Origin of the sequence: Thermobacillus sp. (genome assembly GCF_003390775.1) — a bacterium.
Taxonomy (GTDB): domain Bacteria; phylum Bacillota; class Bacilli; order Paenibacillales; family Paenibacillaceae; genus Thermobacillus; species Thermobacillus xylanilyticus.
Genome location: NZ_QEWA01000045.1, coordinates 1 through 56,269, shown reverse-complemented (window position 1 = coordinate 56,269; position 56,269 = coordinate 1). Strand labels below are relative to the sequence as shown.

The following is a 56,269-nucleotide window of genomic DNA, read 5'->3' as shown; positions in this document are numbered from 1 at the left end:
GCGCGCCGCCGTAGATCCGGTGCAGGAAGTGCCGCCGCTCCTCGCGAACGCATGCTTCTTCGCTCACCGCCGGGAAATAGACGTACATTTTGCCCCTGGCTTCGTGGCGGACGGCGCCCTTCTTCAGCAGCCGGTTGAGCAGCGTCTTCACCGTGCGCGGACTCCACGCCCTGGCGGGAGCAAGCCGCTCGATCACGTCCTGCGCCGTCATCGGCGGCGGGCCGGCCCACAGCACCTGCATCACTTCCCATTCCGCGTCGGATATTCTCGGAATTCCGCCCATCCGCATCACTCCCATCTGTCCGCAAACAATTACAAGTGTTAATGCTGTCAATCTCTAAAATGACAGCCTGTCCTTCACGATGACCACGATTCCCGCAGCCACCCGCCGACGGGCTTAAGGACATGGGCGCAGAACGCCTCAAGCGGCTCCGGATCGCTGGGCGCGGCAAGACAGCGCTCCAGGAGTTCCGCCGCCGCGGGGTCGCGGTGCCGGATTTCCGCCGGCTCGCGCGGCTCCGGACCCGCTTCACGCAAGCGGCGGGCCGTCTCCCGAAGCTATCCCCCTCGCTCCTCCTCCACAGCCGGAAAATCCGCCCATCCATGCGCTTCCATTATACACCACGGCGGACGGACCGCCCGGCTGAGGCCATCAACAGAAAAGCCCTGTCCGCAGGCTGCCTCCCGCAGACAAGGCTTCTTCCGTTCAACGATTCATTTCGCGGAACGTTCCGCGATCAGCTTCTCCAAAAAAGCGGGCAGCGCGAACGAAGCCCGCAGCACGTTCTCGTTCACATAGCGCGCTTCTTTATCGAAACGGATATCTTCCGGCGCCGGAAGCGGCCGCTTGGAGCCGATGGTGAAGCTCCACAGCCCGCCCGGATACGTCGGAACGACGGCCGTGAACATTCGGGTGTCGGTGAAGAGCCTGCCGATCCGCTCCCAGGAGCGCATCATGACGTCCTGATGGAAGATCGGTGACTGGCTCTGGCATACCATCAGACCGCCTTCGTTCAGCGCGTTGTGCAAATTCTGATAGAATTCGGTGCTGAACAACTGCTCGGCAGGTCCGACCGGATCGGATGAATCGACGATGATGACATCATATTCGCCCCGCCTGCTCTTGACGAATTCGACGCCGTCCGTGTAGTGGTGACGGATGCGCGGATCCGGGTTCTCTCCGCCGGACACGTCCGGCATGAACCGTCTGCAAGCCCGAACGACGGCCTCGTCGATCTCCACGAGATCGATCGTCTCGACGGTGTCGTACTTGGACGCTTCACGCGCGACACCGCAGTCGCCGCCTCCGATGATGAGCACGCGGCGCGGAGCAGGATGCACCGACAGCGGCATGTGCGCGAGCATTTCATTGTAGATGTAGCCGTCGGCCGACGTCGTCTGCACGACGCCGTCCAGCACCAGCATCGGCCCGAAATCGTACGAATCGAGCACCATGACATGCTGGAACGGGCTCTGCTCCTCGAACAACACATCCCGGATCCGGTAGCTGATCTTCAGATTGTCCTGCTCGTCTTCGGTAAGCCACAACTTGTCTTTCGAACGTTGAAGATAAAGATGCCGTTTGTCCAATGTCAACCTCCCGATGAAATCCCGTATTCGAATCCATTATACATGAAATTCGCGCCCGTGCCCCCCATTTCGGCCATATTGCGGGACGAACCCGCGGAGACGGCCTGCGGAAGGGGACAAATGCGAGCGGGATTTCCGGAGAGGTTTCAGTTGTTCGAACCGCCGGCCGCCGACCGCGCGCGCAGTCGTCTCGCGGCCAGTCCGTGCCGCGGCGAGAACAGGAAACTGAACAGGAACAGCACGCCCGTCGCGAAGGCCATCGATCCCGAGATCGACGTATCCAGCAGCCAGGCGGCGGCGTATCCGACGAAGGCGGCCAGCACGCCGAACAGGCCGCCGAGCAGCAGCATGACGGACAGCCGGTCCGTCCACAGGTAAGCGGCCGCGGCGGGCGTGATCAGCATCGCGATCACTATGATCGCGCCGACCGCGTCGAAGGCGGCAACCGCCGTCACGGAAATCATCGTCATGAACAGATAGTGCATGAACGCCACCGGTATGCCGAGCGCTGCCGCCAGCGTCGGGTCGAACGAGGTGATTTTCCACTCCTTGTAGAACGCGGCGATCAGCCCGCCCACGACGAGCAGCACGATGAGCAGGGTCAGCACCGCCTCGGGAATCTCGCCGAGCCAAGGGACGTGCGTCGTCTCCCAAGGAATGAACGTGATCTCGCCCATCAGCGCGTGCTGCACGTCGAGGTGCGCGTTGCCGACCTGCGTCGCGATCAGCACGACGCCGACGGCGAACAGCGTCGTGAACACGATGCCGATCGACGCTTCCTGCTGCACGCCGCGCGCATGCAGCCACTGCACGAGCACCGCCGTGAGCAGGCCGGCCGCCGCCGCGCCGATCAGCATGTGCGCGCCGGTCAGCTCCCGCGTCATGAGATACGCGATGACGATGCCGAGCAGCACGGAGTGGCTGATCGCATCCGCCATCATCGCCATGCGCCGCAGGATGAGCAGTGCGCCGACCAGGCCGCAGGTGAGACCGACGAGCGACGCGGTAAGCAGAATCCATCCGTCGTAGCTCATGGCAGCGCCTCCCTCTCCGCCAGCGGGTCTCGCCGGACGGCCCGCAGCTCCAGGTGCCGCATCTGTTCACGCCGCTGCATCGCCTTCACGAGCAGCCCTTTTCGCGTGCCGAAGACAAGCGACAGGAGAAAAGTCCCCGCCGCCGCGATCACGATGAACGGACCGGTCGGCCAGCCGGCGCCGAGCGTGCTGACCCAGGTTCCGGCCACCCCCGCGCCGCCGCCGAATAGCGCCGACAGCGCGAGCATCGTCCCGAACGCGTTCGTCCAATAGCGCGCGCTGACGGCCGGGATAATGAGAAGCGCGGCCATCAGGATGACGCCGACCGCCTGGATGCCGATGACGATGATGACGACGAGCAGCGTCAGGTACGCCGCTTCCATCAGCCGGCCGGACAGCCCGATTCCGCGGGCGAACGCCGGATCGAACAGATACAGCTTCCACTCCTTGAACGAGATCAGCACGGCGAGCAGCACGACGGCCGCGACCGCCGTCATCGTCCGCATATCCTGCCGCACCATCGCCGCCGCCTGCCCGAAAATGAACCCGTCCAGTCCGCTCTGTCCGCCGCCCGGCATCCGGTTCACCATCGTGAGCAGCATGATGCCGAGTCCGAAGAAAACGGACAGGATGATGCCCATCGCGGTGTCTTCCTTGACCCGGCTGTGCGCCCGGATCGCCGTGACCGCCCATGCGCCGAGCAGCGCGCTCGCCGCCGCGCCGAGCAGCATGACGGGCAGGCTCTTGAACCCGAGAATCGCGAAGCCGATGACGACGCCCGGCAGCGCCGCGTGCGCGAGCGCATCGCTCATCAGGCTCTGCCGCTTCCAGTAGGCGAAGCAGCCGGCCAGGCCGGCGGCCGTGCCGAGCATCAGCATGCTGGCGAGCACCCACAGCGCGTTGTGCGATAGTCCCATCATCCCGTCACCCGCTCCTTCCGCCTCAGCCAGCCGCCGTACGTGCGGGCGATCGTGTCCTGCGTGAAGATCTCCGTGGTCGGGCCGTGGGCGATGACGGTCCGATTCAACATCAGCACGTGGTCGAAATCGTCTTCCACCGTCTGCAGATCGTGGTGGACGACCATCACTGTCTTGCCGGCGGCGCGCAGCGTTCTCAGCATCTCCATGATCGCCCGTTCCGTCGCGGCGTCCACGCCGGCCAGCGGTTCGTCGAGCAGATACAGGTCGGCGTCCTGCACGAGCGCGCGGGCGAGAAACACCCGCTGCTGCTGGCCGCCGGACAGCTCGCTGATCTGCCGTTTCGCGAAACCCTCCATGCCCATCTTCGCCAGCGCCTCGAACGCCAGCTCCCGGTGCTGGCGCCCCGGCCGCCTGAGCCAGCCGATCCGCCCGTACAGCCCCATCAGCACGACGTCGAGCGCGTCGGTCGGGAAGTCCCAGTCCACCGATCCCCGCTGCGGCACATACCCGACCTTGAGCTTCGCTTTCCGGTACGTCGTGCCGAAGAAACGAACCTCCCCGCCGAGCCGGGGATGCAGATCCAGCATCGTCTTCAGCAGCGTCGATTTGCCGGCGCCGTTCGGTCCGATGATCGCCGTCAGCGTGCCGGGCTTAACCTCGAACGTCACGTCATCCAGCACTTTGTTTCTGCGGTAAGCGGCATGGAGCCCTCTCACTTGCAGCACCGGTTCCATCCCCGATCACTCCTCCCCGGACAGCGCCTCGTAGATCGTGTCCACATTGTGCCGGAACATGCCGAGATACGTGCCTTCCCCCGTGCCGGCTCCGCCCATCGCGTCGGAGAACAGCTCGCCGCCCAGCCGGACGTTCAGCCCCCGCTCCTTCGCGCCTTCGATGACGGCCTCGATCGATTTCGGGTTGATGCTGCTCTCGACGAACACCGCCGGCACCCGGCGCTCGACGAGCAGGCCGATCGTGCGCTCGATGTCGCTCAGCCCGATCTCGTCCTCCGTGCTCAGCCCCTGCAGACCGACCACTTCCATGCCCAGCATCCGCCCGAAGTAACCAAACGCGTCATGCGCCGTCACCAGCACCCGCCGCTCTTCCGGCACGGACGCCATTTTCCGCACCGCCTCTTCCTTCAGCTCATCCATCTTCGCAAAATAGTCCCGCTTGTTCGCCTCGAAAAATTCCGCGTCGTCCGGAGACAGCTTCTTGAGCTCCTCCACCGCCGCCCCGAGCGCTTCCTTCCACAGATCGATGTCGAACCAGACGTGGGGATCGACCGCCCCGGTTTCGTCGGTGAGCAGCCGGTCCTCCGCAATGGCTTCGCCGACGGCCAGCACCGGCCGGGTCTTGCCGATCTCCTCGAACGCGCGCAGCATGTTCGCCTCGAGGTGCAGCCCGTTGCAGAAAATGATGTCCGCGCTCCCCAGCTTCCGGATGTCGCTCTGCGACGCCTGGTACAGATGCGGATCGACGCCCGGTCCCATCAGGCTCGTCACCTGAACCCTGCCGCCGCCGATGACCGAGATCGGCTCGGCGATCTGGGCGATCGTCGTCACGACGCGGATGGCGCCGTCCGGACCGTTTCCGTCTGCGCCGCCAGAACCGGATCCTCCCGCCGCGCCTTCCGATCCCATGCCGCCGTCCGCTCCGTTTGCGCCGCCGCCCGCTCCCGATCCGCATGCCGCAAGCAGCAGCATGGCCGCCAGAAGCGCGAACGCCCGGCCCTTGGATTTGCTTATTCTCTGCTTGAACATGGCTTCGTCCACCCCTCCATTTTATGTACATGAGCAACTAAAGTGTGTTTGGACAAATATTTTTGCCTTGGGCAAACTTTTATGTTAACTAAAAAATAATGGCTGGACACCAAATTGTCAAGTATAGAAAAACGGCTGGCCCGCCGATTTAAGCGGGCGCATCCGTTTTGCGGAACAGATAGAAAAACGGCCCCTCCGATGAGGGACCGTTGATCGATTGGTATCTTCAGATGCCGGGAATCGGCCGGCGCTTGTGCTCGGTAGCCCGATACCGCCGCTCGAGCTCCGCCGCGGCCTTCGGGTCGATCGCCTTGCCTTCGAGATAGTCGCTGTTGTCTTCGTACGAAATGCCGAGCTCGCCTTCGTCGGTCTGCCCTTCCCAGAGCCCGGCGGTCGGCGCCTTGTCCACGACCCGGTCGGGGACGCCGAGCGCCCGGGCGAGCTGCCGCACCTGGCGCTTGTTCAGCGTGCTGAGCGGCGTCAGATCGACCGCGCCGTCGCCCCATTTCGTGTAGAAGCCGGTGATCGCTTCGGACGCGTGGTCTGTGCCGACGACGAGCAGGTTCAGGTCGAACGCCAGCGCGTACTGGACGACCATGCGCGTCCGCGCTTTCGCGTTCCCTTTCGCTTCCTTGCTCAGATGCCGCGGCCGGCCGATCGCCTTGAACGCATGCTCGACCTCCAGCGCGATCTCGTCCACCGCGTCGCCGATCTGCGTCTCGACCGTGTACTTCAGGCCGAGCGCCTTCGCCACCGCGTAGCTGTCCTCGATGTCCTCCTGCTTGTGGTAGGGCTGGAACACGCCGAGCGTCATGTACTCCCGGCCCGTCTCCGCCGTCAGCTCGTCCGTCGCCCGCTTGCACAGGGCGGCCGCCGTCGCGCTGTCGACGCCGCCGCTGATCGCGATCAGCAGGCCGGTCGCGCCGGCATCCTTCACATACTGCTTCAGGAAATCAACGCGTCTGCGGATCTCCTGTTCGACGTCGATCTGGGGCTTCACGCCGAGCTTGGCAATGATCTCCTGCTGCATGCTCAATCCCGTTCGCCTCCGACGCGCCGTCAGCGGCAGTATTGGTCGAACGCCGCGATGAGGTCCGCCGCGATCTCCTCGGCCGAACGGTTCTCGATCTGGTGACGCTCGATGAAATGGACGAGTTCGCCGTCTTTCATCAGCGCAATCGACGGCGAGGACGGCGGATACGGCGCGAAATATTCGCGGGCTTTCGCCGTCGCTTCCTTGTCCTGGCCGGCGAACACGGTGAACAGGTTGTCCGGCTTCACCTCGTGCTGCAACGCCAGCCTTGCTGCCGGGCGGGCCATGCCTGCCGCGCATCCGCACACCGAGTTCACGAAGACCAGTGTCGTCCCCTTCGCGTTCGGCAGATGATCCTCCACTTCCTCCGGCGTCCGAAGTTCCTTGAAACCGATGCTGGTCAATTCGTCGCGCATCGGCTGGATCATGTCCAGCATATATCGTTCAAACGACATCGACATGATTACGCTCACTCCTCCAGCGGGATTTGGAAACTATTATACCCCCGACCGGCTGCAAAAGAAAAGCAACCGGACCGTTCGTCGGTCCGGTTGGGACCGCCTGTCAGTCCGATTGCCCCGTTTCTTCATCCGCCGACCCTTCGTGCGGGGAGTCCGTCCGATGCGCCTTGTACGCCACATCCTTGTCGGGATGCATGAAAATGCCGCTTTGCGGCGGGATCCCTTCCTCGAACAGCCGCCGGTTCTCCGCCGTGCGGAAGCCGATGTCCTTGAACGGATGCACCCATTGATCGCCGCTCATGACGGACGGATCCGTGTCGGTCGACCAGTTCTCGAGCGGCGAGTTCGGCGAAGCGTAGTCATGGTCACCGATGACGACGCCGTACTCGTTCACGAACGGCCCGCGCGGTCCGCGCCCTTCCCGGAACTCGGGCAGGAATTCGATCTCGAACGGATCGAGCTCCGGATCGCCCGTCCCGTTCAGGTCCACCTTCTTGGCGGCGGGCTTATGCGGCCGGGATTCGCGCTCGGGCCGCTCATCCGGTTTCCGATCCATGGCGCTCACCCCGCTTCAGACGGAAGGCCGGTTCGGCCCGTCGTTTTTCTTGTCGTAGCCCGCGCCGGCCGGGTCCGCCGCCGCCCGGGTCTGCTTTCTCCGGCCGCCGGCGCTCGGCCCTTCGTACGTCTCGTTCTTGCGCTCGCGCCGGTCTTGTTGTTCGGCCATATGCGAGAGCCTCCTTCCGAGGCTAGTATGCCCCCGCCGGCCGACGTTATCCTGTTCTGTCCTTGTATGCGTCCAGCACCGCCGCCGCGAGGCCGGCGGCGCTGAAGAGCAGCTGCGTGCTCGTCAGCCCGGCCAGCATGGGCGGCCGCACCCACGGCGGCGGAACGGCGAACAGGCTGACGGTCAGGCAGCCTGCGCCGAGCACATAGCCGGCCAGCACGGCCGCGCTGCCGGGCGTCTCTCCCGCTGCCTGTCCCGCGGCCGGCGCCGGCCTGCCGATCAAGATCGCGAGCAGCGCCGCACATACGGCGGCATATCCCCACCGGTACTCGAATGCCGACAGCAGATTCCAGACGAGCAGCCCGCCGGCCGCCGTCACCGCCATCGCATCAAGCGCCGGCAGGAAACCGACACCTTTCCGGCGCGCCTGCCAGATCCAATACACGCCGGCGGCAGCCAATCCCGCGGCCGCCTCCGTTCCCGAACCGATGATGACGAGCAGAAGGCGCGGCTGTTCCCACAGCAGCGAAGGTTCGCGGAACAGCACGCCGAATTTCCAGATGATAATGGCGATCACCGCTGCGCCGGCCGTCAGGTCGCCCCAGGGACCGGACCGGCTTGCGCGCGCCCGCGCCGTCCACAGCCGCAGCGCCCCGTATCCGGCGAGCGCCGCGATCAGCGCGGTCAGCAGCATGCCGTTCAGCGCAAGACCGCCGATTTCAATGACTTCCGGCAAAGGCGTTCTCCCTCTCCCGTATTCAAAACATTATTTGGTGCCGGCCGGGAATGCCCTGTAACGCGGTATCCACGCTGCAGCATCCCCGCGAGCCCGTCTCAACTCGCTGCAGCGTGCTATCCACGTTACATCATTCCGCCCACGCCGTTTTCACTCGCTGCACGCCTGGATCCGGCCATTGATCCAACCGATGATCCGATCCAGCACTTCCTTGCGGTCCACATCGTTATGCAGCTCATGCCAACCGCCTTCCCAGGCGACGAACTCGCACAGCCCGCGCAGCGACTCCGCCAATTCCCTGCTGGCGGCAAACGATGTTACAGTATCTTCCGTGCCGTGCAGCAACAGCACCGGCACCCGCAGCTGCCGCCGCGCTTCCCGCAGTGAACGCTCCCCCTCGCTCCTCATGGCGAAAAACATCGCCGCCGAGATCCGATTGTGCAGAAGCGGATCCCGGCTGTCCAATTCGCTCTGCAAGGGATTGTTGCGGTACAGCGATCGTCCCAGGCTGGTGGACATCGTGAGCCTCGGCCAGACCGCGGCGGCGACGCGGCCGATTCGCAGCTTGCCCGGCGACGGGTCGAAAGCAAGCCTCAGCCACGGACTGGTCAGAATAAGCCCGGTGATCGGAGGCCGGCATCGGATAGCGCAGCTGAGCGCCACATTGCCGCCCATGCTGTGGCCGTACAGGAAAAGCGGCAGCCCCGGGTGCCGGGCTCCGGCCATGCCGACGAAGCGGGCGGCGTCCAGCGCGAGCCGTTCGGCGGACGGCGCATGGCCCCGTTTGCCGGGGGTCAGCCCGTGGCCGCGCTGATCGACGGCGTAGACCGCCAGCCCGGCGCGGACCATCTCCGACGCCACATCGGCGTATCGGCCGCCGTGCTCGCCCATGCCGTGCACGATGCAGACGACGCCGCGCGCAGCATCGGACGGCATCCAGGCGCGCACATGAAGGCGAACGCCGTCTTCCGTCGGCAGCGTGAGCGTCTCCGTCACGATGTCCATTCCAAATAACCTCCAGTTCGAGAAAATGGGACGGCGGCGGAAATCCTTTTTGCAATCGGGACGAATTTCCTCTATTATCATTATCGCTTTCAGTCCGTGCTGCTGGCAAGCCCGGCCGGAACCCTGAAGGAGGCGAGACAAACATGGATGCGGATGTACTGGTCATCGGCGGCGGGCCGTCCGGCCTCATGGCCTCGATCGCTGCGGCGGAACGGGGCGCCCGGGTGGTGCTGCTCGACAAGGGGGACAAACTCGGACGCAAGCTGGCCATTTCGGGCGGCGGACGCTGCAACGTCACCAACGCGAAACCGCTGGACGAACTGATCCGCCACATTCCGGGAGGCGGGCGGTTCCTGTACAGCGCTTTTTCGGTGTTCTCGAACCGGGACATCATCGCCTTTTTCGAGAAGCTCGGCATCCGGCTGAAAGAAGAGAACGACGGCCGGATGTTCCCCGTGACGGACAGCGCGCAGACGGTCGTCCGGGCGCTCATCGGCCGGGCGCGGGATCTCGGCGTGGATCTCAGGACGAACAAGCCGGTCGCCGACGTGCTCTATGAAGACGGCGCGGCGGTCGGCGTCAGGCTCAAGGACGGCAACGTGCTGCGAGCCCGCTCCGTCATCGTCGCCACGGGCGGCAAGTCGGTCCCCCATACCGGCTCGACCGGCGACGGTTACCCCTGGGCGGAGAAAGCCGGCCACACGATCACCGAACTATATCCGACCGAAGTGCCGCTCACATCGGATGAACCGTGGATTGCAAGCCGCGAGCTGCAAGGCGTCTCGCTGCGCGGCGTCGCCCTGTCCGTATGGGATGCGCGGGGACGGACGATCGTCCGGCATGAAGGCGACATGATTTTCACCCATTTCGGGCTGTCCGGTCCGATCGCGCTCCGCTGCAGCCAGTTCGTCGTGAAGGAACGGAAGAAGAACGGCGGCGCCCCCGTCAAACTGACGCTCGACCTGAAACCGGAGCAGACGGAGGAGGACGTGTACGGCGAACTCAACGCGCTCGCCGCCGCCGAACCGAAGCGGGCGGTCAAGAACGCGCTGCGCCCGCTCATGCCGGAGCGGCTCCTGCTGCTGATGCTCCGGCTGGCCGGCATCGCCGCCGACATCGCGTGCGCGAACATCTCCCGCCAGGCGCTGCGGTCGCTCGCCCGGCTGATCAAGGCGATGCCGATCCTGGTGAACGGCACGCTCCCGCTCGAGCAGGCGTTCATCACCGGCGGCGGCGTCTCGCTGAAGGAAGTCGATCCGCGCACGATGCAGTCGAAGCTGATGCCGGGGCTCTTCTTCTGCGGGGAAATTCTCGACGTGCACGGCTACACCGGCGGCTACAACATCACGGCGGCGTTCGCGACCGGCTATTCGGCCGGCAAGAGCGCCGCGGAGCTTGCGGCCGGCCCGGGGAGCGAAAACTGAAAAAACTCCCCGAACCGCCGCATGGGCGGAATCGGGGAGTTGCGGGATTAATACACGTTTTTCCATTCCGCGATGTTGCTTTGGTCGAATCGGAACGGATCGCCGAGCATGATCTGGGTGCCGTCCTCCCCGTCCCGGACGATGCTCTTCTCGCCCAGCCGGCCGGCTTTGAACGTTTCGCCGACGGCGCCGGTGATGTCCCCCTTGACGAGGGCATCCGCCGCATACGCTGCCAGATAGCCGACATCGATCGGGTTCCACAGATACATCCATTGGCAGACGCCGCTTTCAATGTACTCCGCCATTTCGCTCGGCAGGCCCAGACCGGTCAACTGCACCTGGCCTTTCAACCCTTTGTCGGTCAGCACCTTTCCGGCGGCGGCGATCCCCACCGTGGTCGGCGCGATGATGCCTTTCAGATCGGGATACGACTTGAGCAGCCCTTCGGTTTCCGACACGCTCTTGTCGCGCAGGTCGTCCCCATAGGCCACCTTGACCAGCTCGATATTGGCGTATACCGGATTTTCGAGTTCCTTCTTCATCCATTCGATCCAGATGTTCTGGTTCGTCGCCTGGCTCGTCGCGCTCAGAATCGCGATTTGCCCTTCACCGCCGATCATTTCGTGGATCGCCTGAATCAGCGTGCGGCCGATGCGCTCGGGATCCGCCTGGTTCACATGCACCAGCCGGCTGTTGGCGTTGACCGCGGAGTCCAGCGAGAGCACCTTGATGCCCCGATCCATCGCCTTCTTGAGCGCCGGCTCCAACGCGTCGCTGTCATTGGCGGCAATGGCGATGGAATCCACCTTCTGCGCGATCAGCTCCTCGATGATCTGGATTTGCGCTTCGGCCGTCGGTTGGTCCGGCGCCTTCGCAATCACCTCGTGGCCCAATTCGGCCATCGCTTCCCGGAAGCCTTCGATCATCTTTTCCCCGTAGGGGTTCCCGGCATTTTTGAAGATGATGGCATGCTTCTTCGGCGTGTCGTCCTTCGCTTCAGCCTGTCCGGACGAGTTTCCTTCCGTGCCGGACGCGCCGGAATTGCCGGTATTGCCGGAGTTGTTGTTCCCGCCGCATGCAGCCGCCAGCAGCGAGATGGACAGAAGGAACACCAGCATCAGGATGAGTCTTCTTTTCATTTTTTAATCCTCCCTTTTCCTGCTATTCTCTATACCAAAGCGGCAGGCCGCCCGGTATCCCGCTCACGCTTGCCCGGCCGGCGAATCCGCGCCGGGCGCCCGTCACGCTTTGTTGCGCCGCAGGTTCGAAACGGCAACGGCCGCAATCAGCAGCGATCCGATAATGATCAGTTGCGTCTGCGCATTCACGTTGATGAGGCCGAGCCCGTACCGCAGCAGCCCGATCAGGAAAACGGCCAGAATTGCGCCGATCATGCGCCCTTTGCCGCCCGCCGTGCTGATGCCGCCGAGCACGGCCATGGCGATCACTTCCAGTTCGTACATGTTGGCGATGTTCGGCCTCGTGCTTCCCATCCTGGAGGTCAGAAACAGCGCGGTGACAGCCGCCATGAATCCCGTCAGCGTGAACACGATCATCCGGACCCGGTCAACGGGAACCCCTGAAAAACGGCTTGCCGTCGGGTTGTTGCCGATCGCGTAGACATGCCTTCCGAACGTGGTCTTGTGCAGCAACAGACCGAACAGCACCGCAAAAATGACAAAAACGATCAGAATAAACGGAACGCCGGCCACGTAACCCCATCCGAGAAAACCGAACCACTCCGGAAAATGGCCTGCTGCCTGATCCTCCAGAATGACATAGGCGATGCCCCGGTACACAATCATCGTGATCAACGTGACGATGACGGCCGACAGTTCCCGGTAGCGCACGATGAGCCATCCGTTGAGGAGGCCGCACAGCGTTCCGGTGAGCAGACAGATGACGATCGCCAGCTCCATCGGCACCCCCCGGTTGTACAGATCCGCCATGACGACGGAGGACAGCGCGACGGTGGAGGCGACGGAAATGTCAATGTCCGCCAGGATGATGACGAGCACCATCGGCAGCACGATGAACGCTTTGTCGAGGAATGCCATCGTCGCATCCCGCAGGTTGGCGAAATCCAGGTAATACGGGGAAATCTGCGCGTTCATCACGTTGACGGCGACAAGCAGCAGGAGGAGCATCCATTCCCATTGCAAAAAGAACCGTTTGGCGTCAAACGCTTTTCTGTCCGACAAAACGCGCGGCTCCATCATCTAGATCCTCCTCCTTAACAGGTGGTTGCGGTCGACGCTCCGCTTCACCCATACGTTGGCAAGCACGGCCAGCAGGATGATCCCGCCCTGGATGGCCGTCTGCCAGAAAGGCGACACGTTGAGCAGCGGCAGCGCGTTGTTCAGCATGCCGATGAGCAGCGATCCCACCAGCACGCCCGACACTTTCCCGACTCCGCCGGCAATGCTGACGCCGCCGAGCACGCACGCCGCGATGACCGTAAGCTCGTAGCCCATGGCCGTGTCGCCCTGGGCGGAGGCGAACTTGGCGACCCACAGCACGCCGCACAATCCCGAGAGCGCGCCCATGATCGCGTAGACGAGCCACAGCAGCCGCTCCTTCGGAATGCCGCTGATGACGGCGGCTTCCGGATTGCTGCCGACCGCATAAATTTGCCTGCCGGTTCGCGTATGATTGACGAAGTAGTGGAACACCGCGTATGCCACAATCGCGATGAAAATCAGCGTATTGATGCCCAGGATGCTGCCGGTGGCGATGCCGGTGAAGGAATCCGGCATCTGGTGGGCGCTGACCCATTTGCCGCCGCTGATCGTAAACGTCAGTCCGCGGAACACGTTCATCATGCCCAGCGTCGCGATGATCGGCAGAATGCCGAGCCTCGCGACGAACCATCCGAGCAGCGAGCCGCATGCGAGCCCGATCGCCGTTCCGAGAAGAAGCGCCGCCATCGGGTGCATTCCCGGGTTGGCGCTGACCGTCAGCGCGGTGATCATGCCGGACAGGGCCAGCGTCGCCCCGATGGACAAGTCGATCCCCCTCGTGACGATGACCAGCATCATGCCGAGGGCCAGAATGCTCAGGATCGCGGCATTTCGCAGCAAATCGTTGATGTTCTCCAGCGTCAGAAAACTCGGATTCCGCCATTGCACAAGCAGGGCGAGCAAGACAACGAAGCCCAGCAGGCCCAATTCCCGGAACCGCATGATGTGGACGCTGAGCGAAGCGCGCCGCACCGCCCCGCCCGACGGAACGGCCTGCGCCGCCTGCTGCGCCATCGGTTTATCCGCCATCGTGTTTCTCAACTCCTCCGGATCAGGCTGATGCGCCCGTTTCACGGGTGCTGTCGTCCATCGCCGCTTCCAGGATGGTTTCCTGCGTCGCTTCCGACCGGTCCAATATCGCGGTAATCCGGCCTTCCCGCATGACCACGATCCGGTCGCTGAGGCCGATCACCTCCGGCATTTCGGAGGAAACGAGCAGGATGCCGTATCCTTGCGCCGCGAGCTCCCCGATGATTTCGTAAATGGCCGATTTGGCCCCGACGTCGACGCCTTTGGTCGGCTCGTCCAGGATCAATACTTTCAGCTCCGACGTCAGCAATTTGGCCACGACCACCTTCTGCTGGTTGCCGCCGGAGAGGGAGCCGACGAGGTCGAATATTCCGGTCGCCTTCACGCCGAGTTTTTCCGCCAGCATCTTGGCGACGGACCATTCCGCTTTCCTCCGGATCCAGCCCATCCGGGCCAGCCGCCGCAGGGCAGGGAGCGTGATATTGCCGGCGATTTCCCAGTTCAGGATCAGCCCCTGCTTCTGGCGGTCTTCCGGCAAATATCCGATTCCGAGCGCCATGGCGTCCGCCGGACGGCGTATCGACGCCTCGCGGCCTTCGACGTAGATTTTGCCGCGGTCCCGCGGGCCGATCCCGAAGATCGCCTGGCACACCTCGCTCCGTCCGGATCCGACCAATCCCGTCAGCCCGACGATTTCGCCCCTGCGGACGCTGAAGTTGATGTCGGCGAAGTACCCGGTCGCCCCGAGCCCTTCCACCCGCAGCACTTCATCCCCGATCTGCGTCTCCTTCTTCGGAAAAAGCTGCGTCACCTCGCGGCCCACCATGGCCACGATCAAATCTTTGTTGGAGATGTCGTGCACGCCCCACGTCCCGATGTATTTCCCGTCCCGGAACACCGTCACGTTGTCGGCGAGGCGGTACATGTCCTCGAAGCGGTGGGAAATGAAGATAATGGACGCGCCCCCCGCCCTGAGCCGTTCCGTGATGGCATACAGCTGCTCGCATTCCCTGACGGTGAGCGCCGCCGTCGGCTCGTCCATGATAATGATCCTGGCGTTGGCGGACAGCGCCTTGGCGATTTCCACAATCTGTTGCTGCGCAACACTGAGCGCCCCCATCGTCATTCGCGAATGGAAATCGGCTCCGAGCTCGTCGAGCAGGCGCTGCGCCTCTTCGTGCATCTCCTTCCAGAGCAGCCTTCGCGTTCCTTTTTCGACCCGTTCATGGCCCATGAAGATGTTCTCGGTCACCGTCAAATCCGGATAGCAGGTCACATGCTGGTAGATCGCCGCGATGCCGAGTTCGGCCGCGTGCCTCGGCCCCTTGAGCTCCACCTTGCGTCCGTTCACGAGCATGTCGCCCTCGTCCGGACGGTACACCCCGGTGATGATTTTGATGAACGTCGACTTGCCCGCTCCGTTCTCGCCCATGAGCGCGTGGATTTCGCCGGGCTTCAGCCGGAAATGGACATTGTCCAGCGCCTTGACGCCGGGAAAGGTTTTCGTGATCCCGTTAAGTTCGAGCACAAATTCCGCCATCCCGATCCCCCGTTTCCGCTCGTACTCGCGTTCCTCCCACAACATACCGCAGGGCCGGTCGAGGCGACAGGAGACAACCTTCGCCTTCCGGGGACGATCTTCGCCTTTTCGGAAAATGCAAAGCGGCCAGGGCGAAATCGCCCTGGTCGCACGATGGCCCTATGAATTTGTCCCGTTCACGTCTCCAGCCGCAGCCGCTCGCGGTATTGCGAAGGCGACAGGCCGTGCCACTGTTTGAACAGCCTGCTGAAATATTTGGCGTCCTGATAGCCGACCCGCCGGCTGACGTCCTGCAGGTTCAGACTCCGGTCCCGCAAAATGTCCTTCGCCTTTTCCATCCGCATTCGCGTGACGTAATCCAGCACCGTTTCGCCCGTCTGCGTCTTGAAGCATTTGCAGAAATAGGTCGGATTCAGATAAACGTGATCCGCCACCTTCTTGACCGTGATCTCCTCGTCCAGATGTTCCAGAATCCAGGCTTTTGCGAGTTCCACCGGCTTGGCCGCGTCTTCCCGGCGGTGCTGCCGGATGGCGTCCGTCGTCCGCAGCACGAGCCGTTTCACTTCCTGCTTGATCTGGCCGAGGCCCGCCGCCAGTTTGATCCGGTTCAATTCCTCCTCCGGCGAATCCGCCGCTCCGATGTCTTCCGCATGCTCCATCCACACGGCATGAATCTGGATCGTCAAATACTGGAGCAGCCACTGGATCAGCCGCGGCGACTCCAGTTTGGCGAGTTCGTCGAAGAACCCGTTCAAGCGTGCGGCGGCCTGCCCGTCGTCCGCCTGCTGGACCGCCTGCACGATCCGCTTGACCGTCCGGTAGCAGCCCGGATCGACGGCATCCAGCGAATAGGCGCCGGTCTGCCCGACGAGGCGGGAGGTGAACACCTGGTTGCCGCCGAACACGAGGCGATAGTTGAGCAGGCCGATCGTGCTCTGCCCCGCTTCGCGGAGCAGGTACAGGTCTTCCACCATGTCGCTTACGGCGACGGACACGGTGAACGGGGTGTAGGTCCGCACCGCCCGGCAGTACTGCTCGGCAGCGGCGAAGGCTTCTGACGCGACAAAGCCGGGATCGGCGGATCGGCCCGCATGGAGCAGCACCCAGTGATCGGCGTTCCCCCTCCACCACCAACCGCCGGCAAACGGAGCTTTCTGCGCGGTTCTCGTAATTTCGTCAATGATGTTCTCCAAGGCGTACGAGTAAGCCTTCCAGTCCTTGTCGGTATAATGCCTCGCCTTGGCCGGCAGCGCATCCAGCGCGATGTTCAGGAGCACATAGCGGCCATCCGGAAATTCCTCCACCCAATAGCCAAGGCGGGACAAATCCGCTTCCGTCGACATGACATCCTTCAGAAGCTGCGTCTGTCTCGCTGATTTCAGCCGTTCGGCTTTCTTCTCCATGTCGGCCAGCCGGTAACGGCTTTCGCGCGCCTCGGCGATCCGCTTGCGGATTTCCGCCAGGCGGATGCGGAACCGGTCCCGGTCGATCGGCTTCAGGAAGTAATCCACCGAGCCGTGCAGCATGGCGGCGTGCACATATTCGAAATCGTCGTACCCGCTGATGAAGAGCGGGAAGAAATCGTAATGCTTTCTGGCTTCCCGGATGAAGGCCACCCCGTCCATCTCCGGCATTTTCACGTCGGTGATGACCAGATCGACGGCGCCGTTCACTTCATGCAGGTAATTCAGGGCGTCCCTGCCGTTGTCGAAACCGGAGAGGATCTCGAACGGTTCGCCGCAGGACCGCACCAGACGCTCGATGCCCCGGCGAATGAACGCCTCGTCATCCACCACGATCGTTCGGATTGATTGCATGGTGCCGCTCACTTCCCTGGTTAAATTCTTGGGCGCTTTCCGTCGACTCGATGACGGGAATCCGGATGATGACCTCCGTTCCGCCGCCGTGGATGCTGTCCACCTGCAGCCCGTATTCGCCGCCGAACATCATGACGATGCGGGCGTGCACATTTTTCAGCCCGACACCCGACTTCCCGTGAACCAGGCTGTTGGAACGGATCGTCGCCAGGAGCCCGGCCAGTCTGTCCGGCGCGATGCCCGGCCCGTTGTCCCGGATGCGGAACACGATATCTTGTTTTCCGCTGGCGGCGCCGAACTCCCGGTTGACCGCGACGGCAATCCGCACGCCTTGGACGGACTCCAGCCCGTATTTGATGCTGTTCTCCACAACCGGCTGCAGGATGAACTTCGGCGTGTGCAGCCGGGATCCGTCCACATTCAGCGCGATGTCGAAATCGACGCGGCTGCCGAAACGGTACTTCTGCATGACAAGATAATCCCGGACATGCTGCACCTCGTCTTCGATCCGCACCAGCCGGGAATCGTTGCCGAGCGAATAACGAAGCATCCTCCCCATCACCGTCACCATATGCACGACCTGTTCGGTTTCCTCTTCTTCCACCGCCATGCCGATCGTCTCCAGCGTGTTGTAGATGAAATGGGGATTGATCTGCGTCTGCAAGGCGTACAGCTCCGCTTCCTTCTGCCGGATTTCGATGTAGTAGTTCTGCTGGATCAGTTCGCGGATCTTCGCGATCATGGAATTGAAGCTGCGGGCCAGCAGCCCGATTTCGTCCCGGGAATTCGCTTTCAGATCGACCGAGAAATTGCCCAGCTCCACATGCTTCATCAGGCTGCTCAGCCGCTTGATCGGGCGCGAGACGTTCAGGGCCAGAATCACCGAGAGCACGGACGTGATGATGGCAAAAACGATGAACACGACAATGGTGACATTCCGGTAAAAATCCGTCCGCTCCGTCAAGGCGGCGGAAGAGATGCTGTGGGCGATCACCCACTGGTAGCGGTCCGATTGGTTCACACTGACGACCCGGGGTTCATTTCCCGTGAACGATTTGAAGCTGCCGTTCAGAACCGGATATTCGCCCAACCGGGGATCGGTGCCGCCGATTTTCGTCTGATCCGTATGGTAGATGATCGCGCCTTCACGGTCCATGACCCACATTTCGGCGGCTTCCGGATTCTCCAGTTCGCCCAGCACGCTCTCGATGAAATCGAGCCGGATCGCCAGGAACATCGTGCCGAGGCTTCTCCGGTTGTCGAAATCGGTCATCTGTTTCATCAACAGCAGGTAGGGACGCCCGTTCTCGAAACGCAAATCGAGTTCGTTCGGGAACAGCAGTTTGGCGTTGCCGTTTTCGTCCAGCGGGTGGCCGAGATCAAAGTGCCGCTGCCCCGGCTCGGTGCCCGCATAATTCATCCGCGTGCTCGCGAACAGCCGGTCGGGCGTCGCCATAAACACGCCGATAATGTCGGGATTGTTCCCGTTGATGTAAGTCCGGGTCAGATAGTTGTTCACGATGAATTCGTCCTGCAGCTTTTCGGATTGGTTGCCGTAGTCCTCTTTGCGCAGAATCGAAATGATCTCGCTGGAACTGTAGATCAGATCGGGCAGACTCGCGAATTCGTCCATCCGCTTTTCAATGGCCATGTTGGCCAGCTGCAAGGTTCTCGGCATGTGCTCGCCGAATTGCTGTTCGATCGATTTCCTGTACTGATAATAGGAAATGGCGCCGAGAATGGAGATCGGGACAACGGTGAGCAGGAGATACGTGATCATCAGCTTGGTGCTGAGCCGGAAACTGCGGAATCGCAGCCGGCGGATGCGTTCAAAAATCATACTGGTCCACATTATCCTTCGTGAAATCAAGCGGCTCTCCCATGATCACCATGTCCCCCTTGACCCGGACGTTGCCGACCTTGTTGACAAATTGGCCGTCATACGGCAGCGTGCCGTCCAGCAGGTTTTTGCCGAGGGCGACGGTCAGATAGCCCAATCGCTTCGGGCTCCACAGGGTAATGACCTGCACGGTGCCGTCATGCAGGGCGTCGCGCATGAGATTCGGGGTCGACAGGCCGACCACCTTCACCTCGCCCTGCTTCCCCGCCTCCTTGACCGCTTTCGCCGCCGACGGCGGGCCGACCGACGAGTTGCCGATGATGCCCGCAAGATCGGGATGGCTTTCCAGCAGCCGGACCGCCGACGCATACGCCTCCTCGTAACTGTCGTTGTTGGCCGCAATTTCGACCAATTCCATGTTCGGGTAGTATTCCTGTTGCTGCACCTTGATCCAGTGCATCCACTCGTTCAGATTTGCGGCAGAGAGCGATCCGGTCATGATCGCGAACTTCCCCCGCTCCCCGGTACTCCAGGCCAGCGTATCCATCAGGTGGCGCCCGAGCGTTTCGGGATCCACCATGTTGATGAAGAAGGCCCGGCCCTCCTCGTCGGTGTCGGAATCCCAGGTGATGACGGCGATGTTGTTGTCCGATGCCCGCTTCAGGACGGGCAGCAGCTTCTTCGGATCGTTCGACGATACGGCCAACAGATCGATGTCCTGTTCGATCAACTCCTCGATGACCCGGATCTGGGCGTCCGCATCCGCGGTCTCCGGCCCCCTGAACAAAACGTTGACCCCCAGCTCCTTGGCCGCCTCGAACGCGCCGTCCTTCGCCGCCTCGAAATAATCGAGGCCTTCCCGTTTCGGCACCACCGCAATCGTATACTGCCGGTCCGGATGCCGCTCCTTCGCGGATCGCTCTTCGTCCTGGTCGTAGAGAATCTGATAATCCCCTGTCGGACTGCAAGCGCTTGCCAAAGTGAGAAGAACAACAAACACAGCCGCCAACCAAACCCTTGCCATCCGGTCTCCTCCGTGCGCCCGTTCGATTTGATCTATTTTATCCCAATCCCGCTCTTTTTCAAAGGCGATGGCTTTCACCCTTGGAGGACAGTTTTCGCCTGTTTGCAAACGCATCCACCAAAAAAAACAATAAAGCCATGATCCGCTCTCCCGACCGGAATGCGTTCCCCATTCATCATCTGCAGCGGGAGAGACTGCCATGGCCCTGTAACGGATGAACCGTGAATTTCACTGCCTGCGCATCACACTCAACCATCACGCATCCGGCCAATCCGGATCGACCGTATGCGCCGGAATCGGTATTTCGTCGATCCCGTAGGCCGAGGTGAGCGACTCTTCCGCGTTCGTTCCCGCCGCTCCGGCCAGCTCGCCGCCGTGCGCCGAAGCGATCTCGATCGCCGAGACCAGGTCGTTGCCGTCCAGGCGGATGTTTACCCCGCGTCCGTTCCGCTCCGGTTCGTATCCGAGCTCCTGCAACAGGGAGAACGCGAGGGCCGCCTGATGCTCGTCGGGAAAATCAAATCGGACTCCATTGCCGCGCGCCACGTTCAAGCTCCTTCCCGTCGTGGATTTGATGGCGGCTATACCATTCCCCGATCCTGCGCAAAACATACCCGCCCCAAGCCCGCGCCATTCTTCTTCACCCGCGCCGTCCTGCCATGTGCGGTCTAACTCAACTTTCCGGCGTTTCCCGGACCTCCGCATCCCCGGTTTCCCCTGCGCCGCTCCGGCGCTTCGTGACGGCGAGATCCATCATTGCCGCGTTGATCAGCGCCCACAGCCCGACGCCCGCCGGAACGGCCGGGAGCAGCCCCGCCCAGCCGGCGAACTGCCAGCCGGCGACGGCCGCGAACCATGCGGCCGCCGGCAGCACGAGCCAGAACCGCGACAGCGATGCGCCGCGCCGGATCGCCGCCTCCTCCCAGCGGAACTGCGCGATGAACGGTTCGTCCATCCATTCCCGCCACTCCCGCTGCATCCAGGAGCCGAGAAACATCATCAGCAGCGCCGCCAGGATGAGCGACAGCCACCCCGGCACGGAAACAAGCGCAAAAGTCGAGATCGCGAGGAGCCGGAAAACTTGCCCCAAATGCCGAAATTGCCTTGCGAACGACTTGATCCGCATCTCGGCCAGCATGGCGCCGGGATCGGAAGAACGCAGGATGCGCCCCGAACGCGGAAACAGCGCCGGCCGTTTCCACTTCGGCACCGGCTTCTTCTCCACGACGGCGGAGAGCAGAAAATCTGCCGAAGCCGCCCGGGCCTGCCGCTCCGCCGCCAGATCCGCCTCGTACCCGCTGCGCCTTCGCAGCACGCAGGCGATGGCAGCCGCCCACATGGCGAACGCAATCGCCGTACAGCAGCCCATCACCGCAAGGCTGCCGTCCGCCGTCAGCACGGGCGTCACGTAGAACGCGATCAACGCGCAAGCAAGGGCGGTGTCCGCCGTCCACAGCTTCCATCCGCGCAGCCGCGAGGCGGCCAGCCGGACGACCGCGGCCGTAAGCAATCGGCAGGCCAGCGTGTAGACGGCCCACAGCACGAGGCCTCCCGCATCGAAGGCGTCGTGCAGCCTGAGCCACGGCAGCAGCAGCGTGAACAGCAGGGCGGTCGTGACCGCCTGAACGGCCAGCGTGTAGACGGCGCCGCCCAGCCTGAGCGTCCGGATCCAGCTCGGCCGCTGCAGCAGGATCAAGACATCCGCCTCTTCCAGAAACGTGCGCAGCCGCCCCGCGAACATCAGGAGCACGAAGAGCACCAGCGCGAGTTCGGGCGGCAGCGCCTTAAGCCACGCCGGAGGCTCGCGCAGCATCTCGAGCCACAGCCCGCCCAGAATCCATCCCCCGGGCACCACGATGTACAGCAGGACCGTCCAGTCCCCCACCGTCTTCCAGATCCGGAGCTGCTCCCGCCAGAAACGGATGATCCGCGCAAGGAGCAGCCGGCCAGGCGTCCAACGTTTCATGTCCATTGTCATCTTTTCGTCAGCTCCAGGAAGCAGTCGAACAGCGGCGCCTCCTTGCCCAGCCCGGCCTGCTTCCGCACATCGTCCAGCCCGCCCTGCGCGACGACCGTGCCGCCGTCCATCAGCACGAAGCTGTCCGCGATCCGCTCGGCCGTATCCAGCACGTGCGTCGACATGAGAATGCCGGCGCCGCGCCGCCGCTCCTCCTCGAGCATGTCGAGCAGATCCCGCACGGCATGCGGGTCCAGCCCGATGAACGGCTCGTCGACGATGTAAAGGTCCGGTTCGAGCATGAGGCCGATGGCGAGCATCATTTTCTGCTGCATGCCCTTCGAGAACTTCGCCGGCAGTTCATGCCGGTGGTCCAGCAGCCGGAACCGCTCCAGCAGCCGTTCGGCCCGGGGCGCGAACACCTCTTCCGCGAGGCCGAACGCAGACGCGGCCAGCCGCAGATGTTCCCACAGCGTGAAATACTCGTAGAAAACCGGCTGCTCGGGCACATAGGCGTACCGCCCCGTCCCGGACCGGCTCGTCCCGCCGGACTGCCCTGACGCTCCGGAATGCGCGGACTCGCCGGGCTGTGCGGACGCTCCGGACCGCCCCGTTTCCCCGCCGAAGCGGATGTCGCCGTCCACCCAGGCGAGCAGGCCGAGCACCGACTTGATCGTCGTGCTTTTGCCCGCGCCGTTCGGGCCGATCAGCCCGACCAGCTTCCCGGCTTCCACCGCGAACCGCACGTCGCGGATGACGGTCTTGCCGGCTTCATAGCCGGCGGAGCGGATATCGACCGCAAGCCGGATTTCCCGGTCCGCACCGTCCGTCGCGGAACTTGACCAATCCTTCATCAAGGCGCCCCCTTCTCCGGAATGATCCAACAATCGGCTTCTGACCTGAAATACGAAACAACCGCCGTAAGGTTTCGTAATGGTTGCCATTCATTTCAAAAAGTGATATCATATAAATATCAAAACCATATCGCATCCGAGAAGGAGGCCACGCCATGAAAGAGAGAAAGGCATGGAAACTGAACGGTTTTGTCGCGCTGCTCCTTGCGGTCGTCCTTGTGGTCGGGGGCTTGTTCGTCCTGGCCTCGAGCGGTTCGGACGCCCCGCACCCGGCAGCCATTTTGGCCGCCGTTGTCATGATGTTCGCCGCCTTCATTATTGTCACTTCGCTCGTCATCGTCCATCCGAACGAAGCGAAAGTACTTACCTTCTTCGGCCGGTACGTCGGCACGCTTCTCGAAAGCGGATTCTGGATGACCGTCCCGTTCTCGAGCCGCAAGAAAATCTCCCTCCGCGTCCGCAACTTCAACAGCCAGCGGCTCAAAGTAAACGATGCGGAAGGCAATCCGATCGAGATCGGCGCCGTCGTCGTCTTCCGGGTGGTCGATACGGCCAAGGCGTCGTTCGACGTGGACAACTACGAAGAATTCGTCGAAATCCAGAGCGAAACGGCCATTCGCCATATCGCGACCCAGTACGCCTACGACTCGTTCTCCGAGGAAGCGGCCGTCTCGCTGCGAAGCAACACGGATGAAATCGCGGAGCAATTGTTGCGTGAGCTGCAGGCGCGGCTGGATGTCGCCGGCGTGCAAATCCTTGAAACCCGGCTCAGCCACCTCGCCTACGCGCCGGAGATCGCGAGCGCGATGCTGCAGCGGCAGCAGGCGATGGCCATCGTCGCCTCGCGGCAGAAAGTCGTCGAAGGCGCCGTCGGCATGGTGGAGATGGCGCTGCGCAAGCTGATCGAGAACGGGATCGAGCTGGACGACGAGCGCCGCGCCGCCATGGTCAACAATCTGATGGTCGCCATCGTCTCCGACCGTTCCGCGACTCCGGTCATCAACACCGGAACGCTCTACTCGTAACCATCCGTCATGGCCAGTACGAAAAAAGCGTTCCCGCTGCGGCTCGATCCCGACGTCTACCGCGCGATCGAGCAGTGGGCGAACGACGAATTCCGCAGCGTGAACGCGCACATCGAATATTTGCTCCGCGAAGCCTTGTACCGGTCCGGCCGGCTGAAGCGCCGGCCGCCCGGCACGCTGCCCGATGGCACAGACGGCGAGCCGCCGACCTCGTGAACATCTTCGCAGCATGACGAAAGCCCGCATCCATAGGATGCGGGCTCTCTTGTCTTGCAACCGGGGATCAATGCGAAGGCATGCCTTGCACCGCCTGGGCGGTTGCCTGTTCCGGCGGCTGATGCTTGAAGATCGTCGCCAGCGCCGCCGTTCCGAGCACCATGGCGAGCGCGGAGGCCGCATACAGCACCTCGATCGGGAACCACGCCTTCAGGCTTCCGCCCGTGGCGATCATGACGACCATCATGCCCATGAACATCGGGTTGAGGACGCCGTTCACGCGCCCGACGATCGACTCGTCGGACCAGCGGAGAATCATGGTGCTGATTCCGATATGAATGGCCGGGAACGAAAGTCCCCCGATAAACTGCAAGGCCAGCGTCAGCCAGATCTGTTCGGACAGACCGATCCCGAGCGTGGTGACGGCGCCGACGAACATGCCGAGCGCGAGCAGCTTCTGCGGCAGGATGCGGCGCGACAGCGCGGCCATCAGCCCGCCGCCGATCAGCATGGCGACCCCGTTCACCATCATCAGGAACTGCAGAAATTCCTTCGTTTTCCCGAGCTTCTCCGTTACGACAAATACGCCGAGCGGCTGCACCATGCCGACCCCGATGCCGGCAAGCGCGAACGTGAGGCCCAGCGTGCGGAGCACCGGGCTGCGCCAGACATACCGAAAACCTTCGGCCAGTTCCTTCCAGAAACTTCCCGCTTGCTGCGGCGCTCCGGGAACCGCCGCCTCTCCGCCGGTTTCCCGGCCTGACGGCGTCTCCGGCAGCCGGATCAGCACCGCGGCGGACAGCAGGAATGCGACGCCCATCACCGCGATCGAAGCGTTGATGCCGAACTCGTGGTACATCCAGATGCCGAGCGACGGACCGCCGACCATGAAAATGGCGACCATCGACTGGAAGAACGCCATCGCCTGCTGCAGCTGATCCGGACGCAGATGAATCTTGAACATGCGCATCGCGGAAGGCTGCGAGAACTGCGACAGAATGGACGACACCAGCGTCGCGAAGAAAATCATCTGCCACACGCCCGCGGCGAGCGTCGCCAGCACGACGAAGACGGATAAAGCCGACAGGAAATCGCTCCAGATCATCGTCCGCTTCGGCCGCCACCGGTCCGCGAACGTCCCGCCGATGAACGAGAACAGGAAGATCGGAAGGAATTCCGCCACATAAATCAGTGCGATCGCGACCGGGTCCGAATTCGTCATATCGGTCACATACATCAATATGGCAAAGTTGCGAACCCAGATTCCGATTTGCAGCAAGACGTTCGACAACAGGATGGTCTGGAATAACCGGTTGCCGAACAATCCGCCCGGTTTCGCTCCGGTTGCTGCGGAAGACATGAGGAATACGCTCCTTTCCTACTACCGTTGATTCTGTTGATGCTGCGGGAAGCGACGGCTTCGGGACCACCTCCGTCCCGAGCATCAGGTTTCCGATTCTACACCTCTTGATCAGAAGCGTCAAGACGTTTAAATGGTAAAAAATTTATTGCAATCAAATTCAACCGTCTCACAAAATGAGGAGCCCTGATGGACTCCCCAACGGTTCGACATCCCGCTCAACCGCTCCATTTCCACATTTCGGAAACCTTTGTTATCCACAAATTCATCCACACTATCCCCTGAATTGTGCATCAATTCACGCGATACTGACGGTTTTCTGGTCTTAGAACGGCGCGGTTTTCATCATTTTCACGCCGCGACCGGCCGAAGGATATGAATTTCACCCATATTGTCCACATTATCCACAATTCGCTTGTGAAAAACTTGTCCCCGTTTGCAAAACAACGGCATTCGAAACCCCGTCTGCATTGGCTGCGTTTACACACATTTTTCAGTGGATATGTGGATAACTTTGTGCACACTCGGGATCATCGACGGTTGAACAGGCTGTCCTCCTTCTCTTCTGAGCGCAAAAAAGACGGGCGGGCCAGCCCGTCCGGCTGATCAGCCCGTCTGTTCCGACGGTTCGCGGACGCCCGTTCGGATGACGACCTGGTTGCACGCACCGACGAACGCCTGCGCCACCGCGAGGATGATATCCTTGTGGATCGCCGTGCCGCGATAGCGCCGTCCGCCGTGCAGCACCGTCACGATCGCCTCGCCGTGCGCGTCCTCGCCCGAAGACAGCGAGTGGAGCTCCAGATCCTCGAACTCGGCTGCGACCGGAATGACCTGCTTGATGCAGTTGATGACCGCTTCGATCGGTCCGGCGCCCATGGCGGAGCAGGTGTGCTCTTTGCCGGTGCCGCCTTCGCGGATCGTCACGGACGCGATGCGGGCGCGCTGCGTGCCGGACAGCACCTGCAGGTCGACCAGCGTGTACGGATCTTCGTGGCGGTCCGTCGACTCGCCGATGATGCGCAGGAGCTGGTCGTCGGTGACGATTTTCTGCTCGTCGGCGACCTTCTTGAATGCGGCGTACACTTCGTCGAGCTGCTCACCCCTGAGCTCGATGCCGTACTCCTCCGCGCGATGCTTGATCGCATGGCGGCCGGAATGTTTGCCGAGCACGATCATGCTGCGCGGAATGCCCATCGCTTCGGGATCCATGATCTCGTACGTGGCACGGTTCTTGAGCAGGCCGTCCTGATGGATGCCGGATTCGTGCTGGAACGCGTTGCGGCCGACGATCGGCTTGTTGAACGCTACCGGGAAATGCATCATCCGACTGACGAGCCGCGAAGTGTTGTAGATTTCGGCGATGTCGATGCCCGTCTCGGCCTTCAGCGCGTCCTTGCGCGTCTCGATCGCCATGACGAGCTCCTCGAGCGAGCAGTTGCCCGCCCGTTCGCCGATGCCGTTCACCGTCACCTCGATCTGCGTCGCCCCGCCGCGGATCGCCGCGAGGCTGTTCGCGACCGCCAGCCCCAGATCGTTGTGGCAGTGCGCGCTGTAGCGGACGCGGTTCCCGCCCCTTGCCTGCATGCGGACGGTGCGGAACAACGCCTCATATTCGTCCGGCATCGCGTAGCCCATCGTGTCGGGCAGGTTGATGATCGTCGCCCCTTCGGCGATGACCGCCTCGACCATTTCGATGACGAACTCGATCCCCGACCGGGTCGAATCCATCGGCGAGAACTCGATCTCGTCGACGAACTGCTTCGCGTACGCAACCATCTCGCGCGCGATCGCCAGCACCTGCTCGCGCGTCTTGCGCAGCTGGAAGTCGAGGTGGATGTCCGACGACGAGATGAACAGGTGAAGCCGGCGGCGCGCCGCGTCCTGCGTCGCCTTCACCGCGGCGTCGATGTCGCCGCGCACGGCCCGGGCGAACCCGACAATCTCCGTGCCCTGCAGCTCGCGGGAAATCTGCTGCACGGCGGCGAACTCGCCCGGGCTGGAGACCGGGAACCCCGGCTCGATCGCGTCGACGCCGAGCTTCGCCAGTTGGCGGGCGATGATGATTTTCTGCTCCGGCTCGATCGCGGCGCCGGGCGACTGCTCGCCGTCGCGCAGCGTCGTGTCGAAAATCGTAATGCGCTTCATTTCACTCGGTTTTGCGGATTTGGTCATCGTGAACCCCTCCTGAATGTTTTTTTGGCAGAATCAAAAAAAGCCCGCCGTCTCTGAACATTCGTTCAAGAGACGACAGGCCACAGGTCGGCATGCCGCGGTACCACTCTTGTTGACGCGCCCCTTGCGGGCCGCGTCCCCTCCGCGCCGGCGGCGAACGGCTCGGGTCTGCTGCAGTCAGACCTGGTGCGAGCCTGTTTCGCCGCCGGCAACCGTGTAACGGCGGTCAACCCGTGCCGGACCTATCCCGGCGCGGCCGTACGCTCCGCGCCGGTGTCAGTCCGCCCGCTCCCGGGCGAGTTCGAGCGATGCCTTCGGCTGCGTCGCACCGGCCCGCAGCTCTCTGCGCCCGCCTTCCGCCTTGCGGCGGCCGGCGGCTGTTCCGTCACCGCTCTACTGCTCCCGTTCATCGCGTTTCTTTGAGATCCGCTTGTTTCGTTCCGTGCGGCGAGGCCTCAACATCAAGAAAGCCTGCCGTCTCCGATTGCTCAAGAGACGACAGGCTTCGTGCCCGCGCGGTACCACTCTTGTTGACGCCCGTGCCGGTACGGCCGGCGCGCCCACCTCACGCATGCCGCGCCATCCGGCGCAAGCATGCACCCGATTACGGGGGTCAACCGTAACGGCGTAGTTGGCGGCTCTCGCGCCGTCCGTTCCGCCGCTCCGCTCCCAGGCGAGATTCAGGTTCACCTTCGGCTGCGTCGCACCGACCCGCAGCTCTCTGACCGGCCCGCGGCTTGAATCGCCCGGCCGGCATCCCGGCAGCACCCTACTGTTCCTGTTCATCGCGTTTGTGATGTGTGCAGTGGATATTGCTGTTCATTATATTCCCGCATCGGCAATTTGTCAATTCAAAACTTTCTGTTTTTTTTGTCGCGGGGACCCTCAGATCCGCACCGGACAAACCGAAATCGTTCGACAGAACCAGACGGCTTTTCCTGTTTTGGCAATTCCGACAGGGTTCCCAACCGGGCGAAAATCCGTTACGCTATGAAAACGGATGGTTCCTTCGGCAGTCCGGGCAACCGGCGCTAGATTCAGAGAAAGGTGGAGAAGCGATGCAGAACGACTTGCACCTTCAGGCAACCGGCGCAGACCGCGCTTCACGCGCTTCCCGCAGAAGCCGATCCGCCTCGAAAGCGGCCGTCCTCCTGCTGACGATCATCTGGCTTCTTCTGATAGCCGGCGGAGCTGCCGGCGCCGCATGGTACGCCGGCGAGCTGCAAGCCCGCATGACGGCCGACATCGAACAGCAGACGGCGGCGAAGATTGCAGCCATGCAGCAGGAAGTCGAAACGCGGATGACCGAGCTCGAAGCCTCTTTTCGCGCCGAGATCGACACCGTCGAAGCGAAAGTGAACGCGCTGAACGAACTGCTGACGTTCGCCCGCGACAACGCGAACGAAGATACGGACAACAGCAATCTTCTCTATACGCAGCTCAATGAAGTGAAGGCGAAGCTGGAAGAATTGCAGAAACAGCTGGATGTGTTGAAATGAACCGTCTGTTGCAGCCGCGAACGATCCATCGATTGTTTCTGCTGGCCGCCGCTCCTTTTCTCGGGATGGGGATCTGGCTGGCGGCTGCGGGCCCCGGCCTGACGCTCTCCCTGTCGGATGAAGCGTATCCGGAGTTCAATCTGCCGGCCCCTCCGGCAGCCGGAACATTGACGGAACGCGTCGCGTCCGGACTCGACAAGGCGATCGGGCTGGCCGGCGAGACGAACGAATCGATTCGAAAGGAAGCGGAACTGTTCGACAAAGCGTCCGCCGCAGCCGGACGGCTCGCGAAACTTGCGGCCGCCCAGGTCGGCAAGCCTTACGCGATCTACGACCGGCGCATCACGGCAAGACTCGGCACGCCGGTCGAAGAGGTGCGCTCGAACCGGATAACGGCGCAGTTGTTTCATGTGAAGGCGCAGCATTTCAACGGATACGCCCTGAAGGTGAAGCTGAAATCGAACCAGGCGATGAGGATGGTGCTCGGAAAGGACACGTACGGCGGCGCGGAGACGACGCTGTCTGCCGTCAAGCGGCTGGGCGCCGTCGCCGGCGTGAACGCGGGAGGCTTCGCGGACAAGAAGGGCAAGCGCTATCCGCTCAGCACGACGATCGTCAACGGCAAGTATGTATCGGGTTTTGAAGCGTCCTACAAAGACCTGTTCTTCGTGGGCATGAACGACAAGATGCAGCTGATCGGCGGCAAGTTTAAGTCGCAGGAAGAATTGGACAAGCTGAACCCGCAGTTCGGCGCGTCGTTCGTGCCGATCTTGATGAAGAACGGCCGCCCCCAGCCCATTCCGGAGAAATGGAAGACGACGCCCCGGCGCGCGCCGCGCACCGTGATCGCCAACTACAAGGACGACCAGCTGCTCATTCTCGTCGTGGACGGTTACGACGAGAAAGGCAGCTCCGGCGCCACGCTGGAGGAGCTGCAAATTCTGCTGGAAAGGTACGGCGTGAAAGACGCCTACAATCTCGACGGCGGCGGCTCGTCATCGCTCGTGTTCAACGGCCGCGTCATCAACAAACCGTCCGACGGCGAGCTGCGCAAGCTGCCGACCCACTTCCTGTTCTTCAAGTGACGATAAAGCCCGGCGGATGCGGATTGGGCCGCACCGGCCGGGCTTTCGTTCTAATCTTTCACCGACCACGCTTCAAGGGACAGGAGCGGATCGGCTTTCGCGTCGAGCGGCGTAAATTCGCCGCGCACCCATTTCAGATGGGCGGCGGCGCCGATCATCGCGGCGTTGTCCGTGCAGAGCGAGAGCGGCGGGATGAGTAGCGGCAGTCCGCGCGCCTCGCAGGCCGCCGTCAACGTCCCGCGCAGCCCGCGGTTCGCGGCGACGCCGCCGCACAGAAGCAGCTGCCGGGCGCCGAATTCCTCCGCCGCGCGCAGCGCTTTCGTCACGAGCACGTCAATGACCGATTCTTGAAATCCGCGCGCCAGGGCGGGCCGCATCGGCGGCTCGCCCTTCATCCGCGCCTTGTTGATCTCGGCGAGCACGGCGGATTTGAGACCGCTGAAGCTGAAGTCGTACGATTCGGGCTCCAGCCATGCGCGCGGCAGCTCGTTCACGTCGTCCGCCTCCATCGCCAGCCGGTCGATGTGCGGCCCTCCCGGATACGGGAAATTGAGCGCCCGCGCCACCTTGTCGTACGCCTCGCCGACCGCGTCGTCCCTCGTCCGGCCGATGATCCGGAAGCTTCCTTCCCGCTCGAGAACGACCAGTTCGGTGTGCCCGCCGGAGACGACGAGCGCCACCGCGGGATAGAGCATTTCGCCGATCAACCGGTTGGCGTAAATATGCCCCGCGATATGATGCGTGCCGATCAGCGGCACGTCCAGCGCCAGCGCCAGCGCCTTGGCCGCCGCAAGGCCGACCAGCAGCGAGCCGACCAGCCCCGGACCCTGCGTCACCGCGACGGCGTCGACATCCTTGAGCGACAGACCGGACTCGGCCACCGCTTGCTCCATCATGAGCGTGATCGATTCCACGTGTTTGCGCGAGGCGATCTCCGGCACGACGCCGCCGAACCGGCGGTGCGTCTCGACCTGGCTGGACACCAGGTTGCTCAGGACTTCCTTGCCGCCGCGTACGACGGCGGCAGACGTCTCGTCGCAGCTCGTCTCGATGGCCAGTATGACGCCGCCCCCGGAGCCGCATGTGCGGGCCGCCGTCATGTCGTTCCGCCTCCGGATGCGAGATCCGCCCACATGATGTACGCGTCCTCCTGATTGTCGGTGTAGTAGCGGGGTCTGATCCCGTTCTGTTTGAACCCCAGTTTGCGATAAAGGTTTTGCGCCACTTCGTTCGACACCCTGACCTCCAGCGTCATCGACCGGGCGCCCTGTTCCCTGGCCGTCTGCATGAGCCGGCGCAGCAGCATCTCGCCGTAGCCGCGCCCGCGGTACTGCGCGCGCACCGCGATGTTCGTCACGTGCGCTTCGTCCATGATGACCCACATGCCGCCGTAGCCGATGATCGATTGATCCAGCTCCATCACCGTGTACCGGGCGAAATGGTTGTGCCGGATCTCGTTCACGAACGCTTCCGCCGACCACGGCACCGTGAACGCTTCCCGCTCGATGGCCGTAATCGCCGGCACGTCGGACAGCAGCATCGGGCGGAACTCCGGCACCTTCACGGCGCTGTCGCCGCTGCCTTGCGCTTCACGCGCGCGTTCCCCCATCGTCATCCCTCCTGCCGCCCGGCGAGAAGTTTCGCCTCCGCTTCCGCGAGCTGCGTGTAGTTGGGCACCAATGCATGCGGATCGTCGGCTTCGCCCGCGGCGAGCCGCCGGATGCCGAGCTCCGCAATGGATCGACCTTCCATGACGGTCGGGCAGACTTCGATCCGCACGCGGCCGTTCAGCCGCTCCCCGAGCTGTTCAATGCTCGCCAGGTGCAGCGACGGGTCGCCGACGAACCGGATGCGGCGCGGGCGCTCCCGCTCCCCCTGGCTTTCCGCCTGCTCCGCCAGCTCATCCGCCCATTCCCGCATGAGCCGGATGCCGTCGGCCGCGAGCCGCCGCCAGCCGCCGCCGGATGCGAACCGGGCGGTGTACACCTGGCCCCGCCGCGCGTCCATCAGCGGCACGATCCATTCGGGAGCGGAATCCGCTTCCGTTCCGCCGTCGCCGGCCGCGCCAAGCGCCAGCGCCTCGAGGCTGGACACGCCGGCGAGCGGCACGCCCCACGCCCAGGCCAGCGTCTTCGCGATGGTCACCGCGATCCGCACGCCGGTGTACGACCCCGGGCCGCAGCCGACGGCGATGCCGCCGAGCTTGTCCGGCGTCACGCCCGCCGCGGCGAGCACGTCCTTCACCATCGGCACGGCCAGCACCGAATGGCTGCGCTCCACGATCGACCGGTCGTCCGCAAGCACGCGGCCTTCCCCGACAACGGCGACGCAGAGCGCGGAGGTCGACGTATCGAGCGCCAATACCGGCTTGCCAAAACCGGCGGATGCGATGTTCGTCATTCGCCGCACACCCCTTCCTCCGCCAGCCGCCGGCACCAATCCGCATACGGCCGGCCCGCGCCGGTCAGACGGATGGTGCGCGCGCTGCCTCCGGCATGTTCAATCGCAATCGCCAGATGCGCGGGCGGAAGCAGATCCGGGATCAGACTCGCCCACTCCACCAGCACAACGCCTTGTCCATAAAAATAATCGTCCAGCCCCAGCTCGTCCGCCTCGTCCTGCGACAGCCGGTAGACGTCCATATGATACAGGGGCAGCCGCCCGTCCTCATATTCCTTGATGATCGTGAACGTCGGGCTGTTCACGACTTCCCGCACGCCGAGCGCCCGGGCGAACGACTGCGAGAAGAACGTCTTGCCCGCCCCCAGATCGCCGTCCAGCGCAATGACCGTGCCCGGAGCCGCCCAGCCCGCGAGCCGTTCGGCCAGCCGCGCCGTGCCGTTCTCATCTTCCGCGCGCCATACCGCCTGCGCGGCATCCATCTTCTGATCGTTCACGGCCGTTCACCGTCCTTCTCCCTGACCGTCAATACGCACTTATTATAGCGGCCGGGCCATGGGCGATCAACAAAGGCCGCGATCAGGTTCCGCGCGCCGACCGTCCGCATCAGTGAATATCTTTCTTCTTGAACCGTCCGCCTTTCACATCGTGGATGTTGCCGATGGCCAGGAACGCGGTCGGATCCATTTCCTGCACGATGGACTTCAGCTTCGCTTCCTCCAGCCGCGTGATGACGCAGAAGATCACCCGCTTGCTGTCTCCCGTGTACGCGCCTTCACCGGCCAGATAGGTAACGCCCCGTCCGAGCCGGTTGATGATGGCCGAACCGATCTCCGTCGCGGCGTCGCTGATGATCCAGACCGCCTTCGACTCGTCCATCCCCTCGATTGTAATATCGATCGCCTTGTACGCGATGAAATACGCGATCAGCGAATACATGGCGCTGTCCCATTCGAACACGAATCCGGCTGACGTCAAGATGAAGAAGTTGAAGAACATGACGACTTCGCCGACCGAGAACGGCGTCTTCTTGTTGATGAGAATCGCCACGATCTCGGTGCCGTCCATCGAACCGCCGAACCGGATGACGAGGCCGACGCCGACGCCGAGAATGACGCCGCCGAAGATTGCGGCCAGAATTTTCGTGATCGTGAGCGGCGCGATCGGTTCGAACAGGAATGTGCAGAGCGACATCACCGAAACGGCGTAGAGCGTCGAGAGGGTGAACGTCTTGCCGATCTGTTTGTACCCGAGGAACAGAAAGGGGAGATTGATGAAGAACAGATAAAGCCCGAGCGGCACGCCCGTCAGTTCGTGCAAAATAATGGAAATACCGGTGATGCCGCCGTCGATGACATTGTTGGGAACAAGAAAAATTTCGAGCGCAACGGCCATCAGGACGGCGCCGATCGTCAGCATGACGATGCGTTTTGTGATTTCTGCCGGCCTGAGGCCGGAATGCTGCTGTGAGGCCATCGATTGTCTTCCCTTCCACGGCGTTTGGACTGACATCTATTATTTTAACTTTTCGCCGTGAAGAAAAAAAGAGAAAGCCGGCAGCGATCGCCGCGTCCCGGACATCTTGTGCCCGCGCCCCGGCCCGCTCCCGGTTGCCGCCGCATCCGGTCCCGAATTTCAGCCCGCCGTGACCCCGCGCTATTTCGGAATGCCCAGCATCCGATCAATCGTGACGAACCGAACGCCGTCTTTGCGCAGCTTGGCGATGACCTCGGGCAGCGCCTCGACGGTGCCTGTCAGGTCTTCGCCGGTCCCGCCGGCCGAATGCTGCAGAATGATCGACCCCGGCTTCACATGCGCCAGAATGTTCGTCGCGACCTCCTCGCGGCTTAACGATTTCCAGTCGAGCGAGTCGACGTTCCAGCCCACGATCTTCCGCTTCTGGCTCGCCAGCCATTTGATCTGCTCTTCGGTGATGTTGCCGTACGGCGGCCGGACGAAGCTCGGCGTATAGCCGGTATATTGCCGGATCAGCCGGTCCGTTTTGCGGATTTCCTCGCGGAACCGCTCGTCGGACAGCTTCGGCAGATTGGCGTGGCTGTAGGAATGGTTGCCGACGACATGCCCTTCCGCGACGATCCGCCGCATGACGTCCGGGTGCGCCTCGATCCGGTTGCCGACGCAGAAGAACGTCGCCTTCACCCCTTCGCGCTTCAGGACGTCCAGCACGCGCGGCGTAAACACGTCGTCCGGGGCGTCGTCGAACGTCAGCGCCACTTCGCGCTTGTCTCCGGACCCTTGCAGCACGAAAGTGCTCGGATATTTCGCGCGCAGGTCGGCCAGCGTCAGCGGCTTCGGCTCGCGCAGCTTGCGTTCCGGCCCGTCCGCGAGGTTCGGCGTATCGTCCCGTTTCGACTGCATGCGGACGCCGCGTTCGTTCTTCTCTCCGGCCTGTTTCGCGCGGATGCCTCCGTCGCCGTCTGCGCCGTTCCCGCGCTTCATCTCCGCGCAGCCGGCGAGCAGCGCAAGAACCAGCAAGGCGGCGAGACAAGACAGCCAGGTCAGCCGTTTCACATTCTTCGCGCCGATGCGCATGCCGGTCAACCTCCTTCCAGGTCGTCCATCGTATCCGTTGTCGTTTCGCCGATTTTGCCGTTCTTCACCGGCGACACATAGCCGCCCCCGAGACCTTCGTTCACCATCCGGTCGATATCCATCTCCGCTTCCGCGCGGCCTTCATGGTCGCCGTCCTGCAATCGTTCCGGATGTCCCTCCGGCCGATCCGTCATCCGTGAGTCCTCCTTCCATCCGCTGCGGGATACGCACAAAATATGCCCTCTGCGGTTGGTTTTCATGCATGTTGGGCACGATGGTTAGCAGGAAGGTGCGTTTCAGAGATTCTTTTTTCCCGAAAAAGGAGGGACGGGCATGCATACGGTGTGGAAAGGCGCGATCAGCTTCGGTCTCGTGCACGTGCCGGTCAAAATGTTCGCCGCCGTCGAGGACAAGGACATTGCGATGCGGATGATTCACCGGGAGTGCGGCGGGCCGATCGCCTATGTACGGACATGCAAGAACTGCGGCAAGGAAGTGGCGGCCGAGGACATCGCGAAAGGGTACGAATACGAGAAAGGACGGTTCGTGCTGTTCGAGAAGGAAGAACTGGACGCGCTGGCCGCGGAGACGTCGAAAACGATCCGCATCCTCGACTTCGTCGACATGCGGGAGATCGACCCGATCTATTTCCAACGGTCATACTATCTCGCGCCGGATCAGGCGGGCGCCGGCGCCTACAGCCTGCTGCTGGAGGCAATGAAGCGGACCGGACGGATCGGCATCGCGAACGTGTCGATCCGCTCGAAAGGCAGCCTCGCCGCCATCCGTTTCATCGAGAACTGCCTGGTGATGGAGACGATCGCCTATCCCGACGAAGTGCGGCCCGTTCACCAGGTGCCGGGGCTGCCGGAGCATACGGCCGTGAACGAGAAGGAACTCGAAATGGCGACGATGCTGATCGACCACCTGACGGGCCCGTTCGAGCCGGAGAAGTACAAGGATGAGTACCGGGGGCGGCTCATGGAGGCGATCCAGGCGAAAATCGCGGGCGAAGAGGTGCACATCGCGCCGGAACAGGAGCGGACGAACGTCATCGATCTGATGGCCGCCCTCCAGGCGAGCCTCGAAGCGGCGGGAGCGCCGAAGGCGGGACCGGCGGCGACGGCGGACGCGGCGGGCGCAGAAGGCGCAGCGGGCGGCACGGGCAAAGGGACCCGTCGCAAGACAAGCGGCAAGAAGAAAGAAAAAGAGTCGGTCCGTTGACCGGCTCTTTGCTCTTTCGCCATTGTGGTGCAAATTTGCACCATAATGGGGTATTTAAACCCCGCTTTGGCCCAATATAGTGCAAATCTGCACCAGATGCGTCCATCAAAGCCCGGAAAGCTTTATATATGGTGCATATTTGCACCATAATCGCCGGTACTTCCATCCCGACCGAAAATGAGGTGCATTTATGCACCCTATGGCATGCCGCCCTGCGCATGCCCTTACACAAACGGCCTTAGCCGCCGCGCCTCGTCATGCCGCACCCCTTCGATCTCGACCTGCGGGTCGATCGCGGCGAGCAGGCGGCGCAGCGCCTTGACATCGCGCCGGTAGACGTCGAGGACCGCCGTCTCCCCGTCGCCCGTCTCGATCCAGCGGACCCGCAAGCCCCGATCCGCCGCTTCCCGCAGCCGGACCAGCATGGTACTGCGGACCCGGATCCGCTTGACGGGCGACATGCCGGAATACCCCGCTTCCAGCATGAAATAGGCGAGCACATGCGCGATGATCGAATAGAGCGCCTGGCTGATGCCGAACACGAGCCCGGCGAGCAGCAGAATGGCCAGGTTCGCCAGGAAGATGACGGTGCCGGCGTCGAACCGGCGGAAAGCCGGCCTGAGCGGCGCGGACGCGGCGAGCTCGTCGAAGCTGCCGCCCTGCCGCAGGATGAGGCCGATGCCGATGCCGAGGAATGTGCCGCCGCCCAGCGCGGCGGCCAGCGGGTCGTCGGAGACCGCCGGCACCGGGTGCAGGTAGTGCGTGAACAGCACGATCAGCACGAGCGGCAGCAGCATCCGCAGCGCATGGCGCCGGTTCGTTGCCGTCCGGCTCAGCAGAAACGGCAGATTGAACAGGAACAGCACGAGGCTGAGCTGCATTTCGGTCAGATGCGCCGCGAGGATCGAGGCGCCGGCGATGCCGCCGGTCGCCACCCCGTTCGGCAGCAGGAACAGTTCCAGACCGACGGCCGCCAGCACGCTGCCGATGACGAGCAGACCGTAGTGGATGAACCGGTCGAAGGCGGACAGGGCGCCGCTCCGCGCTCCCGCTTCGGACGGCTCGTCCCGCCTGACGGCGTCCCGGCGTCCGGACGGGGAAAAGGCGGATTTGCGCAAAGCGAGTTGCTGGACAGGGGTCATGCGGCATCGCCTCCTTGCCTTCGCTGTTCCGGTTCAGACCGGTTCAATTTGCTTGAGCAGATATTTCTTCATCTTAACGTTACCACAGTACCGGGTCTTGCTCAAACCGTCGTTTCGTCGAGCCGGTCGAACGTGCAGTCCGTTCCAAACCCCGCACTGACGGCCTCGATCACCGGCTGCCGGAGCGTTCGGCCGGCCGTCCATTCGAGGTAGCGGACCTTCGCCGTCAGCATCGGCCGGATCCAGACCGCGCCGGCGCTGCGCGGCGGCTTCGCCGCGAACGGGCAGTCCGGCGTGCGGAGCAGCTCCGCCGCGGCGGTGATGTCCGCCCAGTCCCGGCCGGTGAGCCGGCCCGATCCGGCATGGCCGATGTAGTGCAGGCGGCCCTGCCCGTCGTACAGGCCCAGCAGCAGCGCGTTCACCCGGCCGCCGCCATACGTGACGCCGCCCACGGCGGCCGTCAGGTCGCGCCGCACCTTGATCTTGCGCCAGCGGCCGTCCTTGCCGCCGACCGCGTAGGTGCTGGCGAGGTCTTTCACGACGATGCCTTCCATGCCGTGCTTTCTCATCACGTCGAACAGCTTCTCGCCGTCGGCCGTGTTCTCGACGAGCCGGACGCCGGCTCCGGGTTCAACGGCGCGGGCCAGCAGCCGCTGGCGTTCTTCGAGGCTGCGCCCGGTCACCCATTCGCCGTCCAGGTACAGGATGTCGAACACCATGTACGTGACCGGGATCTCGCGGACGGCGGCGGGCACGGCCTGCGCATTGCGGATGCCGTCCCGGCGCATCACCTCGTGGAAGGACGGGCGGGCGGCGTCGAAAGCGACGATCTCGCCGTCGAGGATGACCGATTTCGCCCGGCAGTAGCGCCGTGCGTCGGCCAGCTCGGGATATTGCATCGTCCGCTCGTGCAGCCTGCGGTTTACAAGCTTCGTGGAGGCGCCGTCGAAGTAGACGAGCATGCGCACGCCGTCCCATTTGATCTGGGCGGCCCACTGCGGCCCCGCCGGAATGTCGTCCGCCGCGACCGGCTCGAACGGCACGATCGGTTCCATGCGCGCGCCTCCTTGTACGGGATCGGATCTGCCCCGGCAATTTCGAACGGAACGCCGCTGCCGTCCCGCCCATTCCATGCAAAGCGGATAGTTTCGCCGGCAGCGGCAATACTGGGGGCAGTATCATATTTTCCCGAAAGTGACGAAACGAAACAGGAGGGGCGTGCATGGCGGTCAAAACGACGGGAACGATTACGGTGCAGGGCGAACGGCTGTCCATCAGCAATCCGGACCGGGTGCTCTGGCCGGAAGCCGGCATTACGAAACTGCGCTATCTGGAGAAGCTGGCGGAGCTCGCTCCCCACCTCATCCGGCACTGCGAAGGGCGGTATCTGACCGTCATCCGGTACCCGAACGGCATCCACGGCAAGTCTTTCTATCAAAAGAACGCCCCGGAACCGCTTCCCCCCTTCGTGCGGACGGCCGAGCAGAACGGCATCCGCTACGTCGTGCTCGATTCGCTGCCGACGCTCATCTGGCTCGGCAACCTCGCCTGCCTCGAATTCCACGCCTCGTTCGACCGGATCGGCGAGCCGCTGCGCCCGACGGAATGGGTGATCGACCTCGACCCGTCGCGGGAGGAGGAACCGCGCATCATGGAGGCGGCGTGGCTGGCGGGGGAGCTGCTCCGCTCCCTCGGCATCGCGTCCGTGCCGAAGACGTCCGGCGCGACGGGCGTGCAGATCGTCGTGCCGGTCGAGCCCGACCTGACGTTCGACGAGCTGCGCGCCATCGGCCGGTTCGTCGGCGAGTATCTGGTCAGCAGGCACCCGAAGCTGTTCACCATTGAACGGTTGAAAAAAAACCGCGGCGACCTGATCTACTTCGATTACCTGCAGCATTACGCCGGCAAAACGCTGTCCGCCCCTTACACGCCGCGCGCACGTCCGGCGGCGTCCGTCTCGACGCCGCTTACATGGGACGAGGTGCGGGCGGACGTCCGTCCGGCGGACTTCAACCTGCACACGATCGGGCCGCGCCTCGCCCGGCTGGGCGATCTGCTGGAGCTGGCGCCGAAGCAGAACCTCCGGCCGATCTTCGAATTTATCCGGGGGCGCCAGGGGTGAAGACGGGCTGCATCGGCGGTTGCAGCAGCGGCTGCTGCTGCGGCTGCTGCTGCGGCTACAGCAGCGGCGACAGCAGCCGCGCCATCGCCCGCCCCGCCCTTGCGCCGGCCGTCAGCCCGCGCAGCTCCTCCGCCGTCACCTCGCGCGAATCCGCAAGATCCTTGAGGAAGTCCCGCTCCAGCCGTCCGATCGGCTTCTCGTCGAACAGCAGCGCGCTCAGCTCATAGTTGCTGTAGAAGCTGCGCATGTCCAGATTTGCCGTCCCCACCGACGCGAGAAGCCGGTCGACGATCATTACCTTCGCGTGGATGAACCCTTTCTGATAGCGGTACACCCGCACGCCCGCGGCCTGCAGATCGGCCGCGTGGGACAGCGTCGCGGCCAGTACGAACCGCGTGTCGGCGATGCCCGGCACGATCAGGCGCACGTCCACGCCGCCCGCGGCCGCCGTCCGCAGCGCCGCCGTCAGGCCGGCATCCGGGACGAAATACGGCGTCGCGATCCAGATGCGCTCCCGTGCGGCACCGACCGCGGCGAGAAGCCCGTCGTAAATCTCGTTCCCGCCGAGGCGCGGCCCGCACGAGACGATCTGCACCCGTTCGTGCGACGTGCACGCATGCGGCGGCCAGTAAGCCGGATCGTAAAGCGCCTCCCCGGAAGCGAGCTCCCAGTCGCGGACGAAAATGTTCTGCAGGTCGCAGACGGCGTCCCCTTCCACCCGCAGATGCGTATCCCGCCAGAACCCGAGCCTTTTGTCCAGCCCCAAATATTCGTCGCCGATGTTGATGCCGCCCGTAAATCCGGACTTGCCGTCGATGATGACGATTTTGCGATGGTAGCGGTGGTTGATCCGGCGGCTTCTGAGCGCGGCGCCGAGCGGGAGGAAGCACCGCACCCGCACGCCGGCTTCCGTCAGCTCGCGGATATACGACTTTGGCAGCTTCCAGCTGCCGAAGCCGTCGTAGATGAGCCTCACCTGCACGCCTTCCTTCGCCTTGCGGATCAGGGCGTCCCGGAACCGCCGTCCGACGCCGTCGTCGCGCAGAATGTAATAGGCCAGATGAATATGATGCTCGGCCTTCCCGATCATATCGAAAATCGACGCGAACGCCTCTTCGCCGTCCGTCAGAATCTCGGTGCCGTTGCATCCGGTGATCGGCGCATCCGACATCCGCCTGAGCGCCCGCTTCAGCCGCTCATCCCCGGGGAAAGCGCCATCCGCTCCGGCGGAAGAACGCTTTGCCGGCTTGCGGTCACGGGAGTCTCCCAGGCCGACCTTTCCCCTTGCAAGCAGAAACGGAAGGATGCCGACGATCGGCAGCGCCAGCAGAACAAGCAGCCATGCCGCGGCATGCGCCGGACGGCGATGCTCCGCTGCGAGCACAACGGCGGCTTCCGCCCACCAGACGACAACAGCCGCCAACAGCCACGGCCAGACCATGCAACCGCTCCTTTCCTGGCGAAAGTCGTCTCTGTAGTATGCCCTTGTCCCGTGACATGTTTCCCACCGGACAGGAATAAATAACTAGTGAACGTTCAAACCATCACCGGACGGGGAGGGGCGCCGTGACTTGAGGGACAGAGTTTCGACCCGGTGGTCGCTGATCGTCATGCGCGGCCCCGACAAACGCGTCCGCCAGTTCCGGATGCGGCGGCGCTTCGTCGTCGCCGCGCCCGCGGCGCTGCTCCTGCTGTTCGCCGCCTGCCTGGCTTTGCTGCAGGCGCGCGCGGCCTGGCAGCTTGCGGCGCTTGAGCGGGAGCTGACCGAGCAGACCGTCCGCCATCAGGAAGCCATCGCGGCGAAAGACGGGCAGATCCGCGCGCTGGAAGCGGAGGTGCGGGAACTGTCCGACCAGCAGGGCGAGCTTGAGGCGCGGCTTCGCGATTTGCACGAATTGGAGCGAAGGCTGGAAGATTTTTTTGAACGGTACGGAGGAGACGGGGATGCGCCGCCGGTCGGCGCAACCGGCTTGAGCGGAGCCGATACGGCCGGAGATGCGGATACGGCGGACGTGCACGCCCCGCCCGAAGTGACCGCCGCCGACATGATCCGGATGCTGAATGCGGACGAGCCCGATTTCCGCACCATTTCGGGCATGATCGACGATCTGGACCGGTCGATGGCCTACAAGATCGAAGAGGCGCGGCGGCGGAAGCTGGAGGCCGACGCCCTGCCGTCCGCCTGGCCGACCCGCTCCCGCCGCATCACCTCGACCTGGGGCTACCGCCGCGATCCGTACACCGGGAAGACCGCCTTCCATGCGGGCATCGACATCGCCGGGCGGAAGGGCGATCCGGTGTATGCCGCCGGAGACGGCATGGTGGAGGATACCGGCTCCGACGCAAGCCGCGGCCGCTACATCGTCATCAAGCACAGAAACGGGCTGCGCAGCCTCTACTATCACCTGTCGGCCGTCGAGGTGGAGCCCGGCGACGCCGTGAAGCGGGGCGGACGGATCGGCGCGCTCGGTTCGTCCGGCAGGAGTACGGGGCCGCATCTGCATTTCGGAGTCGAAGCGGATGGGGAGAGCGTGAACCCGCTCAACTATCTGGAACTCGTGAAGGAGGATTAGCATGCGGAGGAAACGTTCGATTCCCGTGACCGACACACTGATCGGCCGGGGCACTTCTTCCGAAGGACGCATCGAATGCGATGCCGGCCTCCGGATCGATGGCGAATTCAGCGGCGAAATCGTCTGCCGCGGCGACGTCGTCATCGGCGAGTCCGGTGTCGTCCGCAGCAACGTCGAGGCGCGGAGCGTGACCGTTGCCGGCAAGCTGTTCGGCAGCGTGAAGTCGCACGGCCGGTTCACCCTCCTGGCATCCGGCGAAATGAACGGCGACGTGGCGGCCGCGGGATACGTCATCGAAGGCGGGGCGCGGCTCAATGCCGATTGCCGGACGGATCCGTCCCTGGCCGAAGGGCGCGCGGACGCGCAGCGGGACGACGGACGGAAGCAGCCGGCGCCCGTGGCGGCAGACGGCCGCATCGCCGTCCCGCAGGCAAAAAAACAGGCAGGATGAAGAGCGGTCTACCGCTCTCCATCCTGCCCTTCTCCGTTCTGTCCGTCTGTCCGTTCCTCGTCCGGGGCGTCCGCATCCATCCGGATCATGAAGCGGTCGTAGCGGCCGTCGATCTCGCGCGCCATGCTGCGGTACCGCTTCGTCTCTTCCACGATCGGATCGTACTCCATCCGGATCCGCACTTCGTACTTCGGCGGCAGGCTTGCCCGGACGCGCTCCTCGCGGCCCGACTCATCGAGCGGGCCGTCCGTCAGCTGCTCCGCAAGCACCCGCTCCGCTTCCGCATCGTGCGGAGCGCGGCCGCCGGCCTGCCGTCCTTCCCGTCCTTCCATGCGCTTCACCTTCCCGCAAGATGCCGATTGGATGACGATGCAATCGTGCCCGTGTAGTATCGGGAAGCGCCCGATCCGTTATTCCGCCGCCGAGCGGAGCACGGCCAGAAGTTCGTCGTGCACGGCGCCGTTCGACGCCACGATATTGCGCACGCCGAGATGGTACGGGTTGCCGTCCAGATCGGTGACGACGCCTCCCGACTCCTGGATGAGCAGCGCGCCTGCCGCGATATCCCAGCTGTTCAGGCCGATCTCCCAGAAGGCGGAGAGCCGGCCCGCGGCCACATAAGCCAGATGCAGCGCCGCCGACCCGGCCGTGCGCACGTTCCGCACGCGGGGCACGACAGCCTCAAGCTGGCGCATGTTGAGCGGGAGCGCGCCGTCACGGTCGGCCGGAAAGCCCGTTGCGACGAGGCTCTCCCTAAGGCCGGTCTCGCCGGACACCCGGGTGCGCCGGCCGTGGACGTAAGCGCCCTTGCCTTTCTCCGCGATGAACAGCTCGTCTTTCGACGGATCGTAGACGACGCCGAGGATGACCTCGCCCCGGTGCGCCAGCGCGATCGAGACGGAGAAGAAAGGAAATCCGTGCACGAAGTTCGTCGTCCCGTCGATCGGGTCGATGATCCACAGATATTCCGCATCCTTCACTTCTTCGAGCGCCGCCGCCGACGCGGCCGGCCCCGGTTCGACGCCTTCCTCCCCGAGAACGGCATGGTCCGGAAAGTGCGTCAGAATGAGGCTGCGGATCAGGTTCTCCGAACCTTTGTCCACTTCCGTCACGAGGTCGTGGTGCGACGTTTTCTGATTCAGGCTGGCGTAGCCGCCCACCTTCGTCTTGATCCATTCGCCAGCCTTCGCCGCGCAGTTGATCGCCACGGCGGCGAAGCTCTTACGGCCGATGACCTGCCGGCTGTCCGTATCGTTCATGATCTCCCCCCCTTTCCGTCCGAAAAGAACGCTTGATCAAGCGGTACGCCCGCCCATTGATAGCCTACAGTGATTGAATTCCTTCGAATATCATGCGGACCGCCAGCACGAGCAGCGTCACGCGCAGCAGCCACAGGAGACCCCGGCCGGACATGCGCCGGGCGATCCAGGCGCCGATCTTGCCGCCGATCCAGGCACCGGGGAGCAGCGCCGCCGCCAGCAGCCAGTCGATCTCGCCGAGCCCCGCCTTCACGCCGCTGCCGAGCAGCGACGACAGGAAGATTGTGAACATCGAAGTCGCGGTCGCCACATGCGGCGGAAACCGGAACAGGATCACCATGACCGGCACGAACAGCGAGCCTCCGCCGATGCCGAACAGCCCGGAGACGAGACCGACGCCGAAACCGACGATGAGCCCGGGCAGCAGCGCGAAGCCGTACTCGTGCTCGTTCCCGGCGGCGTCGGTCCAGACGCGGCGCATCGGCCACGCCCGCGAGGACGGCTTCATCCGATCGCGCAGCATGAGCAGCAGTGCCATAAGCAGCATGAAGACGCCGAACACGATCCGGAACGGGCCGCCCTGCAATTGTCCGGTCAAGGCGGAGCCGAGCATCGCCGCCGGTCCGCTGGTTGCGAAGAGCAGCCACGCGATGCGGAAATCGACGCGCTTGTCCTTCATGTAGCTCAGCGTCGAAGCGAGCGCGGTGACGATCAGCACCGCCAGCGATGTGCCGACAGCCGTGCTGTGCCCGATCGGCTCGCCGGTCAGCATCGGGCCGAACAGAAGGAGGGACGGCACGATGATGATGCCGCCACCGAGCCCGACGATGCTGCCGAAGACGGCGGCGATCAGTCCGAGGATGATGAGCAGGATGATGGCAATGAACATGGCGAATTAACGGATCACACGCCGACAATATGATAGCCGTTATCCACGTAAATGACTTCGCCCGTAATGCCGCGCGACAGATGGCTCATCAGGAACATCGCGGTGTCGCCGACTTCCTCCGCGTCCGTCGTCCGCCGCAGCGGCGCTTTCTCTTCGACCTGGCGCAGAATCGAGTTGAAGTCCTTGATCCCTTTGGCCGCGAGCGTCCGGATCGGCCCGGCCGAAATGGCATTGACGCGGATGTTGTATTGTCCGAGGTCGGCGGCGAGATAGCGGACGGACGCTTCGAGCGCCGCCTTCGCCACGCCCATGACGTTGTAGTTCGGCATCGCCCGTTCGGCGCCGAGATAGGTCATCGTCATGATGCTGCCGCCTTCGGTCATGAGCGGATACAGTTTCTGCGCCACCGCCGTCAGCGAGTAGACGCTGATGTCATGGGCCAGGGCGAAACCCGCGCGCGAGGTGTTGACATAAAGCCCTTCCAGCTCTTCCGTCTTCGCGAAGGCGATGCTGTGCACGACGCCGTGCAGCACGCCGAACGACTCGCGCAGCGCGTCGGCCAGCCGTTCGATGTCTTCGTCGGACGTCACGTTGCACGGCAGGACGAGCGAGCCCGGCATCGTTTCGGTGAGCTTGCGTACCCGCTCCTCCACGCGCTCGCTCTCGTACGTGAATGCGAGGTTGGCGCCCTGCGCCTTGAGCGAGCGGGCGATCGCCCAGGCGATGCTCCGGTCGTTCGCCACGCCCATGACGACGATGTTCTTGCCGTTAAGCAGTCCGCTCATGACCGATCTCCTCCTTGACTTGTCCTTCGTCCAACTTAACGGATTCTGGCAACGATTTCAAGTGGCACCCCTCACGCCCCGCGCAAAATGCTCGTCCGCCCGCGGGAGCTTGTCCCGCACCGGACCGCACGGGCCGGAAGGAGCGCCCGGAAACGCCGCCGCTCCGCATCGTGGCGCCGGCCGTCAGGATTGCTCGCCGAAGAACATCTCGTGCGCCAGCGCCGTCTGGATGCGCGATTCTTCGTCCGTCAGCCTGCGGACGAGCTCCATCTCGACCTCGGTCACTTCTTCACCCTGGAAATTGATCTCCGCGATCGACGCGACGATCTTGACGATGGCGATCGCCCGGTTGTCCGGCGTGTAGGCGATCACTTTCTGCCCGGTCGGGTAGACGCGGAATCCGCTTTTGACCATTTTGCCCCGGCCGTATTCCAGCAGTTCGTACAGCTCCTGGTCGGATTTGAACTTGCACACGGAGTTGAATTCGGTCGGAAAACCCATCGGATTCCCTCCTTCAACTTATTCGCCGTAGACGAGCTTCTGCTTCGCTTCATGCCGCTCGAACGCGAGCGCGATCAGCTTGTCGAGCAGTTCCCGATAGGGCAGCCCCGACTCCTTCCAGAGCAGCGGGTACATGCTGAACGGCGTAAATCCCGGCATCGTGTTCACTTCGTTCAGGAAGATGCGGCCGTCTTCCTTGCGCAGGAAGAAGTCGACGCGCGCAAGGCCCGATCCGTCGATCGCCTGATAGGCGCGAAGCGCCATCTCGCGGATCTGTTCAGCCGTCTCCTCCGGGATGTCGGCCGGAATCTTCATGACGGATTTGCCGTCGATATATTTCGCGTTGTAGTCGTAGAAGTCGTTCGACGAGACAATCTCGCCGACGACCGACGCGCGGGGCTCGTCGTTGCCGAGCACGCTCACTTCCAGCTCCCTGGCGTTCACGAATTCTTCGACAAGCACCTTGCGGTCGTAACGGAACGCATATTCCACCGCCTGGATCAACTGCTCGCGGTTGTAGGCCTTCGAGATGCCGACGCTCGAACCCAGGTTGGCCGGCTTGACGAAGCAAGGGTAGCCGAGCGACACCTCGATCTCCATGATGAAATAATGCGCATCCTTGTCCCACTGCGCCCGGGTGAAATGACGGAACACGCACTGCGGCAGCCCTTCATGGGCGAACACCCGCTTCATCATGACCTTGTCCATGCCGACAGCCGAAGCAAGCACGCCTGCGCCGACATACGGAATGCCCGCCATTTCCAGCAGCCCCTGGATCGTGCCGTCCTCGCCGTACGTGCCGTGAAGCAGCGGAAAGACGACATCCAGCCGCTTGCCGCCGCTGCCGCCCGACGATGCCGAAGGCGCGGCTTTCTGAACCGCCTTCGCGGCTGCCGCCGGCGCCTTGGGCGGAGCGGCCATCCGTTCGAACACGGGCAGCAGCAGCTGTTCCGACGCGGATCCGTCCGCTTCGTCGTAACGGATGAGGCCGATATGTTCCGGCGGAGCCGACAGCGCCGGCCCGGCATGCCAGATGCCCTGCTTCGTAATATAGAATGGCTGGATTTCATATTTGTCATAATCGAATGCTTGCAGCACGGAGAACGCGGTCTGCAGCGACACCTCATGTTCTCCGGAACGGCCGCCGTAGACGAGCCCTACCCGAACTTTATCCCCCATGTCCATCCTCCGGTTCTCAGATTATCCTGCAGCCTCAGGCGCTGTCCGGCCGCGCGGACGATCAGAATTCGTCCGAGATGTGAAAAAATTTGTACCGCGTCCGTTCCGTCCAGGCGTAAGAATCGCGGTAATCCCAATAGCGGTGGCGGCTGGCCGTCGTATTCGCGTTGACGAGCGGCATCCCCGCGCTGTCGAAGGCGGTGACGATCGTGCTGTGCTGAAACCGTCCGTCGCCGTCCCAGTCGTAGAAAATGACGTCTCCGAGCATCAGATCCGCCGGCGATTCGACCTGAACGGCCTGCAGGCCGGACGTCGCGCCCCTCGCCAAATACGATTGAAGCGCATGCGAGACCGCCCAGCTGTAGCTCCACAGCTCACGGCCGCCGCTGCGCCCCTTGTACCACCAGCCCGAATCTCTTCTACCAGTATAGTTCATCGGAGCATGGCCTGCAAAGAGGCACTGGGAAACATAGTTCGTGCAGTTCACTTCGAACGTCTCATACGCGGGATTCGGCTCGTTCCACCAGCGGTCGGCATACGCGGCCGCCAGATCCCGGCGGTACGGAATGCCTGCGCGCATCTTCTGGAAATGCGGCAGCAGCCGGCCGTTTATATAAGGAAGCGGAATCGCCGGTTCGTCCTGCTCCTGCCCGGACCGGCCGGCGGTTCCCTCCGGGTCCGGATCGGGCGGCGCCGCCGGGCCGGGGGGTTCCCGCCGCCGCTCCGCAATCTCGGGTTCGATGCCGGTCACCCGCCAGACGCCGTTTCGAAGTTCGAGCCGGATGCGTTCGGTCTCCATTTTTTCCTCGGTATAGGAGGCTTCCCCGAAGGACAAGCTTCGCTTGAGATGCAATTGCAGGCGGACCGCGGCCGTACGGCCTTCCTCGCGGAAGCCGAGCAGAACCGCACGGGCTTCGTGCCGCTCGGGAAACGCGCCGCGCCGATGTTCCCGCTCGCGCATGCGCTTCAAGCGGGTTTCGAGCCGGCCCAGGTGCTTGTCATCCTCCGCGACGGCTGTAAGCGGTCCGGCGGTCATATCGATCTCCGCTTCACTCACGCACTTCACGTATTCGTGCACGGCTGCCCGCCACCCGTGCAAAGCCGGCGGGCGTCGCCCGGCTTCGCTTTGCAGCGCCATGCCGGCCCCTCCTCCCCTTCAAGCTCGCGGTCTGCGGTCCCGGGGCAGTTCCCCGGGGCAGGAAAAGCATCGCTTCATGTATATGTGCCGGGCGCCGGTTTCATGAATCCGGCGGGCGGTACCTGCCGTCGGACGGCGCGGAATCGACAAAATCAGGCTTTACGTTGACCATTGCAGACGATATACTAGGAATATAGCGCGATTATGAAATTGAGTTTCACCAAACGAAACAATTATTGTCCGGCAGAAACGAATCGCGGCAGAGAGACCCAATACGGCAAGGAGGAGACTTTCCATGGCGAAGCAAGATGCCTACGGCATCCGCTCCAGCCTTGAAGTCGGCGGCAAGACATATGCCTACTACCGGCTGCAGGGGCTGGAGGAGCAAGGCCTCGGCAGCATCGGCAAGCTTCCGTTCTCGATCAAGGTGCTGCTCGAAGCGGCCGTCCGCCAGTACGACGGACACGCCATCACGAAGGACCACGTGAAACTGCTGGCCACCTGGGCAGATGGCCGGCAAGACAAAGAGATTCCGTTCATCCCCGCCCGCATCGTGCTGCAAGACTTCACCGGCGTGCCGGTCGTCGTCGACCTGGCGGCCATGCGCGACACCGTGAAGAAAGCGGGCGGCGACCCGAAGCGGATCAACCCGCTTGTGCCGGTCGACCTCGTCATCGACCACTCCGTCATGGTCGACGCGTTCGGTTCGCCCGACGCGCAGGAGACGAACGAACGGATCGAATTCGAACGGAACGGTGAACGGTACCGCTTCCTCCGCTGGGCGCAGACGGCGTTCGAGAACTTCCGCGTCGTGCCTCCGGGAACGGGTATCGTGCACCAGGTGAACCTGGAGTACCTCGCCACCGTCGCGGCGACGAAAACGGTGGACGGCGAGACGGTCGTCTTCCCGGATTCGCTTGTCGGCACGGACTCGCATACGACGATGATCAACGGCCTCGGCGTCGTCGGCTGGGGCGTCGGCGGCATCGAGGCGGAAGCCGGCATGCTCGGCCAGCCGCTCTATTTCGTCACGCCGGAAGTCATCGGCTTCAAGCTGACGGGCAAGCTGGCGGAAGGCGCGACGGCGACCGACCTGGCGCTGACGGTTACGCAAATGCTCCGCAAGAAAGGCGTCGTCGGCAAGTTCGTCGAGTTCTTCGGCCCGGGCCTGTCGAACATCAGCCTGCCGGACCGCGCGACGGTCGCGAACATGGCGCCGGAATACGGCGCAACGATCGGCTTCTTCCCGGTTGACCACATCTCGCTCGACTTCCTGCGTCAGACGGGCCGCAGCGAGGAGCAGATCGCGCTCGTCGAAGCCTACTACAAGGCACAGGGCATGTTCCGTACGGACGATACGCCGGATCCGGTCTTCTCGGACGTCATCGAGCTCGACCTGTCGACGATCGTGCCGAGCCTCGCCGGTCCGAAGCGTCCGCAGGACCGCATCGAGCTGACGGCGATGAAGGAATCGTGGAACAACATCATCCGCACGCCGATCGAGAAGGGCGGCTACGGCCTTACCGAGGAGAAGATCGCCGAGACTGTCGAAGTGAAGCACAAGAACGGCAAGGTCACCAAGATGGGCACCGGCGCGGTCGTCATCGCGGCGATCACGAGCTGCACGAACACGTCGAACCCGTCCGTCATGCTCGGCGCCGGGCTGGTCGCGAAGAAGGCGGTCGAACGCGGCCTGACGGTGAAAGAATACGTCAAGACTTCGCTGACGCCGGGCTCGCTCGTCGTCACCGACTACCTGAAGAAAGCCGGCCTGATGGAGCCGCTCGAGAAGCTCGGCTTCCACATCGCGGGCTACGGCTGCGCAACCTGTATCGGCAACTCCGGTCCGCTGCCGGATGAAGTGAGCCAGGCGATCGCCGACAGCGACCTGACAGTCGCGTCCGTCCTGTCCGGCAACCGGAACTTCGAAGGCCGCGTCCATGCGCAGGTCAAAGCGAACTTCCTCGCTTCGCCGCCGCTCGTCGTCGCCTATGCGATCGCGGGCACGGTGGACATCGACCTGACGAAGGATCCGCTCGGCTACGACCCGAACGGCCAGCCGGTCTACCTGCGCGACATCTGGCCGTCGTCGCAAGAGATTCAGGACGCGATCAACCAATCGCTCACACCGGACATGTTCCGCGCGAAATACGCGAACGTGTTCACGCAGAACGAGCGCTGGAACAAGATTCCGGTGCCGCAGGGCGAATCGTACGAGTGGGACGAAAATTCGACTTACATCGCGAACCCGCCGTTCTTCGAGAACCTGCATGAAGGCGTCAAGGACCTCGGCGACATCACCGGCGCCCGCGCGCTGGCGCTGCTCGGCGACAACGTGACGACCGACCACATCTCGCCGGCGGGCAACATCAAGGTCGACAGCCCGGCGGGCAAATACCTGATCGAGCACGGCGTGAAGCGCGAGGACTTCAACTCGTACGGCTCCCGCCGCGGCCATCACGAAGTGATGATGCGCGGCACGTTCGCCAACATCCGCATCCGGAACCAGGTGGCGCCGGGCACGGAAGGCGGCGTGACGAAGTATCTGCCGACGGACGAAGTGATGTCGATCTACGACGCCGCGATGAAATATCAGGCGGACGGCACGAACCTCGTCGTCATCGCCGGCAAGGAATACGGCATGGGCAGCTCCCGCGACTGGGCGGCGAAGGGCACCTACCTGCTCGGCATCAAGGCGGTCATCGCCGAAAGTTTCGAGCGGATCCACCGCGCGAACCTGGTCGGCATGGGCGTCCTGCCGCTGCAATTCCAGAACGGCCAAAGCTGGCAATCGCTCGGCATCACGGGCCGCGAGACGTTCGACATCGTCGGCCTGACGAACGACATCAAGCCGGGCGACACCGTCAAGGTGGTCGCAACCCGCGAAGACGGCAGCAAGTTCGAGTTCCCGGTCACCGTCCGGCTCGACTCCTACGTCGACATCGAATATTACCGCAACGGCGGCATCCTGCAGACGGTTCTCCGTCAGATGATCGCAGGCTGAGGCTGAGGCTGAAACGCAGGCAGGCTGACGCTTTAACGGAAAAAGGGCTTCCCGCTCAAGCAATCGCTCGGGCGGAAGCCCTTTTTTATCGCTTTCTGACCATATCCCCTTCGCTCAGTCGCCGGGAAACCACTCGCGTATCCCCGTCGTTCGGGTTGTGTCTCCGCAAATTTATCCCCTTCGCTCAGGAAGGTACGTGCCGGATGATACGGGGCGATCATTCCTGAGGCATCGTCATGCAGCTTGCTGAGCCAAGGGGATATGGTCAATAAGGGGAAAAGACATATCCGGCCGAACATTGAATTTCAGGCCGGATACGTCGAATGCGCACCGCCGCGGTTCACGGCTCAGGGCTGCCGCTCCTGCGACGGCTCCGCGGCGCCGAGCCGCTCGGGGTGCGTGTAGACGTTCATCCGGCCGCCGCGGACGAAGCCGGCCGCCGTGATGCCGAGGTCGTGCGCCAGACGCAGCGCGAGGCCGGTCGGCGCCGACTTCGCGATCAGGATCGCCGCGCCGATCTTCGCCGTCTTCAGCAGCACCTCCGAGGAAATACGCCCGCTGAAAATAATCGCCGCATCCCGGGTCGGTATGCCGCGCCGCAGACAGTAGCCGAGCAGCTTGTCGAGCGCGTTGTGGCGGCCGATGTCCGTCCGCATCGCGATCAGCCCGCGCCCCGGCGACCACAGCGCCGCATTGTGCACGCCGCCCGTGCGCGCGAATTCGGCCGAACGGCGCTGCAGTTCGGCCATGGCGGCCAGACATTCCTCCGGCCGCATCCGCACCCGCGAGATCGAAGTCCGCGCCGTGCGCACGTCGCTTCGGAAGTAGAACTGCCGGCTGCGCCCGCAGCAGGAGCCGATGACGCGCCTGCCGAAATCGGCCTCCGCCCCGTCCAGCCGGCGGCGCAGCCGGACATCCGCGAAACCGGCCGCCTCGTCCCAGTCGATCCGCTCGATATCTTCAGGCGACGCGATGATCCCCTCGCCCGCGAGAAAACCGAACACAAGATCTTCGGTATCCTGCGGCGAGCAGACGACCGTGACGAACTCTTCGCCGTCCAGCCGGACCGTCAGCGGAATCTCTTCGGCCACCGCGTCTTCGCCGGCCGACCAGCCGTCAGCGCTGTATCTCCATACGGGAAACGCGGTGTCGACGGCGCGATCTATTCCGTCCGGCATGGCTGCGCCCCCGCTCCCGCCGCGCCCGCAGGCAGACCGTCTTCCTCCGGCACTTCCGCTTCCTTCGTCCGGTATTTGCGGTCCTTGCGGGCGTAGAAGACGTCGGCTTGCTCGACCTTCACTTCCGTGTTGTACTCGGGTATGCCGGCGTGCGGCTCATAGACGCCGGACGGGAACAGGACGTTGCCTTCCGGCCAGAACAGCTCGAGGTTGCCGCGGGCGACGGGCGCCGTTCGGAGCCGCCCGTAGAACCGGCCGAAACGGTTGTGGACGACGACCGCTTCGCCGTCCGCGATGCCGAGTTCGGCCGCGTCTTCGGGACTCATCAGCACATCTTCCCGGAGCGCGCCGTTGAACGGGTCGACGCTGCCGTACACCATCGAATTGAACTGTTTGCCCCGGCGCGTCGTCGCCAGAAAAGCGCCCGCCGCGCGGCGGATGCCGGGCGAGGCGATCGGAATGAGCCGGCCCCGGCCGTCCGGCGTCGGGCAGACGCCGCCCTCGCACAGCCAGGCGCCGCCCCACTGGAAGAAGTCGCCCTGCTTCCGCAAATGTTGAATGCCGTCGTAGTTCGGCGCCGCAAGGGCAATCTCCGCCCGGATCTCGTCCGCCGACTCCGCCTTCATCGACCGGGCCGCTTCCTCCGGCTTCACGCGGCGCGCCAGATCGAGGAAGATGCGCCATTCCTCGCGGGCCTCGCCGATCCGCGGACCGCGGATCTCCGGCGAGAAGTAGACCATCCGCTCCGTCGACGTCGACGTGCCGCCGCCCTCCTGCTCATAGCGCGTCTTGGCCGGCAGCAGAATGACCGCCTCCCGCGCGTCCGCCAGCATAGACGTATTCAGAATGATGTCCTGGTGGACGCGGAGCTCGATGTTCTCCAGCGACTGCCTGATCCGGTCAGGATTCGGCATCGTCTCGAGGAAGTTGCCGCCGGAGGTGTAGAACAGCCGGAGCCGCCGCTCGTGATCATCCGGCAGCAGCGCGTTCTCCAGGGTGACGCCGACAATGTCGCCCTGCCACTTCGGAATGTCGAAGCCCCACAGTTTCTCGATCCGCGCAATCGTCTCCGGATCGAAATCGCCGCCCGGCAGGCTGAACGGATCGGCCCCCATCTCGCTCGACCCTTGTACGCCGCTGTGGCCGCGGATCGGCATGAGGCCGCACTTCGCCCGGCCGAGAAAGCCGCGGAGCAGCGCCAGATTGACCACCTGCGTCACGTTGTCGGTCCCGAACCGGTGCTGCGTCAGCCCCATGCTCCAGACGAAAACGCCGCTGCGGGCGCGGGCCAGCAGTTCGGCGAACTCCGCGATCCGCTCACGGGAAAGCCCCGACCCGCGCTCGATGTCGTCCCAATCCAGCCCCGCGACATGCGCCCGCAGTTCTTCCAGGCCGTTCACATGCTTGCTGATGAAGGCGAGATCGAGCGCGGAGCCGGGCTCCCGCTTCTCCATCTCGAACCAATGCTTCATGACGCCGTTCATGAAGTCGATGTCGCCGCCGATATTGACCTGGTACCAGTCGTCCGCCAGCTTCGTGCCGAACAGGGCCGATTCCGGGATCGAAGGAATCCAGTAGCCGTCCATCGCCGGCTCGCGGTACGGATTGATGACGATGATCTTCGTGCCCTGCCGTTTGGCGGCGTACATGTATTTCGTGGAAACGGGCTGGTTGTTCGCGGCGACGCTGCCCCAGAAGACGAGCACGTCCGTACCGATCCAGTCCGTGTAGCTGCAGCTCGACGCGCCGATGCCGATCGACCGTTTGAGCGCGGTCTTGGACGGCGAATGGCAGATGCGCGAAGCGTTGTCGATATGGTTCGTGCCGAGGAAGCGCGCCGTTTTCGCCGCCATGTAGTACGTCTCGTTCGTCAGGCCGCGGGCCGTCAGATAGAACGCCGCCTGCTTCGGATCGACGGCGCGGAATTTGTCCGCGATCCGGTCCATCGCCTCGTCCCACGACACGCGGCGGAAACGCCGCTCTCCGCGCTCGCGGATCATCGGATAAGGGAGCCGCCCCAATTCCCGCAGCTCGGCGCTGCTCATGCGCCTGAGCTCGTCGGTGTCCGCCGTCAGGATGTCATCGGGGATGGCCGGCGCCGTATTGAGGCGCAGCAAATTCAGCCGGGTCGTGCACAGATGCGGTCCCGTGAGCGTCCGGTCCCGCAGGCCGGAGACGCCGAGCGCGCATCCGTCGCATACGCCCTGGGTCAGGATGCGCCAGGCATAGGGCAGGTTGTCCCGGTTCCGCCATACCGTTTTGGCCGTCTCCATGATGTGATGCGGCTTCACCTTGCCGAGGCCGAGCGGAACCGGGCTGACCCACAGTCCGGGCTTCGGCGTCTTCGGCAGACGCATCGGGCCGCCGTGTTTCGTTTTTCCCATTTTGCATCCGTCCTCCTCTGTCCGCCATCACACTTCCATCGTATCAGGAAAGCCTTTGCACAACAACGCGGGAGATGCCGGGCCGGCGGATCACTTGCCCAGCATCATGCCCATGCGGCGCGCGGCTTCCCGGATGGCCGGCACATACGACTGCATCACTTCCGGCGTCAGCCGCCCGGACGGCCCGGAGACGGACAGCGCGGCCATGAGACGGCCCGCACGGTCCAGAATCGGCGCGGACACCGCCGCCGCTCCGGGCTCGCGCTCCTCGAAGCTGGTCGCATAGCCGGTCTCGCGGATGGCTTCAAGCTGCGCCATAAACGCCGTCCGGTCGATGGATGCCGGCCAAGCGGGATCGTCCAGCACGAGGCGCAGCGTCTCCTCGTCGGCCCAGGCGAGCAGCACCTTGCTCGACGCGCCGACGTAGAGCGGCAGGCGGGCGCCGACCGGAGCGACGCGCCGGACCGGCTGGTTGCTCTGCACCGCCTGGATCCGGATCCGCTCCTTGCCGTCGCGGACGTACAGGCTGACCGTCTCGCCGAGCATGTCGCGCAGCCGCTCCATTTCGGGCAGGAGCAGGGAGGCCGGGTCGTCGCTGGAGGACAGATTCGCCGCCAGTTCCCAGATCCGCATGCCGATGCGGTAGCGTTCGGTCAGCGAATCCCGCGCGACAAAACCTTTGTGTTCGAGCGTGGCAAGCATGCGGTGCACCGTGCTTTTGTGCAGGCCGGTCCGCTCCGCCATCTCGGTCATCGACCATTCGGCGCGCTCGAGGAACAGCAGCAGAATGTCCAGCGCCCGTTCGACCGCGCGGACCGTCGATTTCCCGTCGTCCATCGGAAGATCGCCTCCCATGATCAACTTCCGGTGTTTCGTACAATGAAACTCTGTATCAACCAGTATAACGCACTCCGCGTCCGCGGGCCATAGGCAATCGGAAGAAGTCTGAGTCAAGTCAGCGTGGGCACCTTATTGGGGATGCTGGATCACAACCGAAAAAAGAGCCAATCCCTTGTTAGCGGTTTCAGTTTTTCTTCCTTCAGGAACTGCTCCAGATCCCTGGTATCAGTATCCTCTAAGTCCTTTTAATGCCATTCCAGTCGGGCGACTTTGCCATTGGCTTCTGAGCAGTCGGA

The 56,269-nt window shown here is 63.6% G+C and carries 55 protein-coding genes (1 of these 55 cut by a window edge); 10 read left to right on the top strand and 45 right to left on the bottom strand.

What is annotated here, in order from left to right:
• From C6W55_RS13510 to C6W55_RS13450, 13 genes are all read right to left on the bottom strand, one after another.
• Window positions 1–283: the 5' portion of a BlaI/MecI/CopY family transcriptional regulator gene (locus C6W55_RS13510; RefSeq protein WP_286893153.1), read on the bottom strand. It extends 110 nt beyond the left edge of the window; the window shows 283 of its 393 coding nt (coding positions 1–283); it begins with the start codon at window positions 281–283; the stop codon falls past the left edge of the window.
• Between the two features lie 74 nt (window positions 284–357).
• Window positions 358–537, bottom strand: coding sequence for a hypothetical protein (locus C6W55_RS13505; protein ID WP_286893150.1), 180 nt, complete (start codon window positions 535–537; stop codon window positions 358–360).
• A gap of 177 nt (window positions 538–714) precedes the next feature.
• Entirely contained in the window at window positions 715–1,590 is an 876-nt protein-coding gene (speE, locus tag C6W55_RS13500; protein ID WP_286893148.1) for a polyamine aminopropyltransferase, read from the bottom strand.
• A gap of 146 nt (window positions 1,591–1,736) precedes the next feature.
• Window positions 1,737–2,624: a metal ABC transporter permease gene (locus tag C6W55_RS13495; protein ID WP_286893145.1), complete on the bottom strand. Its 888-nt coding sequence runs from the start codon at window positions 2,622–2,624 to the stop codon at window positions 1,737–1,739.
• On the bottom strand, window positions 2,621–3,544 hold the full coding sequence (locus tag C6W55_RS13490) for a metal ABC transporter permease (RefSeq protein WP_286893143.1): 924 nt from the start codon (window positions 3,542–3,544) through the stop codon (window positions 2,621–2,623). Before C6W55_RS13490 ends, C6W55_RS13495 begins: the two co-directional genes overlap by 4 nt.
• Window positions 3,541–4,278 (bottom strand): metal ABC transporter ATP-binding protein, encoded by a 738-nt coding sequence (locus tag C6W55_RS13485; RefSeq protein WP_286893142.1) that lies wholly within the window; start codon window positions 4,276–4,278, stop codon window positions 3,541–3,543. Before C6W55_RS13485 ends, C6W55_RS13490 begins: the two co-directional genes overlap by 4 nt.
• A gap of 6 nt (window positions 4,279–4,284) precedes the next feature.
• Complete coding sequence (locus tag C6W55_RS13480) at window positions 4,285–5,307, bottom strand: metal ABC transporter solute-binding protein, Zn/Mn family (RefSeq protein WP_286893139.1); 1,023 nt, start codon at window positions 5,305–5,307, stop codon at window positions 4,285–4,287.
• Between the two features lie 226 nt (window positions 5,308–5,533).
• On the bottom strand, window positions 5,534–6,343 hold the full coding sequence (gene nadE, locus C6W55_RS13475) for an ammonia-dependent NAD(+) synthetase (protein WP_015255785.1): 810 nt from the start codon (window positions 6,341–6,343) through the stop codon (window positions 5,534–5,536).
• Between the two features lie 23 nt (window positions 6,344–6,366).
• A complete protein-coding gene (locus tag C6W55_RS13470) occupies window positions 6,367–6,801 on the bottom strand; it encodes a BrxA/BrxB family bacilliredoxin (RefSeq protein ID WP_286893135.1) in 435 nt (144 codons plus the stop codon).
• 103 nt (window positions 6,802–6,904) lie between these two features.
• The gene (locus C6W55_RS13465) at window positions 6,905–7,357 is read right to left on the bottom strand and encodes a DUF3905 domain-containing protein (protein WP_286893133.1); all 453 of its coding nucleotides are present in this window, start codon (window positions 7,355–7,357) and stop codon (window positions 6,905–6,907) included.
• Window positions 7,358–7,372: 15 nt separating this feature from the next.
• The gene (locus tag C6W55_RS13460) at window positions 7,373–7,525 is read right to left on the bottom strand and encodes a hypothetical protein (protein WP_286893132.1); all 153 of its coding nucleotides are present in this window, start codon (window positions 7,523–7,525) and stop codon (window positions 7,373–7,375) included.
• Window positions 7,526–7,571: 46 nt separating this feature from the next.
• Window positions 7,572–8,261 (bottom strand): hypothetical protein, encoded by a 690-nt coding sequence (locus tag C6W55_RS13455; protein ID WP_286893130.1) that lies wholly within the window; start codon window positions 8,259–8,261, stop codon window positions 7,572–7,574.
• Between the two features lie 150 nt (window positions 8,262–8,411).
• A complete protein-coding gene (locus C6W55_RS13450; protein WP_286893128.1) occupies window positions 8,412–9,266 on the bottom strand; it encodes an alpha/beta hydrolase in 855 nt (284 codons plus the stop codon).
• Window positions 9,267–9,409: 143 nt separating this feature from the next.
• On the opposite strand from C6W55_RS13450, the gene C6W55_RS13445 reads away from it, so the two are divergent.
• A complete protein-coding gene (locus C6W55_RS13445) occupies window positions 9,410–10,690 on the top strand; it encodes a BaiN/RdsA family NAD(P)/FAD-dependent oxidoreductase (protein ID WP_286893126.1) in 1,281 nt (426 codons plus the stop codon).
• A gap of 47 nt (window positions 10,691–10,737) precedes the next feature.
• On the opposite strand, the gene rhaS is transcribed toward C6W55_RS13445, so the two are convergent.
• From rhaS to C6W55_RS13395, 10 genes are all read right to left on the bottom strand, one after another.
• Window positions 10,738–11,829 carry a rhamnose ABC transporter substrate-binding protein gene (gene rhaS, locus C6W55_RS13440; RefSeq protein ID WP_286893125.1) on the bottom strand — a complete coding sequence of 364 codons (1,092 nt, stop codon included), beginning with the start codon at window positions 11,827–11,829 and terminating at the stop codon, window positions 10,738–10,740.
• A gap of 102 nt (window positions 11,830–11,931) precedes the next feature.
• Window positions 11,932–12,906 (bottom strand): ABC transporter permease, encoded by a 975-nt coding sequence (locus C6W55_RS13435; protein ID WP_041854511.1) that lies wholly within the window; start codon window positions 12,904–12,906, stop codon window positions 11,932–11,934.
• Window positions 12,907–12,909: 3 nt separating this feature from the next.
• Window positions 12,910–13,959, bottom strand: coding sequence for an ABC transporter permease (locus C6W55_RS13430; protein WP_015255794.1), 1,050 nt, complete (start codon window positions 13,957–13,959; stop codon window positions 12,910–12,912).
• Window positions 13,960–13,981: 22 nt separating this feature from the next.
• Entirely contained in the window at window positions 13,982–15,499 is a 1,518-nt protein-coding gene (locus tag C6W55_RS13425) for a sugar ABC transporter ATP-binding protein (protein WP_286893124.1), read from the bottom strand.
• A gap of 176 nt (window positions 15,500–15,675) precedes the next feature.
• Window positions 15,676–17,316, bottom strand: a complete 1,641-nt coding sequence (locus tag C6W55_RS13420; protein ID WP_015255796.1) for a response regulator transcription factor — start codon at window positions 17,314–17,316, stop codon at window positions 15,676–15,678.
• Window positions 17,285–19,156 carry a sensor histidine kinase gene (locus tag C6W55_RS13415; protein ID WP_286893123.1) on the bottom strand — a complete coding sequence of 624 codons (1,872 nt, stop codon included), beginning with the start codon at window positions 19,154–19,156 and terminating at the stop codon, window positions 17,285–17,287. The genes C6W55_RS13420 and C6W55_RS13415 overlap by 32 nt, the downstream gene beginning before the upstream one ends.
• Window positions 19,146–20,180, bottom strand: coding sequence for an autoinducer 2 ABC transporter substrate-binding protein (locus C6W55_RS13410; protein ID WP_015255798.1), 1,035 nt, complete (start codon window positions 20,178–20,180; stop codon window positions 19,146–19,148). The genes C6W55_RS13415 and C6W55_RS13410 overlap by 11 nt, the downstream gene beginning before the upstream one ends.
• Before the next feature lie 255 nt (window positions 20,181–20,435).
• On the bottom strand, window positions 20,436–20,726 hold the full coding sequence (locus tag C6W55_RS13405; protein ID WP_015255799.1) for a hypothetical protein: 291 nt from the start codon (window positions 20,724–20,726) through the stop codon (window positions 20,436–20,438).
• Between the two features lie 127 nt (window positions 20,727–20,853).
• The gene (locus tag C6W55_RS13400) at window positions 20,854–22,146 is read right to left on the bottom strand and encodes an ABC transporter permease (protein ID WP_286893121.1); all 1,293 of its coding nucleotides are present in this window, start codon (window positions 22,144–22,146) and stop codon (window positions 20,854–20,856) included.
• A gap of 8 nt (window positions 22,147–22,154) precedes the next feature.
• Entirely contained in the window at window positions 22,155–22,991 is an 837-nt protein-coding gene (locus tag C6W55_RS13395; RefSeq protein ID WP_286893120.1) for an ABC transporter ATP-binding protein, read from the bottom strand.
• A gap of 155 nt (window positions 22,992–23,146) precedes the next feature.
• Here C6W55_RS13395 and C6W55_RS13390 point away from each other — a divergent pair, with 155 nt between their 5' ends.
• Both C6W55_RS13390 and C6W55_RS13385 read left to right on the top strand, forming a co-directional pair.
• The gene (locus tag C6W55_RS13390; protein WP_286893119.1) at window positions 23,147–24,016 is read left to right on the top strand and encodes an SPFH domain-containing protein; all 870 of its coding nucleotides are present in this window, start codon (window positions 23,147–23,149) and stop codon (window positions 24,014–24,016) included.
• 9 nt (window positions 24,017–24,025) lie between these two features.
• Window positions 24,026–24,232: a type II toxin-antitoxin system antitoxin gene (locus C6W55_RS13385; protein ID WP_015255803.1), complete on the top strand. Its 207-nt coding sequence runs from the start codon at window positions 24,026–24,028 to the stop codon at window positions 24,230–24,232.
• A 67-nt stretch (window positions 24,233–24,299) separates the two neighbouring features.
• On the opposite strand, the gene C6W55_RS13380 is transcribed toward C6W55_RS13385, so the two are convergent.
• Both C6W55_RS13380 and C6W55_RS13375 read right to left on the bottom strand, forming a co-directional pair.
• Window positions 24,300–25,592 (bottom strand): MFS transporter, encoded by a 1,293-nt coding sequence (locus C6W55_RS13380; protein WP_286893118.1) that lies wholly within the window; start codon window positions 25,590–25,592, stop codon window positions 24,300–24,302.
• Between the two features lie 606 nt (window positions 25,593–26,198).
• Window positions 26,199–27,740 carry a 2-isopropylmalate synthase gene (locus tag C6W55_RS13375; protein WP_483316364.1) on the bottom strand — a complete coding sequence of 514 codons (1,542 nt, stop codon included), beginning with the start codon at window positions 27,738–27,740 and terminating at the stop codon, window positions 26,199–26,201.
• A 1,085-nt stretch (window positions 27,741–28,825) separates the two neighbouring features.
• Between C6W55_RS13375 and C6W55_RS13370 the strand changes: the two genes are divergently transcribed.
• Both C6W55_RS13370 and C6W55_RS13365 read left to right on the top strand, forming a co-directional pair.
• Window positions 28,826–29,266 (top strand): hypothetical protein, encoded by a 441-nt coding sequence (locus C6W55_RS13370; protein WP_213483833.1) that lies wholly within the window; start codon window positions 28,826–28,828, stop codon window positions 29,264–29,266.
• Entirely contained in the window at window positions 29,263–30,351 is a 1,089-nt protein-coding gene (locus C6W55_RS13365) for a phosphodiester glycosidase family protein (protein WP_286893113.1), read from the top strand. The genes C6W55_RS13370 and C6W55_RS13365 overlap by 4 nt, the downstream gene beginning before the upstream one ends.
• A gap of 50 nt (window positions 30,352–30,401) precedes the next feature.
• On the opposite strand, the gene tsaD is transcribed toward C6W55_RS13365, so the two are convergent.
• From tsaD to C6W55_RS13330, 7 genes are all read right to left on the bottom strand, one after another.
• Window positions 30,402–31,451: a tRNA (adenosine(37)-N6)-threonylcarbamoyltransferase complex transferase subunit TsaD gene (tsaD, locus tag C6W55_RS13360; protein ID WP_286893112.1), complete on the bottom strand. Its 1,050-nt coding sequence runs from the start codon at window positions 31,449–31,451 to the stop codon at window positions 30,402–30,404.
• Window positions 31,448–31,960, bottom strand: coding sequence for a ribosomal protein S18-alanine N-acetyltransferase (gene rimI / locus C6W55_RS13355; protein ID WP_213483830.1), 513 nt, complete (start codon window positions 31,958–31,960; stop codon window positions 31,448–31,450). The genes tsaD and rimI overlap by 4 nt, the downstream gene beginning before the upstream one ends.
• 2 nt (window positions 31,961–31,962) lie before the next feature.
• The gene (tsaB, locus tag C6W55_RS13350) at window positions 31,963–32,751 is read right to left on the bottom strand and encodes a tRNA (adenosine(37)-N6)-threonylcarbamoyltransferase complex dimerization subunit type 1 TsaB (protein WP_213483829.1); all 789 of its coding nucleotides are present in this window, start codon (window positions 32,749–32,751) and stop codon (window positions 31,963–31,965) included.
• Window positions 32,748–33,233, bottom strand: coding sequence for a tRNA (adenosine(37)-N6)-threonylcarbamoyltransferase complex ATPase subunit type 1 TsaE (tsaE, locus tag C6W55_RS13345; protein ID WP_286893158.1), 486 nt, complete (start codon window positions 33,231–33,233; stop codon window positions 32,748–32,750). The genes tsaB and tsaE overlap by 4 nt, the downstream gene beginning before the upstream one ends.
• A 124-nt stretch (window positions 33,234–33,357) precedes the next feature.
• Window positions 33,358–34,227 carry a YitT family protein gene (locus C6W55_RS13340; protein ID WP_213483827.1) on the bottom strand — a complete coding sequence of 290 codons (870 nt, stop codon included), beginning with the start codon at window positions 34,225–34,227 and terminating at the stop codon, window positions 33,358–33,360.
• 180 nt (window positions 34,228–34,407) lie between these two features.
• A complete protein-coding gene (locus C6W55_RS13335; protein ID WP_286893108.1) occupies window positions 34,408–35,304 on the bottom strand; it encodes a polysaccharide deacetylase family protein in 897 nt (298 codons plus the stop codon).
• A 5-nt stretch (window positions 35,305–35,309) separates the two neighbouring features.
• Window positions 35,310–35,498, bottom strand: a complete 189-nt coding sequence (locus tag C6W55_RS13330; RefSeq protein ID WP_213483825.1) for a hypothetical protein — start codon at window positions 35,496–35,498, stop codon at window positions 35,310–35,312.
• Window positions 35,499–35,637: 139 nt separating this feature from the next.
• Here C6W55_RS13330 and ku point away from each other — a divergent pair, with 139 nt between their 5' ends.
• On the top strand, window positions 35,638–36,528 hold the full coding sequence (gene ku / locus C6W55_RS13325; protein ID WP_286893105.1) for a non-homologous end joining protein Ku: 891 nt from the start codon (window positions 35,638–35,640) through the stop codon (window positions 36,526–36,528).
• A 224-nt stretch (window positions 36,529–36,752) separates the two neighbouring features.
• On the opposite strand, the gene C6W55_RS13320 is transcribed toward ku, so the two are convergent.
• Window positions 36,753–37,670, bottom strand: a complete 918-nt coding sequence (locus tag C6W55_RS13320) for a YitT family protein (RefSeq protein WP_286893103.1) — start codon at window positions 37,668–37,670, stop codon at window positions 36,753–36,755.
• A 101-nt stretch (window positions 37,671–37,771) separates the two neighbouring features.
• Entirely contained in the window at window positions 37,772–38,725 is a 954-nt protein-coding gene (locus C6W55_RS13315) for an ATP-dependent DNA ligase (protein ID WP_286893102.1), read from the bottom strand.
• A gap of 167 nt (window positions 38,726–38,892) precedes the next feature.
• Between C6W55_RS13315 and ligD the strand changes: the two genes are divergently transcribed.
• Window positions 38,893–39,792 (top strand): non-homologous end-joining DNA ligase, encoded by a 900-nt coding sequence (ligD, locus tag C6W55_RS13310; RefSeq protein ID WP_286893101.1) that lies wholly within the window; start codon window positions 38,893–38,895, stop codon window positions 39,790–39,792.
• 55 nt (window positions 39,793–39,847) lie between these two features.
• Here ligD and cls read toward each other — a convergent pair whose 3' ends face one another.
• Window positions 39,848–41,233 carry a cardiolipin synthase gene (cls, locus tag C6W55_RS13305; RefSeq protein WP_286893100.1) on the bottom strand — a complete coding sequence of 462 codons (1,386 nt, stop codon included), beginning with the start codon at window positions 41,231–41,233 and terminating at the stop codon, window positions 39,848–39,850.
• Window positions 41,234–41,363: 130 nt separating this feature from the next.
• Between cls and C6W55_RS13300 the strand changes: the two genes are divergently transcribed.
• Together C6W55_RS13300 and C6W55_RS13295 are read left to right on the top strand one after the other, a co-directional pair.
• On the top strand, window positions 41,364–42,365 hold the full coding sequence (locus C6W55_RS13300; protein WP_286893099.1) for a M23 family metallopeptidase: 1,002 nt from the start codon (window positions 41,364–41,366) through the stop codon (window positions 42,363–42,365).
• 1 nt (window position 42,366) lies between these two features.
• Complete coding sequence (locus C6W55_RS13295) at window positions 42,367–42,816, top strand: bactofilin family protein (protein ID WP_286893098.1); 450 nt, start codon at window positions 42,367–42,369, stop codon at window positions 42,814–42,816.
• An 8-nt stretch (window positions 42,817–42,824) separates the two neighbouring features.
• Here the strand turns inward: C6W55_RS13295 and C6W55_RS13290 are convergent, their stop codons facing one another.
• The 7 genes from C6W55_RS13290 to C6W55_RS13260 form a co-directional block, all read right to left on the bottom strand.
• Entirely contained in the window at window positions 42,825–43,148 is a 324-nt protein-coding gene (locus C6W55_RS13290) for a hypothetical protein (RefSeq protein ID WP_015255822.1), read from the bottom strand.
• Window positions 43,149–43,226: 78 nt separating this feature from the next.
• Complete coding sequence (locus tag C6W55_RS13285) at window positions 43,227–44,075, bottom strand: inositol monophosphatase family protein (RefSeq protein ID WP_286893097.1); 849 nt, start codon at window positions 44,073–44,075, stop codon at window positions 43,227–43,229.
• A gap of 64 nt (window positions 44,076–44,139) precedes the next feature.
• Window positions 44,140–44,964: a sulfite exporter TauE/SafE family protein gene (locus tag C6W55_RS13280; RefSeq protein ID WP_015255824.1), complete on the bottom strand. Its 825-nt coding sequence runs from the start codon at window positions 44,962–44,964 to the stop codon at window positions 44,140–44,142.
• 14 nt (window positions 44,965–44,978) lie between these two features.
• Window positions 44,979–45,749, bottom strand: coding sequence for an enoyl-ACP reductase FabI (gene fabI, locus C6W55_RS13275; protein WP_286893096.1), 771 nt, complete (start codon window positions 45,747–45,749; stop codon window positions 44,979–44,981).
• A 183-nt stretch (window positions 45,750–45,932) separates the two neighbouring features.
• Window positions 45,933–46,250, bottom strand: a complete 318-nt coding sequence (locus tag C6W55_RS13270; RefSeq protein WP_015255826.1) for a hypothetical protein — start codon at window positions 46,248–46,250, stop codon at window positions 45,933–45,935.
• Window positions 46,251–46,268: 18 nt separating this feature from the next.
• Entirely contained in the window at window positions 46,269–47,429 is a 1,161-nt protein-coding gene (locus tag C6W55_RS13265) for a D-alanine--D-alanine ligase (RefSeq protein ID WP_286893095.1), read from the bottom strand.
• A gap of 61 nt (window positions 47,430–47,490) precedes the next feature.
• Complete coding sequence (locus C6W55_RS13260) at window positions 47,491–48,567, bottom strand: amidase domain-containing protein (protein ID WP_286893094.1); 1,077 nt, start codon at window positions 48,565–48,567, stop codon at window positions 47,491–47,493.
• A 295-nt stretch (window positions 48,568–48,862) separates the two neighbouring features.
• On the opposite strand from C6W55_RS13260, the gene acnA reads away from it, so the two are divergent.
• Window positions 48,863–51,571: an aconitate hydratase AcnA gene (gene acnA / locus C6W55_RS13255; RefSeq protein WP_286893093.1), complete on the top strand. Its 2,709-nt coding sequence runs from the start codon at window positions 48,863–48,865 to the stop codon at window positions 51,569–51,571.
• A 347-nt stretch (window positions 51,572–51,918) separates the two neighbouring features.
• On the opposite strand, the gene fdhD is transcribed toward acnA, so the two are convergent.
• The 3 genes from fdhD to C6W55_RS13240 all read right to left on the bottom strand — a co-directional run bounded on the left by fdhD (window position 51,919) and on the right by C6W55_RS13240 (window position 55,970).
• A complete protein-coding gene (gene fdhD / locus C6W55_RS13250; protein WP_286893092.1) occupies window positions 51,919–52,749 on the bottom strand; it encodes a formate dehydrogenase accessory sulfurtransferase FdhD in 831 nt (276 codons plus the stop codon).
• Window positions 52,734–55,133, bottom strand: a complete 2,400-nt coding sequence (locus C6W55_RS13245; protein ID WP_286893091.1) for an FdhF/YdeP family oxidoreductase — start codon at window positions 55,131–55,133, stop codon at window positions 52,734–52,736. Before C6W55_RS13245 ends, fdhD begins: the two co-directional genes overlap by 16 nt.
• Before the next feature lie 90 nt (window positions 55,134–55,223).
• Window positions 55,224–55,970 (bottom strand): IclR family transcriptional regulator, encoded by a 747-nt coding sequence (locus C6W55_RS13240; protein WP_015255834.1) that lies wholly within the window; start codon window positions 55,968–55,970, stop codon window positions 55,224–55,226.
• Window positions 55,971–56,269 lie beyond the last annotated feature (299 nt).

Coding starts and splice junctions, on each gene's coding strand:
- C6W55_RS13495 (WP_286893145.1), bottom strand. CDS start 2,624: ATGAGCTACGACGGATGGATTCTGCTTACCGCGTCGCTCGTCGGTCTC.
- C6W55_RS13490 (WP_286893143.1), bottom strand. CDS start 3,544: ATGATGGGACTATCGCACAACGCGCTGTGGGTGCTCGCCAGCATGCTG.
- C6W55_RS13485 (WP_286893142.1), bottom strand. CDS start 4,278: ATGGAACCGGTGCTGCAAGTGAGAGGGCTCCATGCCGCTTACCGCAGA.
- C6W55_RS13480 (WP_286893139.1), bottom strand. CDS start 5,307: ATGTTCAAGCAGAGAATAAGCAAATCCAAGGGCCGGGCGTTCGCGCTT.
- C6W55_RS13470 (WP_286893135.1), bottom strand. CDS start 6,801: ATGTCGATGTCGTTTGAACGATATATGCTGGACATGATCCAGCCGATG.
- C6W55_RS13465 (WP_286893133.1), bottom strand. CDS start 7,357: ATGGATCGGAAACCGGATGAGCGGCCCGAGCGCGAATCCCGGCCGCAT.
- C6W55_RS13460 (WP_286893132.1), bottom strand. CDS start 7,525: ATGGCCGAACAACAAGACCGGCGCGAGCGCAAGAACGAGACGTACGAA.
- C6W55_RS13450 (WP_286893128.1), bottom strand. CDS start 9,266: ATGGACATCGTGACGGAGACGCTCACGCTGCCGACGGAAGACGGCGTT.
- C6W55_RS13445 (WP_286893126.1), top strand. CDS start 9,410: ATGGATGCGGATGTACTGGTCATCGGCGGCGGGCCGTCCGGCCTCATG.
- rhaS (WP_286893125.1), bottom strand. CDS start 11,829: ATGAAAAGAAGACTCATCCTGATGCTGGTGTTCCTTCTGTCCATCTCG.
- C6W55_RS13435 (WP_041854511.1), bottom strand. CDS start 12,906: ATGGAGCCGCGCGTTTTGTCGGACAGAAAAGCGTTTGACGCCAAACGG.
- C6W55_RS13430 (WP_015255794.1), bottom strand. CDS start 13,959: ATGGCGGATAAACCGATGGCGCAGCAGGCGGCGCAGGCCGTTCCGTCG.
- C6W55_RS13425 (WP_286893124.1), bottom strand. CDS start 15,499: ATGGCGGAATTTGTGCTCGAACTTAACGGGATCACGAAAACCTTTCCC.
- C6W55_RS13420 (WP_015255796.1), bottom strand. CDS start 17,316: ATGCAATCAATCCGAACGATCGTGGTGGATGACGAGGCGTTCATTCGC.
- C6W55_RS13415 (WP_286893123.1), bottom strand. CDS start 19,156: ATGATTTTTGAACGCATCCGCCGGCTGCGATTCCGCAGTTTCCGGCTC.
- C6W55_RS13410 (WP_015255798.1), bottom strand. CDS start 20,180: ATGGCAAGGGTTTGGTTGGCGGCTGTGTTTGTTGTTCTTCTCACTTTG.
- C6W55_RS13400 (WP_286893121.1), bottom strand. CDS start 22,146: ATGAAACGTTGGACGCCTGGCCGGCTGCTCCTTGCGCGGATCATCCGT.
- C6W55_RS13395 (WP_286893120.1), bottom strand. CDS start 22,991: ATGAAGGATTGGTCAAGTTCCGCGACGGACGGTGCGGACCGGGAAATC.
- C6W55_RS13390 (WP_286893119.1), top strand. CDS start 23,147: ATGAAAGAGAGAAAGGCATGGAAACTGAACGGTTTTGTCGCGCTGCTC.
- C6W55_RS13385 (WP_015255803.1), top strand. CDS start 24,026: ATGGCCAGTACGAAAAAAGCGTTCCCGCTGCGGCTCGATCCCGACGTC.
- C6W55_RS13380 (WP_286893118.1), bottom strand. CDS start 25,592: ATGTCTTCCGCAGCAACCGGAGCGAAACCGGGCGGATTGTTCGGCAAC.
- C6W55_RS13375 (WP_483316364.1), bottom strand. CDS start 27,740: ATGAAGCGCATTACGATTTTCGACACGACGCTGCGCGACGGCGAGCAG.
- C6W55_RS13370 (WP_213483833.1), top strand. CDS start 28,826: ATGCAGAACGACTTGCACCTTCAGGCAACCGGCGCAGACCGCGCTTCA.
- C6W55_RS13365 (WP_286893113.1), top strand. CDS start 29,263: ATGAACCGTCTGTTGCAGCCGCGAACGATCCATCGATTGTTTCTGCTG.
- tsaD (WP_286893112.1), bottom strand. CDS start 31,451: ATGACGGCGGCCCGCACATGCGGCTCCGGGGGCGGCGTCATACTGGCC.
- rimI (WP_213483830.1), bottom strand. CDS start 31,960: ATGGGGGAACGCGCGCGTGAAGCGCAAGGCAGCGGCGACAGCGCCGTG.
- tsaB (WP_213483829.1), bottom strand. CDS start 32,751: ATGACGAACATCGCATCCGCCGGTTTTGGCAAGCCGGTATTGGCGCTC.
- tsaE (WP_286893158.1), bottom strand. CDS start 33,233: ATGGATGCCGCGCAGGCGGTATGGCGCGCGGAAGATGAGAACGGCACG.
- C6W55_RS13340 (WP_213483827.1), bottom strand. CDS start 34,227: ATGGCCTCACAGCAGCATTCCGGCCTCAGGCCGGCAGAAATCACAAAA.
- C6W55_RS13335 (WP_286893108.1), bottom strand. CDS start 35,304: ATGCGCATCGGCGCGAAGAATGTGAAACGGCTGACCTGGCTGTCTTGT.
- C6W55_RS13330 (WP_213483825.1), bottom strand. CDS start 35,498: ATGACGGATCGGCCGGAGGGACATCCGGAACGATTGCAGGACGGCGAC.
- ku (WP_286893105.1), top strand. CDS start 35,638: ATGCATACGGTGTGGAAAGGCGCGATCAGCTTCGGTCTCGTGCACGTG.
- C6W55_RS13320 (WP_286893103.1), bottom strand. CDS start 37,670: ATGACCCCTGTCCAGCAACTCGCTTTGCGCAAATCCGCCTTTTCCCCG.
- C6W55_RS13315 (WP_286893102.1), bottom strand. CDS start 38,725: ATGGAACCGATCGTGCCGTTCGAGCCGGTCGCGGCGGACGACATTCCG.
- ligD (WP_286893101.1), top strand. CDS start 38,893: ATGGCGGTCAAAACGACGGGAACGATTACGGTGCAGGGCGAACGGCTG.
- cls (WP_286893100.1), bottom strand. CDS start 41,233: ATGGTCTGGCCGTGGCTGTTGGCGGCTGTTGTCGTCTGGTGGGCGGAA.
- C6W55_RS13295 (WP_286893098.1), top strand. CDS start 42,367: ATGCGGAGGAAACGTTCGATTCCCGTGACCGACACACTGATCGGCCGG.
- C6W55_RS13290 (WP_015255822.1), bottom strand. CDS start 43,148: ATGGAAGGACGGGAAGGACGGCAGGCCGGCGGCCGCGCTCCGCACGAT.
- C6W55_RS13285 (WP_286893097.1), bottom strand. CDS start 44,075: ATGAACGATACGGACAGCCGGCAGGTCATCGGCCGTAAGAGCTTCGCC.
- C6W55_RS13280 (WP_015255824.1), bottom strand. CDS start 44,964: ATGTTCATTGCCATCATCCTGCTCATCATCCTCGGACTGATCGCCGCC.
- fabI (WP_286893096.1), bottom strand. CDS start 45,749: ATGAGCGGACTGCTTAACGGCAAGAACATCGTCGTCATGGGCGTGGCG.
- C6W55_RS13270 (WP_015255826.1), bottom strand. CDS start 46,250: ATGGGTTTTCCGACCGAATTCAACTCCGTGTGCAAGTTCAAATCCGAC.
- C6W55_RS13265 (WP_286893095.1), bottom strand. CDS start 47,429: ATGGGGGATAAAGTTCGGGTAGGGCTCGTCTACGGCGGCCGTTCCGGA.
- C6W55_RS13260 (WP_286893094.1), bottom strand. CDS start 48,567: ATGGCGCTGCAAAGCGAAGCCGGGCGACGCCCGCCGGCTTTGCACGGG.
- acnA (WP_286893093.1), top strand. CDS start 48,863: ATGGCGAAGCAAGATGCCTACGGCATCCGCTCCAGCCTTGAAGTCGGC.
- fdhD (WP_286893092.1), bottom strand. CDS start 52,749: ATGCCGGACGGAATAGATCGCGCCGTCGACACCGCGTTTCCCGTATGG.
- C6W55_RS13245 (WP_286893091.1), bottom strand. CDS start 55,133: ATGGGAAAAACGAAACACGGCGGCCCGATGCGTCTGCCGAAGACGCCG.
- C6W55_RS13240 (WP_015255834.1), bottom strand. CDS start 55,970: ATGGACGACGGGAAATCGACGGTCCGCGCGGTCGAACGGGCGCTGGAC.